Origin of the sequence: Haloarchaeobius litoreus, from assembly GCF_024495425.1 — an archaeon.
In the GTDB taxonomy this organism is placed as follows: Archaea; Halobacteriota; Halobacteria; order Halobacteriales; family Natrialbaceae; genus Haloarchaeobius; species Haloarchaeobius litoreus.
Map to the genome: position 1 here is coordinate 893,728 of NZ_JANHJR010000001.1, position 52,920 is coordinate 946,647.

The following is a 52,920-nucleotide window of genomic DNA, read 5'->3' on the forward strand; positions in this document are numbered from 1 at the left end:
CGCATCTTCGGCTCCGTGGCGTACGGCTCCATCAAGTCCGCACACCTCTCGAAGTACCTCGCGACGCCGGAGGCCCGCTACGTCGGCATCCGCCCGCAGGACATCGTGGAGTACGACCTGCCGACGGACCCGCTCGCCGACTCCGACGTGAACGCCCTGGAGTCCGAGCTGGAGGACCCCCGGTTCCAGGACGAGTTCTGGACCGAGCAGATCGAGCTCCAGCTCGACATCGAGAAGAAGGCCGAACAGCAGGCCCTGGCGGCGAACGGGCTGGACTTCGTCACCGACACGTACCTGCCCGAACGCCTGACGGAGATGGGCGTCCTCTGAGCACGGTCACCGGTCCGTCCGCCTCGTCGGGGTAGGAACCGTTATCGTGCCCCCCGTCGTGTGAGATGCATGGCACGACTACCTGTTGCTCTCGTGGTGCTCACCGTGCTCCTCGCCGGCTGTGTCGGCGGGGGCGTGGGAGTGGATTCGACCGAGACCGGAACACCGACCAGCAGCGGCGGTGGCTCCGGTGGCGGCAACGGCGGTGGCGGCGGTGGCGGCGGTGGCAGCGGCGACCTCGAACCCGGGAGCTGGAACGTGCTCGAGTTCGACCAGCCCGCGACGTACACGTACGACATCTACGTGGAGGAGGAGGGGTCCGGCACCCTCGTCTGGGACGTCCAGGAGGTCGACGGCGACACCATCACCATCCGGACGGTGTACGAACTCGGCGAGGAGCGCTACGAGTCGACCGTGACCGGCACGAAGGAGACGGTCCAGTCACAGCTCTACGCGAACCCCGCGGGTATCCTGCTCCTGACGACGATGTTCACGCCCTCGGCGTGGTACGGCGGCCAGGAGCTCGAAGTCGGGTCGGGCTGGTCCTACCAGACCCAGGAGGGCTCGGCGAGCTTCGAGGTGACCGGCGTCCAGACGTACGCCGGCGTCGACTGCTTCTACTCGGAGATGATAGTCGACGGCACGACGCTGCACGAGGGCTGCTTCTCGCCGGACCTCGGGCTGGCCCCCTACACCGCGTACTACAACGAGGACGGGAGCCTCTCGATGTCGATGGAACTCGTCAGCTACGAGCGGAACTGAGTTCCGGGCTCCGTTTCTCTACCTCTCGTCCAGCACGACCGGGACGCCCCGACCGGCCACGTCGGCCGCGAACGCGCCCGAGTCCGTCGTGAGGATGTCGATGGTGTTGTAGTGGACTGGCAGGACCAGGTCCGGGTCCATGCGCTCGGCCAGGTCGGCCGCCTCGTGGCGGTCGCTGACCACTGTCCCACCGATGTTCGCGAGGAACAGCGACACGTCCAGCTCCGCGAAGCCGTCGAGGGCGTCCGAGTCGCCGGGCCAGAACACCGTCACGTCAGCGACCGAGAGCAGGAAGCCACAGCCGAACCCTGGGGGATGGGTGACCGAGCCGTCCGGTTCGGCTCGCGGGCCCTCGGGGTCGTTGTACGCGGCGACCGTCCAGCAGTCCACGCCCGCCGTCGAGACGTGGTCCTCGTCGGTCACACGGACGACATCGTACGGGAGTTCGCCGACCGGCGTCACGTCCCGGTCGATGTTCGCCGCGTCGACGCCCTCGTAGACGACGACGGTCGCCTCTCGCTTCGCGACGCGCTGGATGGCGTCGGTGTCGTAGTGGTGGTCGTGCGTGATACAGACGAGGTCGCCGTCCTTCGGGTAGTCGTTCTGCGGTGCAGGGTGCGGCAGGTCTTCGTCACCCGGCGGGGCCCACTCACCGGAGAGGACACCGTAGCGGCCGGGGTCGAGGTAGACGACGGTTCCGTCCTGCGATTCGATGCGCGTGGTCGCGTAGCCGAGCCAGTCGACGAGCAGGCCGTCGTGACGGATGGTCATGCCCGGGCGTTGGTGCGGCCGTGGCAAAACGGCGACGGATGCGGGCGGGCTGACCGGGGCTCGGTCGGCCTACACCGCCGGGTCAGTCGACCGTGGTCCACGAGTGCCGGGTGTCCTGGTCGACGACCTCGTACACCTCGTCACCGAGTCCGGAGAGGGAGGTATCGAAGCACCGACGGCAGAGTTCGGCGGCGAGACAGGCGTCCGCGGACGGAACCGGCTCGTCGTAGCGAACCGCGATGCCGGTGGTGCCGTCCAGCTCGACGACCAGCCGGTGTTCGTCGGCGAGCGCCCGCACGACCTCGCGCACCTCGGTGCCGATATCCCGTACGTAGTGGGTTCCCTTCACGTAGTCGTAGCGTCCAGTCGGCCCGTCGTAGATCTGGACCCGGTAGTGGTCGGACAGCATCGGGCGGCCGAGATGTGCGTCGAACAGCTTCGCCAGCCGGGTCCGGTGTTCGTCGACGGTGGCGACACCGTCGACCTCGTCCTCGAGAAAGTCCCAGACGACGGCGGGCTGGACGTCGAGCTCCTCGGCACGGTCGCGGACCCACTCGGGTTTCTCGTCGCCGATGTCGTCCGGCGGTGTGCCGATTCCCATACAGCCACGAAGGGAGACCGATGGACAAAAGCGTATTTGCCGTTCCGTCGCTCGACCGGACCGACGGCTGACGAAACCAGGGAAATTCAGGGGTTGTTCACTGCGAACCGGCGAGCCGTTCCAGCCGCTCCAGCGAGTCCGCGTCCGTGGGTTCCTTGTCGTCTCGGACGCCGACGAAGCGCGGGAACCGGAGCGCGTAGCCCGATTCGTACGTCGGGGAGCTCTGGATCTCCTCGTAGCCGACCTCGAAGACGACCGCGGGTTCGAACGTCACGTCGCGCCCGGACTCCGTGGTGACGTGCCGTTCCAGTCGCCCGGTCAGCTCCGCCAGCTCCTCGTCCGTGACACCGGTCGCGACCTTCCCGACGGCCAGGTGGTCGTCACCGTCGCGCACCGCGATGTGGAACGTCCCGAACAGGTTCGCACGCCGGCCCTCGCCCCACTCGGCCCCGACGACGACGCAGTCGAGCGTCTCCACGTCGGGTTTGCGCTTCAGCCAGTTCTTCCCGCGCTTGCCCGGTGAGTACGTCGACCCGGGCTCCTTCAGCATGATGCCCTCGTGGCCCGCCGCCAGCGCGTCCGCTTCGTGGGCAGCCACGGCGTCCGCGTCGTCGGTTACGAGCAGGTCCTCGACGCCAGCGTCGATGGTCTCGCGGAGCCGGTCGTGTCGGTCGACGAGCGCCGCGTCGAGCAGGTCGTCGCCGCCGGCGTGCAGACAGTCGAACGCGCGGAGCTCGACGGTCACCTGCTCGCGGGCCTGCGCCACGTCGTGCTTCCGGCGGAAGCGCCTGAGCACCTGCTGGAACGGGAGCGGCTCGCCGTCGTCGTCGACCGCGACGACCTCGCCGTCGAGGATGGCCGGTGCGTCGCAGTGCTCGCGGACGAACTCGCCCACCTCCGGGAGGGCGTCGGTCACGTCCGCCATGTTCCGGGAGTAGACCGACACCTCGTCGCCGTCCCAGTGGACCTGCACGCGAGCCCCGTCGAACTTCGTCTCCACCGCGGCCTCGTCCCAGTCCTCCAGCGCGTCGCTCGCGCTGCCGGCCTGCGCGAGCATCGGCTGGACGGGGCGGCCGACCTCGAGTTCCATCGCGGCGATACCGGCCTCGCCCTCGTCGCGAGCCGTCTCGGCGACGAGCCCGTAATCGTTCGACACCTGGAGGGCGCGCTCCACGGCGGCGACGGGCACGTCGAACGCGTCGGCGATGGCGTCCCTCACGGTGCCTTCGCCGACGCCGATGCGCATCTCCGCGAGGACGAGCCGCGCGAGGTAGCGGGCCTCCCGTTGCTCGCTCTCGTTGAACAGCCCGAACAGCCGGTCGACCTTCGCGCCCTCGCTCCCTGCGCCCTCCGTGGACGCGAGCGCGACGAGGTCGTCGTACACCGACCCGACGGTGCGGTCGTCGCCGCTCTCCCCGACCCCGAACGCGCCGAGCCCGGTCTGGCCGCCGAACTCGTACTCCTCGGCGACGGCCCCGATTTCGCCGACCTCGGCGACCCGGGCCTCCACGTCGTCGGCGTCGACGTTCGGGCCCGCAGCACGCGCGATGGCGGTGTAGCAGGTGCTCGGCCCGACGTCCAGCTTGCGCTCGTCCCACGCCGGGAACACGCGACCCTGGACGAACCGAGCGACGACGGCGAGGTCGTCGCCGGCCGCCGCGAACAGGTCGCCGACGAGCGCGACCGTCTCCAGATCAGCCGGCTCCCCCTCGATTTCTGCCGCACGCTCGGCGAACGACGCGAACTTCATCGACCGAGCGTACTGGCGACGGTGGGATAAACCGGTCGGATTCTGACGACGCGGGAGTGCGGGGGTTCAAGTGCAAAGCCGGGGCCAACGTCGGCGTGCCTGACCGAATGGCCCCGGGGGGAACGCGGGTGCGCGACACGACCCCTCGGGCGCGGCCAGTGTCGCCTGTTCGCAACCGACGCCAACCTGCTGACCCACGGGTTTTTAGAGCGCACCCGTCCGACTGTCTCCCATGTCCGACGACGACCTCGCCGAACGAGTCGACTCGGCGTTGTCTGTCGACCGGGAGTCGTTCCAGGCGGCGGTCGACGACGACGTCGCGGTGCTGAAGGAGGAGCTGGCGGCGGGGACGTTCGACAACCCCCAGGCCATCCTCGGGCTGGAGTACGAGTTCTACGCGGTCTCGGAGCCCGACACCGAGCGCCAGGGGGGCGCCGGGAACTACCCCCTTCGTCGCGTGCCACGCCGGTTGCTGGAGTTCATCGGCTTCGAGAAGGAGCTCGGCCTCCACAACGCCGAGATGACGACGAGCCCCCAGCCGTTCAACCGTCACGGCCTGCTCGCACAGGAACACGAGGTACTGGCTAGGCTGGAGACCGCCCTCGACTGCACTCGCTCGGAGGGGATGCGCCTCGTCAGCGACGGGATGTGGACCATCCCGCCGGAAGGCGAGACGGCGAGCCAGTACCTCACCGACAGCGTCGAGGACCGGGGCGTCCGCATCGCGACGAACATGAGCGACTCGGCGCGCTATCACGCGATGGCGAACACCGACCGGGCGACGACCGCGGGGATGCGCCTCGACGCGCCGAACGTCGACCTCCAGGCGGATACGGTGCTGCCGGAGAGCCTCATCACCTCCATCCAGCCGCACTACCAGGTGTCCCACGCCGCGGACCTGCCGACGTTCTTCCGGTACGCGCTGCGGATCGCCGGACCGCTGCTCGCACTGGGAGTGAACTCGCCGTTCTTCCCGCCGGAGCTGTACGACGACTCGGCGTCACCGGCCGACATCCTCGACGACGCGTGGATGGAACACCGCATCAGCGTGTTCGAGACGGTGCTCAACGCCGCCTCGGACACCGCCGGTAAAGTCCGGTTCCCGCGTGACTTCGAGACCGTCGAGGAGGCCGTCGACCGGATCGCCGAGGACGATACGTTCGTGCCCCTCGACGTCGAGGAGACCAACCGGTTCGACGACAAGTTCGCGCACTTCCGGACCAAACACGGCACGTACTGGCGGTGGGTCCGCCCGGTGTTCGGCGGGCCGACGCGCTCGGCAGCCAACGCCCGCATCGAGTTCCGCCCCATCCCCGCTCAGCCGACGGTCCGCGACAGCCTCGCGTTCCAGGCGGCCTTCGCCGGGCTGATGGAGGCCCTGCCGAAGCTCGAACACCCGGTCGCGGACCTCGACTGGGAGCTGGCCCACGACAACTTCTACCGGGCGATGCGTGATGGTCTCGACGCCGACTTCACCTGGATCACGAACGACGGCAAGCAGGTGACCGACACGGTGGCCATCTACGAGGACATCCTCGACCACGCCGAGCAGGGGCTGAAGAACCGGGGCCTGAGCGACGACGACACGGCGACGTTCCTCTACCCGCTCCGGGTGCGCGTCCGACAGCACACGACCCCGGCCCGCTGGAAGCACGACCGCGTCCGGGAGCTGGTCGCCGACGGCACCGCGTTCGACGAGGCGGTGTACACCGCCCAGGGGGAGTACATCGATGCCCAGCGCGAGACGCTGCTCTCGGGAAGCTTCGCGGACTGGCTCCGTGAAGGCCGGAACTGATTATAGTCCCGACGCTGAACGCTTCGTCCATGGTGACGTTCCTCTCCGGTGGCACCGGAACGCCGAAACTGCTCGACGGTGCCGCTGCTGCGTTCTCTCCCGACGACACGACGGTCATCGCGAACACCGGAGACGACATCGAACTCGGCGGACTGGTCATCTGTCCCGACATCGACACGCTCGTCTTCCAGGGCGGCGGGCTCCTCGACCGCGAGCGGTGGTGGGGTATCAAGGGCGATACGACACGGACCCACGACGCACTCTACGACATCGCCAACGCGGTCGGCCTGCAGGGCGGCCCGCAGTACCTCCCCGACGAGCGCCAGACGGAGGGTCGAGAGATAGCTCGCTGGCGACGGTTCTCCGGCGTCGCGGAGTTCATGGAGATCGGCGACCGGGACCGGGCGGTGCACGTGACGCGGACGAGCCTCCTCGACCGCGGGGAGACACTCGCCGAGGTCACGGAGCGACTGGCGTCCGGCTTCGGGCTGGCGATCGACCTGCTCCCGATGACGAACGACCCGGTCGCCAGCCTCATCCACACGCCACAGGGGATGATGCACTTTCAGGAGTTCTGGGTAGCACACGGCGGCGAGCCGACGGTCGAGAACGTCGAGTTCCGCGGCTCCTCGAGGGCCGAACCGGCACCCGGCGTCCTCGAGGCGCTCGACGACACGGTCGTCATCGGCCCCTCGAACCCGGTGACGAGCATCGGACCCATGCTCTCGATTCCGGGCTTCGGTGCCGCACTCAACGACACGACCGTCGTCGCCGTCTCGCCGTTCCTCGGCGACGAGGCGTTCTCGGGACCGGCCGGGAAGCTGATGGAGGCGGTCAACGCCGAACCGAGCACCGAGGGACTGGCCACGGCCTACCCCTTCGCCGACGCGTTCGTCGTCGACGAGGGCGACGACGCCGAGTTCGGCAAGCCGGTCGAACGGACGGACATCCGCATCGACGACCGACAGGACGCCGGCCGGGTCTGCAAGGCCGTGGCCCTCGCCATCGAGGCCGTCGAGTGATGTTCCAGCCACGCGTGGCCCTCGCGAGTCTCAGCGGCGAGGCGGACGCGGAGTGGGCCCGGACAGGTAGCGAGTTCGCCGGCATGGCGTTCCTCGGGGGGATCGCGCTCGACGCGGCGAGCCGCGAGGCCGCCCGTGAACTGGTCGCCCGCGACCGGAACGAGTTCCTCCCCGACGACCCGTTCGCGTTCATCGACGCACAGCTGGCATCGCTCGCGGGCACGGACATCAGCGCCGGGTTCAACGTCCGGAGTGCGACCGTCGACCCGGTTCGCGAAGCCGCCCGCATCTGTGCCGAACACGACGCCGTCGTCGAGGTGAATGCGCATTGCCGGCAGGACGAGCTGTGTGCCGTCGGCTGTGGCGAATCGTTGCTCCGCGACACCGACCGGCTCGCCGACTACGTGGCGGCGGCGGCCGAGAACGGCGCGACCGTGTCGGTGAAGCTGCGGACCGAAGTCGACGGTGTCGACCTCGTCGAGACCGCGCGTCGGGTCGAAGCGGCCGGTGCGGACATCCTTCACGTGGACGCGATGGACTCGGAGGAGATGGTCGCGGCAGTCGTCGACGCGACGGACTGCTTCGTCGTCGCGAACAACGGCGTCCGCGACCGCGCGACCGTCCGGGAGTACCTGGACCACGGTGCCGACGCGGTCAGCGTGGGCCGGCCGAGCGACGACCCACGTGTGCTCGACCGGGTGCGTGATGCGACGGTCGAGTGGTTCGCGTCGCCGGCCTGACGTCGCGGTCACGCCGGGGTGACGCCGGCGATCTCGATCCGCGCGCCGCCGAGCTCGCTCTCCTCCACGGTGACCGACCAGCCGTGGGCTTCCGCGAGCTGGCGAACGATGGCCAGCCCGAATCCCGTTCCGGTCTCAGAGTTCGTGTAGCCGGAGTCGAACACGGACGACTCCTCCGACTCCGGGATACCCGGACCGTCGTCGGCGACCGAGACCGTGACCATCCCCGTCTCGGGGTCGGTCGACGCGTCGATACGCACGGTGGCCCCGCCGTGTTCGACGGCGTTCCGGACGAGGTTCTCGAGGAGGCGCTGGAGCCGGGGCTCGTCGGCGACGATGGTGGCGTCCGCCCGCACCTCGACTGCGTGCCCCGCCGTGTCGACGCCGCTGACGGCGGCACCGGCGACCTCGTCGAGCCGTGTCTCGGTCGGCTCTGTCACCGACGCACCTTCCCTGGCGAGGGTCAGCGCGTCCTCGACGATGTCGGCCATCCGCTGGTGGGACTCACGGAGCACGTCGAGCTGTCCGCCCCGGTCCTCGGAGTCGCTTGCCATGTTTTCGACGGTCGCCTGAGCGACGTTCAGCGGGTTCCGCAGGTCGTGGCTCAGGACGCTCGCGAACTCGTCGAGGCGTTCGTTCTGGCGTTCGAGCTCGTTCTCGCGGCGCTTGCGCTCCGAGATGTCGCGGATGACGCCCACGGAGCCGACGTAGTTCCCCCGTTCGTCGAGTAGGGGTGTCACGTTGTCCTCGACCGCGATGCGGCCGCCGTCAGGCCTAGCCACGGTGAACTCGTAGGTGCCCGATGTCCGGTCCGGGTCGGAGAGGACCTCGGAGACCAGCGCAGTGCCGCAGACGAAGTCGCCGTCGGTCATGAACGACGAGGCGTGCTCGCCGATCACGGCCTGCTTCGAGATGCCGAGGATGTCGGCCATCGCCTCGTTCGCCGTCTCGATGGTCCCCTCGTCGTCGAGGAGGTACATCGGGTCGCCGACGGCCTCGACGAGTTTGCGGTACTCCTCCAGTCGACGGTCCTCGCTCCTCGGCTCGCGAGCGATGCCGACGCGGAACTCCGTCCCGTCCGCCTCGACGCAGAACCCCTCGAATTCGAACGGACGGCGGTCGCCGTCGGCCGTCTCCAGCTCGAACGTCCCCGTCGCCCGCCCGTCCTCGGATATCCGCTCGACGTACGCGGCTGCATCCTCGATGTCGGCGGCGGCGACGAAGTCGAGCGGCGACATCGAAGCGAGCGCCGCGTCGTCGTAGCCGGTGACCTCGGCGACGCGTTCGTTCCACCGGATGAGACGGTCGTCCTCGAACACGTACACCATGTCGTCGAGCGTGTCGATGATTGTCTGCACGAGCGACTGCTGTGCACTGATTCGGGCTTTCGCGTCCAGGTACGACGAGATGTCGTTGACGACGACGTGGGCGGCCGTTCGCCCTTCGACGGTCGTCGGCACGGCGGAGACGATACCGGTCCTGACCTCGCCGTCCAGACCGACGAACCGTTCGGGCTCGCCGGGGAGCGCCTCGCCGTCCTCGAACAGCGAGCCGATACGCTCGGCGACGGTGCTCCTGTCGTCGGGATGCATGAGCGAGATGGGGCTCCGTCCGAGAACCGCCTCGGCACTGTCGGCGCCGAAGAATTCGACCGCAGCGTCGTTCACGTAGATGATGCCGTCGTCGGGGACGTGGATGCCCATCGGCACGGGCGAGGCGTCCGCGAGCTCCCGGTACCGGCGCTCGCTGTCGCGCAGGCGCTGCTCGCTTCGGTGGCGTGCGACCACGTTCTCGATGCGGTTGGCGAGCACCTCGTACTGGTCCCGGCTCCCCTCCTTCTGGATGTAGTCGGTGACACCGGCCGAGATGGCCTCGCTCGCGATCTCCTCGCTCCCCTGCCCGGTGAACAGGACGAAGGGGATGGAGTCGTCGTGCTCGCGGACGAGCGAGAGGAAGTCGAGACCGTCGACGTCGGGCATCTGGTAGTCACTGACGACGCAGTCGAACTCGTCGACGTGTTCGATGGCGATGGTCGGGTCGGCGAACGAGGTGACCTCGAACTCGTCTCGAAGCTGCTCGAGGAACGTCTTCGTCAGGTCCCGGAACTGGACGTCGTCGTCCACGTGGAGGACCCGAATCCGTCCTTCGTTCCGGGGATGGAGTACTCCATCGCCGAACCCGCCACCAGTCATGCGCACCGCTACTCAGTGGGCGACAAAAAGGGTTCTTGCCTGTCTCCGGTGTCACGACTTTCATACCTGCGCCAGTCGAACAGCTGGATATGCAGACAGCACAGCACGCCCAACTCGCCTTGCTGCTCGAGGTCGCCGGCACGCCGAAGCCGGGCAACGTGGACCGACACCGCGACTTCGACGACCTGCGGTTCGAGCACTTCCTCGCCGGGGCGGTCGGTGCGTGCGACGGACTCGAGGCGGCTGCGGCCGGCGAACCGGTCGGGGCGTCGTTCGACACCGCGGTCGAGGGGATGAGCCAGCAGCGCGGCGGCAACGCCCAGTTCGGTGCGCTGCTCCTGCTCGTACCGCTGGTTCGGGCGGCGGCGACGTGGGGACTCACACCCGACGACACGGCCGCCGTCGTGGAGGCGACCTCGGTCGACGACGCCGCGGGGTTCTACCGGGCGTTCGAACACGTCGACGTGTTCGTCGACGAGCCACCCGCGGACGCCGAGGCGCTCGACGTGCGCCGGGGTGCCGACGCGATTCCGGCGGTGCGCGAACGAGCGATGACCCTCTACGACGTGATGGAGCTGAGCGCACCCGAGGACGGCGTCGCGGCGGAGTGGGTGAACGGCTTTCGACGGACGTTCGCCGTCACGGGGACGATCAGCGACGGCGACGGCCCCGTCCCCGACAGGGTGGCCGAGGCCTTCCTCGAACTGCTCGCCGACGAGCCGGACACGATGGTCGCGAAACAGCACGGCGAAGCGGTCGCGGAGTCGGTCCGAGAGCGTGCGGCCGCTCTCCGTCACGCCGACCGCGACGAGCGCGAGGCGTTCGCCGACGAGCTGGTCGAACGCGGTGTGAACCCGGGCACGACGGCGGACATCACGGCGGCGGCGACGTTCGTCGCGCTGGAACGTGATGGGGTGGTGCCGTGAGCGACGAGGGGTCTGCCGACGACGGTGACGGGAACGGGGACTGGCCCGTCGACCTCCGCGGCGTCACCGAGTCGGTCGTGGCGACGGAGGGCCCGAACGGCCGCTGGAACCTGGCCGCGCTGGGGCTCCACGCCGGCGACCCCGTGACGGCCCGGACGTGGGGGCGGACCCGGACCCGGCTGAACTTCGACCGGCGAGCCGGCGCTGTCGTCCAGTTCACACGGGACCCGGTCGAGTTCACACGCGCGGCACTCGACGTGTACGAGCGAGAGGAGCCGGTCCTCCATAGCTCACAGGCGTGGGCCCGTGTCGAAGTCGAGCACGTGACGGCCGGCGACGACGGGGGCACCGAGTGGGCCGAGTGGGAGCTCCACCCGGTCGAATCGACCGTCGAGCGCCGGTCGGTCGAGCCGATCAACCGTGCGTTCGGCGCGCTAGTCGAGGCGACGGTCGCCGCGTCGCGGCTCGACGTGCCGTCGTACGACGAGTCGACGCTCCGCCGGCGACTCTCGTACTTCGACGCCGTGGTCGAGCGCTGTGGCGGACCGCGCGAGCGCGAGGCGATGGCGCTCATCGGCTCGCTGACGGACTGGAAGACAGAGAACGAATCATTTTAGGGGGCGAACGAGGAACGAATGGGTATGGCAATCAAGCCGGACTACGTCAAGAAGACGGGGAACATCCTCCTCGAGCGATACCCCAACGCGTTCACGGCCGACTTCGACATGAACAAGAAGAGCGTCACGAAGCTCACCAACATCGAGTCCAAGGGCGTTCGGAACCGCATCGCGGGCTACGTCGCCCGGAAGAAAGGCACCGCCGCGGCCGAGCAGTAACACCGACTCTCTCTGCGGGCGGAGGTGCGGTCCGACTCGCGGGTAGGGCGACCCGTGACCCACGCGAACCGTCTCCCCGGCGGCAGCAATCACTGACATCACCCGAAGGGTTTTCTCCCGGCAGGGCTGAGGGCATCAGCAATGACCGTACAGGTAGGCATCCTCGGCGCGACGGGTGCCGTCGGCCAGCGCCTCGTACAGCTCCTCGCACCACACGCCGACTTCGAACTCGCCGCGCTCACAGCCAGTTCCGCCAGCGCCGGCGAACTGTATCGCGACGCCGCCAAGTGGCGTGTCGACGCGCCGATTCCGGAGCACGTCGCGGAGATGACCGTCACCGAGACCGACCCCGAGGCCGTCCCCGACGACGTGGACCTGGTGTTCTCCTCGCTACCGTCCTCGGTCGGAGCCGAGGTCGAACCGGCGTTCTGTGAGGCCGGCTACGTCCTCTCGTCGAACTCGTCGAACGCCCGGATGGCTGCCGACGTGCCGCTCGTCATCCCGGAGGTCAACGCCGACCACCTCGACCTGCTCGAGGTGCAGCGCGACGAGCGCGGCTGGGACGGCGCGATGGTGAAGAACCCGAACTGCTCGACCATCACCTTCGTCCCGACGCTCGCCGCGCTCGCCGACGCCGGCTACGACCTCGAACGGGTCCACGTCGCGACGCTGCAGGCCGTCTCCGGCGCGGGCTACGACGGCGTCAGTTCGATGGAGATCATCGACAACGCCATCCCCCACATCGGAGGCGAGGAGGAGAAGCTGGAGACCGAGTCGCGAAAGCTGCTGGGGGAGTTCGACGGCAGCTCCCTCACGGAACACGAGGTCGGCGTCTCCGCCTCCTGCAACCGCATCCCAACAATCGACGGCCACCTGGAGAACGTCTGGGTCGAGGCCGCAGAGGAGCTGACGCCCGCCGACGCGAAGGCGGCCATGGAAGCGTACCCGAGCCTCGACCTGCCCTCGTCGCCGGAGCCGCTCATCCACGTGTTCGACAAGCCGGACCGGCCCCAGCCCCGCCTCGACCGCACTGTCGGCGGCGGCATGGCCGTCGCTGCCGGTGGCTTCCAGGAGTCCACGTTCGGCCTCCAGTACAACTGCCTCGCCCACAACACCATCCGTGGCGCGGCCGGCGCGAGCGTGCTGAACGGCGAACTCCTCCTCTCCGAGGGCTATCTGTAGCGCGACCATCCTTCTACGACCATCTTTTTCGTCGTCGGGTTCTCGCTCCGCTCGAACCACTCCTCGAAAAACATGGATGAAAAAGGCCGGCTCCTCGCTGCGCTCGTCGCCGGTCAACCGCGCTCACTCCGTTCGCGCGGACGTTACTCCGAACTGGAACCTACAGCGGCACCTGGTTCGCCAGCCCGTCGTACTCGCCGGACTCGGTGACGTGGCGGACGTTCGAGGCGACGATGTCGGCGAGGCGCTCGTAGTACTCCGGCGTGTGGCCAGCGTTGTGCGGAGTGATCTGGACGTTGCCGAGGTCCCAGAGGTCGTGGTCCGCCGGCAGCGGCTCGGGGTCGGTCACGTCGAGGGATGCCCCGCGGATCCAGCCGCGCTGGAGGGCGGTGACGAGCGCATCGGTGTCGATGACGGGACCGCGGGCGACGTTGACGACGACGGCCTCGGGCGGGAGGGTGACCAGCTCGGAGGTGCCGATGAGTCCCTGGGTCGTCTCGGTCAGCGGACAGGCGAGCACGAGGTACTCTGTCTCGGCCAGCACGTCGTGGAGGTCGTCGTCCTCGAAGCCGACGACGCGGTCCGTCGGCCCGTCCTTCTCCGGCGAGTAGCGCACGCCGATGGTGTCGACGTCGAAGCCCGCGAGCCGGTTCACCGTCGCCTCGCCGATGGCTCCGAGGCCGACGACGGTGACGGTCGAGCCCTGGAGCTCGTGGGTCTCGAAGGAGCGCCACTCGTGGCGGCGCTGGCGGCGGAACGCCTCGTGGAAGCGCCGCGAGAAGGTGAGCATGGCACCGAGGACGTGCTCGCCGATGTTCGGACCGTGAACCCCCGAGGCGTTGGTCACGGTCACGTCGAGTTGCGCCAACCGCTCGCGCGGGAGGTGGCCGGTGCCCGCGTAGCCACAGGCGAACAGCCGCATGTTCTCGGCGTCGTCGAGCAGGTCGTCGGTGAGCCACATCCCCGTGACTATCTCGGCGTCTCGAATCGCCTCTCGCTCCTCGACGGGAGTCCGCGCAAGCTGTACGTCGTGGTCGGGCAGCCGCTCCCGCAACGCCGCGGCGTACTGCTCTATCGGCATCCCGTGGGCGGCCTTCCGGAGGACGAGCACGTCGGGCCTCTCTGTCATGGTCGGACCCACTCGCGGCGGGCACAAAACTGGTTGCCCTAGCAGTGTTGCCCGATTACGTGGCTTTTTGAGGGGCCCTCGCACACCCCTACGGTATGCATTCGACCGCAGCCCGGTTCGCGGACCGAGCCCGCGAGGAGTACGGGTTCGAGCCCGAGGTGACGGAGTTCCCGGAGGGGACGAAGACGGCGGCCGACGCGGCGGCCGCCATCGGCTGTGACGTGGCACAGATCGGGAGCAGCATCGTCCTCGTCGTCGACGCCGGGACGGACGAGGAGCAGGTGGTCGTCTCGGTCACGTCGGGCGCGAACCGCGTGGACCTCGCGAAGATGGCCGACCTCGTGGGCGGCGAGACGGCACGGATGGCCGAGCCCGACGAGGTGAAGGGAGCGACGGGCTGGACCATCGGTGGCGTGCCGCCGTTCTGCCACGAGACCGACCTGCCGGTGTTCGTCGACGAGACCCTGCAGGAGTTCGAGACGGTGTGGGTGGCCGCCGGGACGCCCGACGCGGTGTTCCCGCTCGACCCCGAGCAGCTCGCCGAGCTATCCGGTGGGACCGTCGCAGACGTGGCCGAGTAGGGCCATCGACCGGGGTCGTACTCGGCGACGGATACGTACCTTTATCGGCGAGCCGACAGTTGGTTTTACTGATGGGAACGCTGTCAGGACTGTTCGCGCCGGACCGTGTCGCCGTGGTCGGAGCGACCGACCGCGAGGGCTCGGTCGGGCGTGCGATACTGGAGAACCTCGGCGCGTTCGACGGCGACGTCGTCGCCGTGAACCCGAACCGCGAGGAGGTGCTCGGCTACCGCTGCTATCCGGACGTGGCGAGCGTGGGCGAGCCCGTCGACCTCGCGGTCGTGGTCGTACCACCGTCGGTCGCCAACCCGGTGGTGCGCGAGGCCGCCGAGGCCGGGGTCGAGAACGTCGTCGTCATCACCGCCGGGTTCAGCGAGACCGGCGCGGACGGTGCGTCGCGCGAGGGGGAGCTGAAGGCCGTCGCCGCGGAGTACGACCTCAACCTCGTCGGCCCGAACTGCCTCGGCGTGATGAACACGACCGTCGACATGAACGCGACGTTCGGCCCGGAGATGGCGCTACCGGGCTCGATGTCGTTGATGAGCCAGTCCGGGGCGTTCATCACGGCCGTCCTGGACTGGGCGGCCGACCAGGGCATCGGCTTCAAGGACGTCGTCTCGCTCGGCAACAAGGCCGTCCTCGACGAGACGGACTTCGTGCGCGAGTGGGGGGACGACCCGGACACCGACGTGGTGCTCGGCTACCTGGAGAGCGTACAGGACGGACAGGCCTTCCTCGAGGCCGCCCGAGAGACGACACAGGAGACTCCCGTGGCCGTCGTCAAGTCCGGTCGCACCGACGCTGGCGCGAAGGCGGCGTCGAGCCACACCGGGGCCATCGCCGGCAGCGAGGCCGCCTACGAGGCCGGCCTCGAACAGGCGGGCGTCCTCCGGGCCGACTCCGTGCAGGAGCTGTTCGACTCGGCGCGTGCGCTCTCGGGGTTGCCCCTGCCGGAGTCGGACGACGTGGCCGTCGTCACGAACGCCGGCGGCCCGGGCGTGATGGCGACGGACGCCATCGGCGACGCGACGCTCTCGCTCGCGAGCTTCACCGACGAGACGCTCGACACCTTCCGCGAGGTGCTGCCGGAGGAGGCGAACATCTACAACCCGGTCGACGTCATCGGTGACGCCTCCGTCGAGCGGTTCACCGCGGCCATCGACGCCGCACTCTCGGATTCGAACGTCTCGGCGGCGGTCGTCGTCAGCGCGCCGACCGCGGTGCTCGACTTCGAGGAGCTCGCCGAGGCGGTCGTCGAGGTGCAGGCGGACCACGGGAAACCGGTCGTCACGAGCCTGATGGGCGGCTCGCGCACCGAGCCCGCCGTCGAGAAGCTGCGCGCAGCGGGCATCCCGAACTACTTCGACCCGGCGCGCGCGGTCGACAGCATCGACGCGCTCGCCCGGCAGCGTCGCGTCACCGAGCGGGAGTACGTCGACCCGACCGAGTTCGACGTGGACCGCGAGGCCGCCCGCGACATCCTGCTGGAGGCGAAGGAGCGCGACGACAACCGCCTCGGCGTGGAGGCCATGGGACTGCTCGACGCCTACGGAATCCAGACGCCCGCGGGCGAGGTCGTCGACGAGCCGGGCGACGCCGTCGAGGTCGCGGAGGGGATCGACGGCCCGGTCGTGATGAAGATCGTCAGCCCGGACATCCTCCACAAGTCCGACATCGGCGGCGTGAAGATCGGCGTGGCGAACGAGGACGTCTACGACGCGTACGAGGACCTCGTCGCCCGGGCGACGAACTACCAGCCCGACGCGACCATCCTCGGCGTGCAGGTCCAGGAGATGGTCGACCTCGACGAGGGCACCGAGACCATCGTCGGCGTCAACCGCGACCCCCAGTTCGGTCCGCTCGTCCTCTTCGGCCTGGGCGGCATCTTCGTCGAGGTGCTGGAGGACACGACCCTGCGCGTCGCACCCGTCTCCGAACCGGAGGCCCGGGAGATGATAGACGAGGTGAAGGCCGCGCCGCTGCTCCGCGGGGCGCGGGGCCGGACGCCCGCCGACGTGGAGAGCATCATCGAGACCATCCAGCGGCTCTCACAGCTCGTCACCGACTTCCCCGCGATACTGGAACTGGACATCAACCCGCTCGTCGCCGGACCGGACGGCGTCGAGGCGGTCGACATCAGACTCACCGTGGACACCGATCAACTATGAACCCGTTACTCGTCACCGCGAACGCAGAGAGCACCGGCAAGACGGCGGTCACGCTCGCACTCGCCCAGGCGGCGCGCGAGCGGGGGACCGACGTCGGCTACATGAAACCCAAGGGCACGCGGCTCCAGTCGAACGTCGGCAAGACGCTCGACGAGGACCCGATGCTCGCCCGTGAGCTGCTCGGCCTCGACGCCGAGATGCACGAGCTCGAACCCGTCGTCTACTCGCCGACGTTCGTCCAGGAAGCCATCCGGGGCCGCGAGACGGCCGACGAGGTGCGCGCGCGTATCCGCGAGGCGTACGACGCGCTCGCCGCGGACCACGACCGGATGTTCGTCGAGGGGGGCGGACTGACCGCCGGCAGGATACTCGACATCGCCGACGGCGACGTGGCCGAGCTGCTCGATGCGACCGTCCTGCTGGTCTGTCCGTACGACGCCGTGACCGACGTCGACGACGTGCTCGCGGCGGCCGAGGACGTGGGCGACTCGCTCTCCGGTGTGCTGTTCAACCGCGTCTCGGAGTCGGCGTACGACCAGCTCCAGGACGACGTGGTGCCGTTCCTCGAAGGACGTGGTATCACCGTCCACGGCGTGCTCCCCCGCGAACAGGACCTCGCGGGTGTCACCGTCGGCGAACTGGCCGACGACATCGGTGCGAACGTGCTGACCGACGTGCCGACCGACGCGTTCGTCGAGCGCTTCAGCGTCGCCGCCATGGGCCCCGACGCCGCCCTCCGCGGTCTGCGACGGACGAAGGACACTGCCGTCATCACGGGTGGTGACCGCTCGGAGATCCACACCGCCGCGCTCGAAGCGCCGGGCGTGAAGTGCCTCATCCTCACCGGCGGCCACCGCCCCTCGGGCGCGGTGCTCGGGAAGGCTGCGGAGAAGGGGGTCCCCGTCATGGTCGTCAACTCGAACACCCTGACGACCATCGAGCGCGCCGAGGACGTGGTCCGCGTCGGCCGGACACGCGACGAGGAGACCGTGAACCGGATGGGCGAGCTGCTGGCCGGGCACGCCGACCTCGACGGCATCCTCGGCGACTGAGGTCACAACGTTTTTGAGAGCGCCACGCTCACGACAGACAGTGACACGGAAGGTGGGTGGTTGCTGATGCTGTCGGTCGAGACGTACTGGTTCGTCGTCCAGCTACTCTCGCTGGCCAACGTGCTGGTGCTGACGGTCGCGTTCTGCCTCTCGCTGGTCGCGATCCGCGGATTCGCGGGTGCGCCGATCAATCGGATGCTCATGCCTCTCCCGGTCGCGTTCGGCTGTTTCGTCCTCGTCAACATCCCCTGGGTGGTGTTCGGGGTGGCGAGACTCCCCGGGTACACGGTCGCGTACTCGGCCACGTTCTCCGTGGCCACGCTGGCCGTCGTCGTGGCCGCCGTCCGCGGGATGGTGCTGCTGACCGAACGGAGGGACCTCTGATGGTTCTCGAGGCACTCCTCGGGAACCCGCGGGCGGTCCTGAGCAGCGTCCAGATAGCCGCGCTGCTGGCGGCGACGGGCCTGCTGCTCTATCCCGTCGTCACCCACGCCGAGAACGTCGCCTACACCGAGGGACTGGTCGGGCTGGCGGTCGCGCTGTTGCTCTTGACCGTGTCTAACTGCGTCGGGCTACTCATCGACGCCGGCTTCGTGTCGTTCCTCGACAGCTCGGTGTTCGTCCGGAGCGTCGTCAATCTCGGAGCGAGCGTCTCCGCCACGGTCGGCATCTACTACTTCGCCAGGCAGTTCATCGACACCTCGCGCGACGAAGTCGCACCACGAGAGACCGGACACGAAGGAGGGTTCGAGGATGCCGACGACGACTGAGCGCGACCCGTTCGACCGGCTCACCCCCGGCACGCAGGCGCTGGTTCTCACGCCGTCGCTGCAGTCACCGCTCGCGACGCTCCCGACCGGGGCGTTCGAGAACCTGCTCGTCGTCTCGTCGACGCGCCCGCCGCGCAAGGTCGAGCAGTTCGTCCGTGACCGCGGTGGCGACCCGAACAAGGTCGGTGTCGTCCCCGTCTCGGGCTCCCCCGTCGACTACGACGGCCCGCTGTGGACTACCTCGGTCGTCCATCCGAACGACCTGACGGGCATTCACGACCGGTTCGACCGGGCGATGGTCCACGTCAAACCCGGCGATGGCTGGGTGGTGTTCGACAACGTGAACGTGCTGTTGATGTACGCCGAACGGGCCGCGGTCGGCCAGCTCGTCGACTCGATGGCGGCGACGACCCGCGAGCGGGCCGCCCGTGGCGTGTTCGCGCTCGTCCGGGACGCGGTCACCGACTCGACGTACGACCGGTTCGGGGACACGATGGACGTCGAACTCGACCGTCGGGACGGCTGAGCGAGAAACCCGACGTTACCACTCGTAGGGGTTGGTTTCTGCGACAAATGAACAGGGAAGAACCCTGTACGACGGTCGGCCCGGGCACGACCGACCGTCAAGGGCCGGATTGTCAGAGGCACCCCGGCACGTTCCTGTAGCGGATACGGACGTTTACACTCATCCCCTGGAAGAAGCAGCGGGTAATGAACCATAGTATAAAAGGTAAGCGGCTATTTATATACTCCGTCGTCGTCCCGAGCCGAACACTCAACAGGTGGGCGGACGAGCGGCCGAATGTGTTCCCCACCATCGCGTACCTCGACTGGATCACCGGTCGCCCCGAGGACGCCGAGCACGACCTCGGGTCCAGCGACCTCCGTGGGACCGCCGGCGAGCGTCGAGATCCCATCCCGGGGCGACTGGCAGGACTCTCGGAGCCGCCGGCGTCCGCGACCCTCGAGGAGCAGGTCGCGACGGAGTACGACGTCGACCGGTCGAACGTCCTCGTCACCGCCGGTGCCAGCATGGCGAACGTGCTCGCGACTGCGACGGCACTCGACGGCCACGAGAACGAGCAACCCCAGGTGCTCGTCGAGAAGCCCGGCTACGAGCCGCTCGTCGCCACGCCCCGTGCCTTCGGCGGGCAGATTCACCGGTTCGTCCGGCCCGCGGACGACGGCTACCGGCTCGACCCCGACCGTGTCGACGGTGCCCTCGTCGACGAGGCCTGTCTCGTCATCGCCACGAACCGGCACAACCCGTCCGGCCGGCTGTCGTCACGGGAGACGCTGGCCGCGACCGCCGAACGGGTCCGTGCCGCCGGCGGCCGGCTCCTCGTCGACGAGGTGTACGCTCCGTTCACGCTCGACCCAGCGGCGAAGGGCCTGGGCGGGCCGACCGCGGCCGGACTCGACGACGTGGTCGTGACGGGCTCCCTCACCAAGTTCTTCGGGTTCGGTGGGCTCCGCGTCGGCTGGCTCATCGCCGACGCGGCGTTCGTCGAGCGCGCCGAACGCGTCGCACACCACCTGCCCGCGCTCGCCCAGCCGAGCGTCTCGCTGGCACGGCGCGCGCTCCACCACGAGCAGCGACTGCTCGCCGGACAGCGCGACCTCGCGGCGACGAACCACGACCTGCTCGCGACGTTCGTCGACGACCGCGACGACCTCGACGGGACCGTCCACGACGACGCGACCTTCGCGCTGCTGGAGCCCACGACAGTGGACGGGGACGCCGTGGCCGAGGCCGCCTGGGACGAGGGCGTCCTCGTCGTTCCGGGGCGCTTCTTCGACGCCCCCGGCTGCGTGCGGGTCAGCCTCGGACGCAGCCCCGAGCACTGCGAGGCCGCACTGTCGGCGTTCGGGGCGGTGCTCGACGGGCTTCGCTGACGGGCCCGGGAACCTCGCGTATCGCGGTGTCACCTGCGTCTGACCAAGTTATAAGACCCGCCTCCACGACAGGAGGGATATGAACGGTACCCCACAGGAGATTACGGCCCTCGTCGGCCGGGAGGTCTACTCGAACAACGGCGTGTTCGTCGGCGAGATCGAGGACGTCCGGCTCGACGTCGAGAACGAGGTCGTCACCGGACTCGCGCTGGCGAACCTCAACCAGGAGCTGTTCAGCAACCGCATCGGCGACCACCGCGGCGTGCTCGTCCCCTACCGCTGGGTCCGCGCCGTCGGTGACGTGGTGCTCATCAACGACATCATCGAGCGTCTGAAGACACCGGACGAGGAAGAGGAAGTCGTCGCCTAGCTCCCGTTACTGGACTCGCCGCTCTCGACGCCCATCGCCTCGAACAGCTTGCGCTTGACCGCCTCCTCGGTGAGCGAGAGGAGCGTATCCCGGTTCTCGTCGTTCGTCTCGATGCCGGTGAAGATGCCCAGCGAGATCTCCGCGCTGGCCTGTGTGGAGTGCCCCGCCGCCTCGCCGATGCCGCCGTAGGCGTCCGAGAGCACCTTGCCGATGTTCATCCGGATGTCCTTCGAGCGCGCCGCCAGGAAGATGGTGTCGTCCGCGATGCCGAACACCGCCGTCGTCGTGATGCCCTCCAGATTCAGGAGGTGCTGGGCGGCCTGCGCGAGCGCCTCCCGGTCGCGGATGAACCCCGCGTTCGAGACCAGATGTGAGCCCTGCACCTCGCGGTTCTGGATGGCCTCGGCGAGCACGTCCAGCGTCTCCGGGCTCATCGACGGCGACTCGACCTGTTCGAGCAGGTCGTGGTTCGCGAAGGGGTAGAGGTACGCCGCGGCGGTGAGGTCCGCGGGCGTCGTGTCCCGCTTGAAGTCGAGTGTCTCCTCGCGGATGCCGTACAGCAGCGCCGTCGCGACGGCCTCGTCGACCTTCATGTCGAACTCCTGGATGTACTTCGTCATGATGGTCGACGTGGAGGAGACGTTCGGGCGTACGTCGACGAACGTCGCGTCCCACTCCTCGTCGGACTCGTAGTGGTCGATGACGATGTCGACCTCGATGTCGAACTCCTCGCCCCCCTTCGCGTGGTCGACGACCGCCATCGTGTCGTACTGGTCGCGGTCCTCGATGTCCGCCCAGTTCAGCAGTTCGATGCCGAGCAGGTTCACGAACGCCCGGCTCTCCTGATGGCCGATGTCGCCGAGATAGCAGATGTCCGCATCGACGCCGAGGTGCGAGGCGATGGCCTGTAGCGCGGCCGCGCTGGCGATGGAGTCCGGGTCGGGGCTCTCGTTGGTGAAGATGGCGACGCGGTCGTTCGCGTCGCGGAGCACCTCCGAGAGCTGGGTCGCGCGGTACTCCAGCTCGCCCGATTCGAGCGAGCGCATCGCCGCGTCGGCGATGACCGAGGACGGGTTGATGACCACGTCTGCCCCGAGCTCGGTGAGTTCGTCGCCCGAGACGGGGTCGGAGGCGCGGACGACGACGAACTGGTCGCCGTTTCGCTCCCGGATGTTCCCCACCGCCTCCTTGTTCGCCTCGATGTCCGAGGACATGATGAGGACCACGTCGCAGTCGTCGACCGCCTCCGCCGTTTCGGGGTCGCGGATGTCCGCCGTCTGGGCGTTGAGGTCCTGGTCGCGCAGCGCCTCGACGCGGCCCTCGTCCTTGTCGACGATGAGCACGTCCTTGCCCTGCTCCACCAGATCCTCGGCGACCGCGTGACCGACGCTCCCACAGCCGAGAATCGCGTATCTCGACATCGCAGCGATGCTGACCCCGGTACTCATGTACGCAACACCTTTGCCCGGGCACACTTAACGCTCCCGACCCTCGCCTCACGCGCCAGTCGCGTGCAGTCCCACGATTCCAGCGACGATGAGTCCCAGGAAACCCGCACGTACAAGCGTCGCCGGTTCGTCGAACAGCAGCACGCCGAGGATGGCCGTCCCGACCGCACCGATGCCGGTCCACACCGCGTACGCCGTCCCGACCGGCAGGCTCTCGATTGCCCGCGCAAGCAACAGCATGCTGATGGCGAGCGCGACGACTGTCAGCGCCGAGGGCACGGGCTTCGAGAACCCGTCTGAGTACTCCAGTCCGACCGCCCACGCGATCTCGAACAGGCCAGCGACGACGAGGATTCCCCAGGACATGCCTGTCGTCTGTCGCCCGACGACGTTACTGGTTGCGGTTCGAGGACGATGGGGCTCCCCTGGAATGAAAACCCTTTTTAACACTACCACGTAACGAACGAGTGCACTCGGGCCGGTAGCTCAGTTAGGCAGAGCGTCTGACTCTTAATCAGACGGTCATGGGTTCAATTCCCATCCGGCCCGCTTCTGCTCCGAACGCACGTGAGGAGCGAAGCGGCTACGATGGAGTTGAACCCGCTGAATCACAGCCCGCGCAGCGGAGCGAGCAGGACTGTCTCGGCACGGTTCAATTCCCATCCGGCCCCCTTCTCTCGCGGACCAGGTGCGCAGCGAGACGCGCCCGTGGTGCCCAGCAGATTACCAGCTTTCCCCCGGATGGTAGGCTTCAGGGACCACGTAGCGACCGAATAACAATATTCCGACCGGTCGCGCATCGCGTTGGGGGAGAATGAGCACCGACGAACACCAGGCCACGGGGGGAACCGTCGTCCAGCGGAACGAGGAGGTGTACCGGGAGACGGCCATGGTCGACCGGTACGACAGCTTCGGCGAGGACGGCTGGTTGACCGACCGGGAAGCCGCCATCGTCGACGAGCACTTCGCGGAGCCGGGCCGTGTCCTCGACGTCGGCTGTGGCACCGGCCGGACGTCCAGACCGCTCGCGGAACGTGGCCACGACGTGGTCGGTATCGACGTGAGCGATGAGATGGTCGCCCAGGCACGGGCACGCCATCCGGACCTGACGTTCGCGGTCGACGACGTGACCGATCTCGACTTCGCGGACGAGACGTTCGACTACGTCCTGTTCTCGTACTACGGACTGGACAGCATCTACCCAGAGTCCGGGCGCGAGCAGGCGATGCGGGAGCTCCATCGGTTGCTGAAACCGGGCGGCGTGTTCACGTTCAACTCGCACAACTGGTGGTACGTGCTCCCGGCGCTGCTGACCGACGCCGGATTCGACCACGTAACGGTGGTGGGAAAGCGCGGCTGGCCGCTCGTGAACTTCGAGATCAGTCACTACTACGTCGCCGAGAGAAGCTGACGCAGGCGCGTCGTTTCCCCGGACAGGACGGTGCACGAAACACCGTCGTATCAGTTCCTTTATCAGAGGGGCGGGCGAACGGCGAGTCGATATGGTCCACCGGTTCCTCCGAGTCGCCTGTATCTGCCTCGTGCTGCTGTCGTCGACGACACTCGCCGGCTGTCTCGACGACGCGGGCACCGACAACGACGCCGCGGCACCGGCGACGACGGTCGATGGGACCCCGACCCACACCAAGTCGGCGAGTCGGGCCGACGACCCCGACGGCGAGGCGGTCGTCGCGGCGTTCCGCGAGCGGCTGTCCTCGCTGGAGAGCTACGTCGCCACCCGCCGGACGAACGTCACGGTCGGGGAGAACGTCACCACGAGCGAGGTGCGCGTCTGGGTGCGAGTCGACGACCGGCAGCTCCGTCAGGTGGTCGTCGCACCCAAAGAGCGCGCCGGTACGGTGATGCTCCGCAACGAGAGTGGGATGACGATCTACGAGCCCGACGCCGAGCGGGTGACGACCTACCCGCAGTCGACTGACTCGGTCCCGATGATCGGCATGCCCGTCCGGTCGCTGCTGGAGCGGAGCACCGTCGAGTACGTCGGCACCGAGCAGCTCGACGGGGAGGTGCACTACAAGGTGCGGTTCGTCCCGAACGAGTCCATGGCCGGAAACGTCAGCCTCGTCGGCTGGCTCGACACCGAGACGTACTTCCCGGTGCGGCTGGCGTCGACATCTTCGGTCGGCGAGCGGTCCTACAGCTCGACGACGACCTTCGAGGACGTCGAACTCGACGTCGAGATTGACGACGACCGCTTCAGCCTCGACGTGCCCGGGGACGTCGAGTGGACGACGCACGAGACTCCCGCGGTGACGACGTTCGAGCGCGTCGAGCTGCTGCGGACGAACACCAGCCTCCAGGTCCCCGCCCCCGACGTTCCGACTGGCTTAGCGCTGGGGCAGGCGCAGCTGGCGGTCGGCTCGAACGAGCGGGCGACGCTGGTGTACACGAACGGGTCGGCGACCGTCCACGTGCTGGTCCGGAACGGCTCCACGGGTAGCAGTCCCCCCGAGGCCGAACCGGTCGACCTCGACGGCAGGACGGTCCAGTACACGGGTGGCGACACGGGTGGCTACGTCCAGTGGGAGTGCGGCGGACAGGCGTACATCGTCACCGGCTCGCTGCCCCGAGGCACGCTGCTGGAGGTCGCAGCGTCGATAAGTTGTTCCTGAGTGCGGTGTTCGCCACGGCCGGCTCGCCGATGGCTTGAAAGTCGACGCGCCCCGTGCATTCGTATGGTCCTCCGGCCGGTGAACCGTGGCCTTCGCTTCCTCCTCGAGGTGCTCGCGCTGCTCGCCATCGCGTACTGGGGGTTCGAGAGCGGTGATTCACTGCCTGTCAGCGTCGCGCTCGGACTCGCCGCGCCGCTTTCCGTCGCGGTCGTCTGGGGTGTGTTCGGGTCGCCACAGGCAGCGGTCCCGGTGTCCGACCGCGGGCGGCTGCTGCTGGAGGGACTCGTCTTCGGCGCGGCGACAGCGGGGTTGTACGCGGTCGGGCAGCCGATCCTGGCGGGGCTGTTCGCCGCGCTCGTGGTGGCCAATCACGCGTTCATGCGGCTCTGGGACCAGTGACCGCGCCGAGAGGTGCCGTGGTTTCAGTCCGCCGTCACCACCCGTTCGAACACACTCGTTCTGACGCTGAGACGGACGCGCCGGACGATGGGAATCGGTCCCACCAGTCGGATGCTCCGTCCATACTCCGCTCTCACTCGGAATCGCCGTCGGTGCGTCGAGCGCGACCCGTCGGCCGTCCGTAGAGCCGCCGAGCCAGCGAACCGAGCGCCTCGATGGTGACCTTGACGTAGAGCCCGACCAGGAAGGAGAGCCCGGCGACCTGTCGCGTCGAGGGGGAGTCGAGGAAGAAGCGCATCAACAGGTAGATGCCCGCGGCGAGCAGCGGTGCGGCGAGCAGGCGCAGGCCCGCACGACCCAGCTCCTCGGTCGTCTTCTCGAACTCGACGACGAGACTGGTGAACACGTACGCCAGCCCGCCGAGGCCGCCGTAGAGGTAGACGTACGGCGGAATGGCGGCCTCGGCCGAGGGGTCGAGCTCCGTGAACGCCGGGGCGACGACGCCGGTCGAGATGGCCAACCCCACGGCGGTCAGGACGACGAGGACCCCGGCGGTGACGATACCGGGTGTCGTCCGGTACCAGCGTTTCCCGAGCCAGCGACTCGTACGTGTCTCCCCTGGTGCAGCCTCTGTCGTCACGGTTCGTCCCCCGTCGGTCTGACCCTCGCTCTCGGGCTCCTCGGTAGCCATCGGCTATCCGATTCGGACCCCACCGACAAAAATCACGAGGCCGCGGAGGCGTCAGGACGCCGGTACGGCACGATGACAGGGACCGCCCGCTCAGCTCCCGTCGGGCTTGTAGTTCGGTGCCTCGTCGGTGATGAGCACGTCGTGTGCGTGGCTCTCGGTCTGGCCCGCCGACGAGACGCGCACGAACTCGGCACGCTCCTTGAACGCGGGGATGGTACCGGCACCGACGTAGCCCATACCGGACTGCATCCCACCGACGAGCTGGTGGAGCTCGGACTTCAGACTGCCCTTGTACGGCGTCGCGGCCTCGACACCCTCGGGGACGTACTCCTCGTCCTCGTCGTCCTCCTTGAGGTAGCGCTGGCTGTCGCCGGACTGCATCGCGCCGACGCTGCCCATGCCGCGGTACTGCTTGTACTTCTTGCCCTTCATCGTGACGACGCGTCCCGGTGCCTCGTCGGTGCCCGCGAAGTACGAACCGAGCATCACCGCGTCCGCGCCGGCCGCGATGGCCTTGATGGCGTCGCCGGAGTACCGGATGCCGCCGTCCGCGATGACGGGCACGTCGTGCTTCGCGGCGACGTCGGCGACCTGTGCGACCGCCGAGATCTGGGGCATCCCCGCGCCGGAGACGATCCGCGTCGTGCAGATGGAGCCCGGGCCGATGCCGACCTTGAGCCCGTCGGCGAAGTCCACGAGCGCCTCGGCCGCCTCACGGGTCCCGATGTTGCCGACGACGACGTCGGCGTCGACCTCGGCCTTGATCTCGCGGGCGCTGTCGACCACGTTCCGGTTGTGGGCGTGCGCGCAGTCGATGAACAGCACGTCTGCACCGGCCTCATCGGCGGCGACGGCGCGGTCGACCTCGAACGGGCCGACGGCGGCACCGGCGATGAGGCGTCCGTCCTCGTCGCGCGCCGCGTTGTCGTACTCGCGGCGCTGGAGGATGCCCTGCATCGTCACGAGGCCGATGAGCCTGTCGTCCTCGCCGACGATGGGGACGCGCTCGATCTTGTGCTCGTACATGAGTTCGAGCGCCTCGCGCGCCGTGATGCCCTTCTCTGCGGTGATGACCTCCTCGGTCATCGCCTCGCGCACGCTGTCCTGCTCGCCGACCTCGAGGTACGGCCGGATGTCCGTCCCGGAGATGATGCCGAGGACGACGCCGTCATCCCCGACGACGGGTGCGCCGTTGACGCCCTCGTGGTCCATCATCTCGTCGACCTCGCGGACCGTCTGCTCCGGCTTCGCGGTCACCACGTCGCGGATGATGAGCTCGTCGGCGCGCTTGACGCGCTCGATGTGCGCCGCCATCTCGTCGACGTCGAGGTTGCGGTGGATGACGCCGAGCCCGCCGTGACGAGCCATCGCGATACCCATACCGGCCTCGGTGACGGTGTCCATCGCCGCCGACAGCACCGGCACCGGCAGCTCGACGTGTTTCGTTACGCGCGATGTGAGGTCCGCGTCGTCCGGTTCGACCCGGCTCTCCTTCGGTCGGAGCAGCACGTCGTCGAACGTCAGTGCCTCCGGAACGTCGAGTTTGCCCGAGAACTGGCCGCTGCGTGGAGCGTCTTTCGCCATATAAACGGTCCGCACGATTCGCACAAAAACGTTCCGAGACGGTCGCTCCGTGGCGCGTGGTCGCACACCCGCCCGCCCCAGCGTGGTTCGACCATCCGGACACGACCGGCTCGTGAATGAACACCACACGGTGTCCTCCCCCGGTGAGCGAAACATCGTAGCTATATTCGCCCATCCACCGAAGATAGTTCGGGTATGGCTGCACTTGACACAGAATTCTTATTACCGTCACGCCCAGAGTGTCGTGCATGACCGCCGTCACGACGGACGGAGCACGCAACGGTGCCGAGCACAGCGACCACACCGGGTGCTCGTTTCCGTTCTTCCTCGTGGCAGCGACACGGCCCCTCGCAACCACGAAAGTCTGGTCCGGTGCCGACGCAGCACGCCACGATGACGTCGCTGCTACAGCCACGACGGACACCGGGCCGGCCACCACGACGAGGGTTACCGCGGCATGAGCCCGGCCACCCACCCCATCGCCGCCCGTCTCGAGGCTCTCGTCGGCGGCGACGCGAAGCTCCTCGCTACCGTCATGGGCCTCCCGCTCGTCGACGGCATCTTCCCTGCGCTCGTCCTCGCCGGCGCACTGGACGGCCCGCTGAACGTCCTCCAGGTCGGCCTGCTCGTCTTCGGCGGCAGCGCGACCGTCGCCGTCGTCCTCGCCGAGATGGACGGCACCCGACGCGAGACTGTGACGACCGTCGCTGCCGTCGGCATCGGCATCGTCGCCCTCGCAACCGTCGAGGCCGCCCTCGCACCCACCATCGAGAGCGTCCTCGACATCGCCACGTTCGAGCGCGCCGCCGCACTGGTCGTGCTCGCCGTCGCCGCCAAGACCGCGTCCGCTCGGGTCGGAGAGTACCTCCCCCGCCCCGCGGTCGTCGTCGGCCTCGGCCTCCTCGTGAGCCTCGACCTCTCCGACCCCCGGTTCGAGGTCGTCCTCGAACCGGAACTCGTCGCCGCCGCTGCCGCTGCCGCCGCCGTCGGTGCTGGTTTCGCGCTCGCCGTCGCCGTCGCCGGCCCCCACCTGCGTCGCCGCATGGACGTCGACCGCTTCCGCTTCGGCAGCGCGGTCGCCCTCGGCCTCCTCGCACTCTCCATCCTTGGGCTGCAGGTCGGCTCGGCCCCCCTCGCCGTCGTCGGCGTCGCCGCACTGTTCGCGCTCGAACCCGGCTGCGCCGACGACTGCCCGGACGAGCCCACCCGCGACTCGACCGCCCACGCCGAAGCCGCCGACTGACCGGAGCGCTTACGGCCGTTCGCCCACCCCTTTCGCTCATGCCAGACAACCGCGTCGTCCAGGGCCGGATGGTCACCCCGAAGAAACTCGCCGAGCTCGTCGAAGGTGATTCCGTCATGGAGGCCGAACCCATCGCCGACGCCGACCGCGAGTGCCCCGACTGTGGCGGTGCCGTCCTCGAGGTCGTCTACATGCCGAGTGTCACCGAACTCGTCACCGGCTACAAGTGCCAGGACTGCGACTGGGCCGACGACGACCGCGACTGACGCACCGAATCGAAACCCCTTTAGTGAGAACCGCCAAACGAAGCACCTGCGGGGACGTGGCCAAGCCAGGCATGGCGACTGACTCCAGAGGCCACGCGCCCGGGACGAGACTCCAGACTGATATACCGAGCGACCGACTGATCATCGGCTCGCGACGACGACCCTCTGGAGTTCCGAGGCGCACACCGGAGATATCAGTCGATCGGGGGTTCAAATCCCTCCGTCCCCACTGTAATAAACCCGGAAACGGCCGTTTCAGGCCTTCTTCTCGGGTTTCGGACGTTACTATCGAACAGCGCTGAGTCCGCGCGCCAGCGGTGGTTGGCGTGAGCACTCTCGATGACTTCGCGACGGCTAGCGAGGACACCGTCGACGACGAAAACGAGGAGTGCGACTGCGATGCACTCCCCGACGGCGTGCCGTGCTTCGAGTGCTTCCTCGCGGGAGAGGCGACGTTCGATCGAGGTGGTGCCTGATGCCCCGCCAGCTCGACTTCGAAGCCGAACGCGACCGCGGCGGCGACTCCTGGGAGCGAGCCGACCCACGCGCCGCGCTCATAGAGCAGTTCGGCCGCTACGGGTATCGCGTGACCCTTCCCGGCGGCTCGGTCCATCACCTCGCCCTCGGCCACGACAGCGGCGCCTACGAAGGCCGGTGTGACTGCCGGGGCTTCGAGTACCAGGACGGTCCCTGCGCTCACCTCTGCACCGTCCGCAAGGCCGTCGATCTCGCGCTAACCGACGACCAGGACCAGCCCGTCAGTATTCAGCCCATGACCGACGAGACGATCCGCGTCGACCCCGACGCGCAAGTCGACCGGGTGCGGACCGACGGAGGTGTTCGACGGTGACTACGCGGCGCTACCGACGACGGTCGGTCACGCACGCGGAAAGTGCGGGCGCGAGGGCGACTCCCTCAGCCGACCCCCCGGGGGGTCGTATTATACCCTGCAAAATCCAGCCCCGTCTGCGTATTATCGGATTGGCTCGCGTAATACAGTGCGGGTTTCACTTGCAAGGGTGGTCGCGATGACTTGCATCGTCTGTGGCGGTGCCTCGACGACCGACCATCACACCAGCTACGAGCCCGAGCGAACGGTCCGGGTCTGTCGGCCGTGCCACTACCGTATCCACAACGAGCCCGGCTTTCGTGACGATCTCGAGCCCGACGAGAGCCGACCTGACAGCTACGAGACCGCCGAGAAGGCGACTATCTCCGCCCGCATCCCCGAGGGCCTGAACGCTCTCGTCGACGGCATCGCCGGCGACCGCGGTATCTCGAAGACCAACGCCGTCATCGAGGCGCTCGACGAGTGGGGGACCGACCAGTCCGACGGTTCGCCCGGCAACGGCGACTACCCGGACGACCCGCAGCTCGCCGACGCCTACCGCCTCCTGCTCGACAACCGGCAACCTGACTCGGGAACCATCAAGCCGGACGCGGCCGAGACCGTCGTCGCTGAACAGTCGAAAGTCCCGAAGCCACAGGTTCGCGCGGTTATCCTGGACCCACTCGAAGACGACGACTACCTCAGCTACCGCTGGGGAACCATCACCGTCCACGACCCCAGCGACCGCAACAGCAATCTGAGGAGCCGCGAGTCGAGCATCCGGACGCTCACCCGTAGTTCCGGCACTGGCAGGTGTCTAGGCCACCACCCGAACTCGGAGGGAACGCGCTGCCTGAAGTGCGACGCGGACCTGGATCCCGACGAGTATGGCGAGAACCGCTGTGATTGCGGCGTCACGCTCGACAAAGGTGAGGAACGCTGTCCCGGGTGCCGCTTCGTCGACGGCGAGGTGACCGCCTGATGGCCGCAAGTATCGACGGATGGCCCACTGCCGACCCTTCGGAAGCACGTGCTCGGTGTCTCGGCTGTAAGAAGATACTCGAAGGGCTCGAAGAAATCGTGACCCACGGGTGCCCCGACGGGGAGACCTACCTCCCGCCAGAGTAACCCGCTACTCGTCAGCTGCTTCTTCTCGCTCGTCGTCGACGGCCTGTTCGGACTCGACCGGGATCTTCGAGAACACGAGCCTGCCGAACCCTCGAAGTCGCGTCATCGCGTAGTCGAAGTCCACGAGCAGGCCCGCTATGAACGCAACCAGAACCACCGGGTTGAGCTCTGGAATCATGCCGGAATCTCCCCGATTCGATTCATCGCGAGGTACGTGTTACCTGGACCGGCCTTTATCGTCGAATCGGAGGGCCCGGGGTTCGTCAGCTCCAGATAGAACGCCGTCTCTGTGGGGACCTCGAAGAGCCCGGTAATCGAACGATGGACCGTGTTGCCTGACCCACTTATCTGGGTGTTGCACTCGATCTTTCGGCTCTCCTGTGAGCAGTTGAGATGAACCGTGTATTCCGCATCGTTGTCGGCCGTGAACGCGATCTGGCCGGTGACCCGATACAGCCCGGTCGTTTCCACACCGATTTCGTAGTTGCGGTAGAGGTAGCTCAATCCGACGTGAGCCTCCGCGGAATTGTGCCTGAAATCGGCATCCTCCCAGATAACCGCCTGTCTACGGTCTGCGAAAGCCGTCTTATCCTGCGTCGCGACGACTTCCACACACGGCTGGTTCGGGAGCGAGTTCATCGAGCGAACCATCAGGCCCACCCCTCGATGCGAACCGTCGCGGTCGTCGTCGACTGCGAGCGAACCCACAGCTTCGACGTGCTCGCCGGAATCCCCGCAACCGGCGAGTTCGCCGTCGAGTACGGCACGCCAGACGCCGCCCCCGACGGGTCCGCGAACGCGACCTCCACGTCCGCACCAGAGATCCGCAGGTCAATCTCGCTCGTGACGAACCCGAACTCCACCGGCTCCGACCACTCCTCGTCGGCCGTTACCTCCGTCGTCGCGTAGGTCGCCGTCTGGTCGCTGTACTCGTCGCTGGCCGTCTCCGTCGCTTCGATCAGGTCCTGCCCGCGCTGTTCGAGCAACAGCGCCAGCAGCAGCCTGTCGGTGTCACTCTGGACGATGTCGGCCGCCCACGAGTTCGCACCGAGCCCGTACAGCGACAGCATCTGCTCAATCTGCGAGTTCGGTCCTACGCTCACGAGTCACCACCCCGGTTCTCCAGCCGCTTCACCTTTCGAATCACACCCTCGTAGTGAGGGGCGTTCTCGCCGGTCAGCAGTTTGTGGTTCTTCCGAGAGCGCTGCTCGTTGGCCTCGACCGTCGCCTTCACCGACCGCAGGTAGCCCGCGGCCGCCACGGCAGCAGACGCCGTGACCATCGCGCACGCCGTCACGACGTACGTGAACACGAGCCCGTTCACAGGCCCGTCGCCCCCGTCTGAAGACCGCCCTCGACCTGTTCACCGACCAGTGCGGCCCGCGTGCCGGCCTCGAACCCCTCGCCAGCCGCTTCCTCCTCGTTGAGCTGGCGCAGGTCCTCGATCTGGTCGGGCGTGAAGATCTCCGACAGCGACGACCGGTCCGCCACCGCCGGCGCAGGGTCGTCGCCGAGTAACACCCACGCGAGAACGCCGGCGACGGCCAGCAGCGCGATGGTCCGGGTCACGATGCCACCTCCGCACCGGCCTGCATCGCCGGGCCGAGCGCCCAGAGCGCGACGAACGCGGCCGCACCCCAGAACAGCAGCGCGAACTGCTGGTTCTCCCCGAACGGGTCGACCGCCGCAGCGGGGTCCTGGAGGAACTCGCCAGTGCCGGGACCGGGCAGGTCGATGGTGTCACCGCCGTCAGCGTCGGGGTTGAAATTCGAGTCGTCGAACCCGGCGTTCACGCCGGTTTCGAGCGGCCCCTCCGGGTTGTACTGTTCGCCCGGCGAGAGCAACCCTTCCCCGATGTTGTCGGCGATCTCGTCGTTGTCGCCCTGTGGATCGAGGACGAGAGGGGCGAGTGGGGTGGCGATGAGGATGTTTTCGGTCGAGGTTGCGCTCCCGCCAGGGACGAGCTGCTGTCCTTCTCGGCCAGTTACTGGGTCCTGTATCTGGTCGGGAATGACGCCGGAGTCCGGGACTGCGCCGGCTACGTCGTCAGCGAGCCCGCCGAACCAGTCACCCACCGTCACCACCTCCGGCAGCGACGGCCACACCGACCATCGCGAGCGCCGCGATGAGCAGGTTGTCCACCGGGAGCGCGTCGAGCAGCTCGCCCGCCGACCCACCGGAGCCACTGGAGCCGCCACTCGTAACGGCCGCGCCTGTGCCGATGTCCTCCGTCTCGTTCGGGTTGCCGTAGGCCCGGCCGTCGGTCGCGTTCTCGACGGCCTGCTCGGTGGATTCGGCCTCTTCGACGGTCTGGTCCGACGTGACGGTCGCGACCTTCGTCGTGTCCTCGGTGGTGACGCCTTCCGTGGAGTTCGAGCCGCCCGAACCCATGCCGCTCAGCGTCTCCTGGGCACGGCCGTCCTCGTCGAGTCCGATGGTCAGGTCCGCCGAGCCGACTTCACGACCCAGCCGGCGGTTACTCGAACCCCCGGACGTGGACGACCCACCGGAGTCCGAGTCGGTCGAGCCGCTGGAGTCCCCGGACTGGAGGCTGTCGGCCTTCTCGTACCGCGTGTTCGCGGCCAGCGACACGGGTTCATCCTTCTCGTCGTCCTGCTTGTCGCGAAGCCGCGTGCCGCCGCCCTTGCCGGCCTCCGGTGCGACAATCACGGTCAGGACACCTCCATGTAGAGCGCGGTGAGCGTGCCCAGCGCGTTCACGACCACCGCGACCGCGAGCAGCTCCTCCATCGTCAGCGAGAAGCTCCCCACGCGGATGGCCTCGCGGTCGGACACCGACGAACCCTGCGTGCTCGTCGTGGTAGTGGGCTGGGTACCGGTCGCGGCGGCGTAGGCGGACCCGCTCATGCCGGCCGAGCCGGCGTTGAGACCGCCCTGCATGACTTAGCTCAGCCCCGCGATGTCGGCCTTCACCGCGTCCTTCAGGCCCCGAATCCGCTGCTCGGTACGCGCCACCGGCACCGACAGCAGGCCGTTCGGCGCGACCAGCCCGAGCGACTCGTCGCCGAACGCCGCTGGGTACGGCGCGTCGACGACGACCTCAATCTTCCACTTCCGCGGCACCGTGTCGTGGAACTTCGACCGGTTCAGGTCGAACGACAGCGGGTCCTGCGACTGGTCGCGCGTGTGAGCGATGGCGGTCGGAATCTCGAACAGCGGCTGTTCGATGGTCGCCCCGCCACCCGGTGCGACCTTCCGAAACTCGACCGACGCCGGGTCACGCGGGATGTACGTCACGACGAGCTGCTCCGTACTCCCACCGTCGGTGTAGTCGAACGAGTCGTTGGCGTAGTCCACCGAATCCGGGTAGACACGGGTGTAGCCACCGCTTCCGTCCGCCTTGTTGACGACGATGCCCTCCGTCGCCGGCGTGTCAAGCAGGTCGAACGAGAGGTTGAACGTCTCCTGACTGCCCGCGCCACTCGTCGAGAACTGCTCGAACGTCGGTACCGCGAGATCGAGCTCGCGATCCTCACGGAGCCGGACCGGCCGCGGGGCCTGGTACGTCGCGACGGTCGAGGGTTCGCCGGCGGTCCCGCCGGTGAACGTCCACCCGCCGTCGCCGGCGATGTTGCCGGGCTTCCACGCCGCGTTTTCGAGCTGCTTCTGCACGCCCGACATGGTCACTCGATGTCGACCTCGTCGACGGCGTCGTTGTCGACGTAGATCTCGCTGTTGGCGTGGTCGATCTGGGTCGAGGAGTTCAGCATGACGTAGGCAGCGTCGATGTCCCGGACCTCCAGCCGCTTGTTCTTGAGTTCGTGCTTCACGCTGTCGACGTTCTCGCGGTTCTGCTGTTCCTTGATGCTCTTCTTGATGTACGAGGAGATGTTGCTCAGCGGAGTCGATACGACCTGGATGTTGTCGTGGGTCGGGCTCTCGTAGCCGATAGCGACCACGGTGTCCAGCGGGAGCGGGTTGTCGTTGCTGTCCCGAAGGTCCGCGTAGATGGGGAAACCCTGGCGCTTCTGACCCACGTCGACGGCGTTGTGGATGACGAGCCCGACACCGTCGTCGGGCTGGATTTCCAGCACGGGCGTCATCTGGCCGGTGACGTTCGTGTCCGTGGTGACGTAGTTGGACGTCGAGCCGGCCGCAGCGAACAGCGACTCAGACATCTCAGGCACCCCCGAGGTTCGTCACGGTGTTCTTCAGGCCGAAGCGCTGGCTGAGAGCATCGAGCGTGTAGACGCCCGAGCCCACCGAAACCATGCGACGGTCGAACTTCTCGCCGGCGTAGATCCCGAGCAGGCCGTAGGCCTCGTTGGGAACGTCGTAGGAGGTTGCCCCCTCGGCGACGTTGGCGAGAGCCATCGGGCCGACGTAGCCAGCCGCGACTTCGGCGGCGTCCATCCAGGTGTCGTCGTCTGCGAGCGCGTCGAACGCGCCTCCAAAATTCATTGCCATTGCTGCAATCAATATTCTCTGAGTAGAAGCGATAAAATGCCGCGTGCGTTTGCCTGACTTTGCTAGAAACGCATATTATTTTGACTGATTCAGTCTACGGAATCAAATCCTTCCTTCGGCAATGTCGTCGCCATAGGATTCATACCACCTCTGTTTAATAGAGGAAACATGCATTCAGAAGAGTTTGATTATGAGGGCTACCTTGTATATACTCCAGCGAGGGCTGTACACGGGGATTCTGATAAATTCAGTCAAGAAAATGGGCCAGAAGGGTGGAATTTAGGAGACTTACCTGATTTCAAACCTGGGACGCCTAAACAACCCCAAACCGGGTTTGAGAAGATTAATTTCTACGATATATTAGACAACTATGACATAGACCCGGGAGTGGCAATTCAGTTCCGCGAGATGGAATATCTAAGATACAAATCTGAATCATTTTCTCAGGAAAGCGCCTATGTGGAGGGCGATCTTCGGGAGGTGTATGTTCGTAATATTGATTCAGTAGATATTTTTTGGTTCTCAACGGGATTGCTTCTGTTCCGAGGGACAAAAAAGGCCGTAAGGAAAGCAATTGAGGACCTCCAGCGGATTAAAAAACAGGAATTACTCATTGAAGATCTACCTCTCTCACATGGCGCAGTTAATCAAATTTATGATAAGAGAGAGATTCTAAGCTGGAATTCTGAGATTGACTATACGCACCTCCATTCCGTTGAATTTGAAGGAAGAGATGAGATATCCAAAATGAAAATTTCGAGCTTGAAAGATCGTGGGATCAATACAGCCAAGGTTACTGAAAATGCTTATCCCCTGTCATTAGAAATTTCGGTGAAGATCCATGGCGAAGAAGAGATCTTTGTAGATATTGATCGGTCCAGAGTCCACGTTCGCACTTCAGATGGCGGCCTGGCTGAATTACCTCCTGCTCTTAGAATTGCATATTCCGTAACGATCGCCAAAGAAGTCGGGCAACTCGCACTCAAGGAATCGTTCCGAAACGTCTCCGGGTAACCATGTCTGGAAAAGTGATTGACCGGGCGGTTGTCTTTGCTCAAAATCCTAGGTGGGGAAAGATCTCATTGGTTCTTGCTATTATTTCTACTGCGCTTGGCTTGTTGTTTCCTTCAAAGTCGTATTCGCAGTATGCTTTTCTTCTAATTGGTGTTGCATTCTTAGCCGTCTATTTCACTGTTCCACGGTATTTCAGCGGAATAAAGATCACCTGTCTACAGACCAGTCCTAAGAATAGTGTTGAGAATCAACATCAGAATATTTTCAAGATACGAAGAGGTTTCGGTAAAATCGACATTTATGTTGATATTCCGAATTGGGCTAGCAAGTTTGAGATTAAGATGAAAAGTGACTCTTCCATTGAGGTGACGCCTTTTGAGAACAAGCCAGGTTCAGTTAGAGTTGATGGTAATCTTCTTAAATCAGATCAAGATATCGATGGATTCCCAATGACACTGAAACTGACTGGAGATCCAGATGATTTAGCAGAAGGACGCTATGGGTTAAAATTTGTAGATAATCGTGCGGGGAGACAAATCCAAAGAATAGTTCTAGATTCTAGCTCCGACCCGCCACAAGACATGGATGAAGAGGAACTTAACGAGGAAGAAATCGATGCATGGGTGTGAATACACCCGTTGGTATAGATATAACGATTATGGCAGTTTACTTCGCTGATCAGACCATTTTCCCATCAAATATCCCATGACTTCGGGCCGTGTTGGTTCATACCCCAGTTTTTGCTTGAGATCATTTTGTATCTCCTCAAATCTCTCTGCTTTTCCGTTCCTCAGTGTAATATCTAATCTCATACCTCGAATGGGTGCTTGATGCGCTTTCGATCACTGCCGTAGTGCGTGCTATCCATCTCGAAATCCCGGGAATCCAGCCGCTCGGTCCTCTCGTCGTCGGTGTAAATCCACTCTGACCCGACCGTGTACCCTCCATCGTCGGTGAACCGGCGTAGCGCACGCGGTTCGCCGTCGACGCGTAGTTCGTCGGGCAGGTACGAGAGCTGGTCCATATCCTTCAGATGTACCTCCGGTGGGTACTCGATTGTGTCGAGCTGGTGGATGTCGTTGGTCGTCTTGAACCCACCGAGCATCGACGCCGTACACTGCGAGAGCACGTCCTTGTCAATCTTGGCGAACCGCTGGAACAGCCAGACGACGCCGAAGCCGTCGCCGTGATATGTCGTCGCCAGCGTGTCTATCTCGTCCGGGTAGCTCCCGCCCTGGGGTGCGAAGCGATGCGCCTCGTCGAGTACGAGGAATACCGAGATGTCCATCGATTCGAGTCCGCGAATCAGGTTCGCGAGCAGCTCCTGCCACTGCTCGTCGGTGAGCCCGGCACGGACGATCTGGAGTCCCGACTCACCCGAGAGGATGCCCCGCCACTGCTCCGGTGTGACGTTCTCGGTGCCGCTGGGGGCGGTCATCCGCTTGAGGTAGCCCGACTCGACGAGTCCGCTGTACTCGTCCTTGTAGTCAAGCACGACCGTCACGTCGTAGTCATCGGCGTTCTCCTCGATGTAGGAGTGACTGACGTAGGTCTTCCCCCAGTTCGTCTGAGCCGCAAACGCGAGGTTCATCGCGGTCTGACTCCCCGGACGCGGGTGTCGCGCCCAGCCACGTCCTCGACCAGCCGGGTGTTCTTGAGCTGCCTGTCGTGGCCATCATAGCCGCCCATGGGCCACTCCTCGTCGAGACAGGACTCCTCGATGTGCTGCTCGTACCGGGGCGGCAGATTCCACGACACTTGCCCTGTCGGCAGCACGGCCCAGACGACGGGGCAGCCCCGGTCGTCGTAGAAGTACCCGGCGTCACAGCCGATGCGCTTGCGGTTGACCGCAAGCGTCAGCGCGAGCAGGTTCCGGTCCTCGTAGCCCGGCTTGGACGCCGCGTTGTCCGCGGCCTCGGCGAGCCCCTTCGTGGCCGCCTCGACCACATCGGCCAGCTCACTCATCCTCATCGCCCTCCAGTTCCTCGGTCACAGTCTGGATGCCCTGGTTCGCGACCGAGAGTCCCGACGCGACTGCCTGCTTCAACTGCTCGGCCTCCCGCGAGCGTTCGTCTTCGCCGCCGTCGGGCCAGTCGACGACGAGCGTGCGGAACTCGTCGAGCGTGCAGTCGTACCGACTCCGGACGTAGGAGGCAGCGAGCGTGTCCGTCTCGCCCTCGGTGCCGTTCTCGCGGAGTAGCTCGGCCCATCGCTCCTTCTGCTCGTGCCAGTCCACGTCGACCTTCTCGGCGGCTTCTTCGGCATTATCGAGCCCGGAGCAGTTGACGACCCACCACTCGGGGAACCGGCCGTCGAGCTTCGCCTCCACGATCTGGCGGAGTTGTGCCTGCCGGTCCTCCGGGTCCGGAACCACCTGCACGCGCTGCTCGTCGGCAAGGTCGGCCGCGCTCTGGAGGTCGACAACGGAGGAGATGAGTTCGTGTTCGGCGTGGGCGACGATCTGGAGCATCGACTGGCCCATCGTCGAGTCGAGCATCTTTCGAGCCATCTTGCGCTTCGCACCGCTTGGCATCATGCCCATCATTCACCGACGCCCTCCATCACCGCGTTCGAGAGTTCGGCGTCCTCGACCATCACGGAGCCGCAGAAGACCAGCGTGAACACGAGGATGCCCTGTCCGGGCGAGAGTTCGCTCGACTGGCCGTGCTCGGCGAGCCAGTCGTCGACGAACTCGTCCAGGTCGAGCTGGCGCGCCATGTCCGCGTACTCGTCCATCGCGTCCTGTCGGTCGTCCACCTCGCTCCCGGCGCGGTCCTTCGCTGCCACCGTCGCCATCCCGAGCGCGTTGCAGTACACGTCCCCGAGAGTGGTTCGGTTCGTGGCCGTCGCCGTCGAGGGCACCGAGTCGCCACCCCCGTCGGCTTCCTCGGTGTCGTCAGCCTCGGACTCCTCGGCATCGGCTTCGGCCACCTGTTCGGCCACGTCGTCGGGAATCTCGACCATGTCGTCGTCGGAGAGGTCAGGTTCGTCCGGCGTCTCCGGCGACTCCGGTTTCGGCGGTTCGGCGGGGGTCTCGGCGTCGGTTTCACTCACTGAGACCACCCCCTGATTCGCGGCTCATGCCGTCGCCTGCGTCGTCGGTCTCCTCGGTCGAGTCGTCGGTGCCGCCGGTGTCGCTCATCTCCGTGTCGTCGCTCCCGCGACGGGAGAGGTACACCACGACGACCCCCACCACGACGACCCCCACGAGGAGGGTCGTTGTAGAGACTGGAACGGGTATACCCGGCGACCCACCCGTCGACCCGCCGGTTGAACCTCCCTTCGAGGGGGTCGAAGCCGGGTCGCTATCCGGGTTGCCGCTCTCGTCGCCGTCTATGCTTTTACCCCCCTTCCACTGCCGGTCTACCTCCTCATCAGAAACCATTTCTTCAGTCGAACCCGCGCTACCCGCGGTTGAACCGTCGCCTTCACCCCCTTCAGAGGGGGTCGAATCCGGGTCGTTTTCCGGGTCGCTGCTCGACCCGGTTTCTGTACTCTCGTCGGCGCTTTCTGGACCCCCTTCAGCCGGGTCGTCAGCCGGGTCGCTGGCCGGGTCGCTCTCGCTACCCGACCCCGACCCACCCCCTGAACCCCCCTCCTCGGCGGGTTCAGCATCGGGTTGCTCGTCGGGTTCCGCGGGTCGGTCCAATTGGTCTCGAACCACCGCTTCCAGCTCGCGCCAGTCGTGCTCACCGTCCTTCTTGGAACTGATATGCGAGCGAAGCCCATGCAGTGGATCGTCCGATTCGGTTTCGTAGTCACACCCCTCGACGGGGCAGGTTCTGTCTGTCATTGATTCCAGTCGATGTCCGCCGGCGTCAGCTTCCGGTCGCCCAGCTCCTCGAAGGACACGAGGTCGCGGTCGTACTGCTGGTGAACCTCGTTGATGCCCGCCGCGGCCTCCTTCGCCTCGGCGATGGCGACCTGATACTGCTGCCACAGCTTGTTCTTCAGTCCGTACGCCTCGCCCGGCATCTCCTCGGCATCGAGCAGCGCCGCAACGTCCTCGTCATCGAACCCACAGCCCTCGGTGAGATACTCGCAGGCGTCGGAATCACCGTCCTCGCAGTAGTCCTGTGCCCGCTCGCACTCCTCGTCGAGCGCCTGCTCGGTGCTGGCCAGCCGTTCGTCGGCGGTCGGCCCGCTGTCCATTCGAGAGCCGCGTTCGTCCCGGCTGGCGCGTTCCATCACGCCCTGGTGTTCGTCGACGGACAGCGTTGGGTCGTAGTAGGCGGTCCAGTCGTCGACGCCCTCGTTGGTCGCGATGCCCTTGACCGCCCTCGCGTGGGGGATCGAGGCGCGTGCTTTGGAAAAGTCGATGCGGTCGCGCTCGCTCTCGGAGAGTTCGAGCTGGCCCGTGCCACGGTGGTCCTCGCGGGATACCGCGGCCGCGACGGCCGCCTGGTCGAGCACCTGCTCGGGCGCGTCCGAAACCAGCGTGACCGTGCGCTTGCGACGGTCGTCGTCCGAACAGAGGTGGTCGGCGTGGTCGTCGCGGAACTGGTTCGCCGCGATTCGGTCGCCGAACTCGAACTCAGGCACGGCAGATCTCGGTGATCGGCTCGTGGTCGCGGGCGAGATGCAGCTCCAGTCCGATGCGTGAGCATCGGGCCTCATCGCAGTCCTTCCGCGGGCAATCGTGCCAGTTCATCGCGGGAAAGTCACGATCTCGCGATAGTCGTCGGGGCATCCTCAGCGATTCTACCCTGACTGGTTCCGGGGTTCGATTCATCTGGTTCAGGTTGGTGGTCGTCGTCGACCATGTCCGAGCGGGGGTGACTGAGACTAGTAAAGGGGTGAGCGAGTTCCCAGTCATCTCCCCAGTCGACTCCCCATTTTTACTAGCTGGGTACGTAGTGGGGGGTATGTCGGGAGCGATGAAGGCACAACGTAGGGCCGCGCAAGCGGTGGTTGACGACGATGAATCGGTGACTCCCTTCGGGACCTGTTCCGCGCAGAATCGGAGTGGTTCGATTTACGCGGTCATACCATCCGAGATCCGGGATGCGCATGGGTTGGAGCAGGGATCATCACTGTCCGTGGGGTACCACGCAGAGACAGACACTATTCTCTTCTCTCCAACCGATGGATAGGCAACAACCGTAGTAAATATTGGAATCGAATAGACGACGAGTGTGGACTTTTCCCGGGTCAGTCTTCAGCACGAAGCTGGGTCACGACAGTAAGAAGGACGGAAAGTGAAGTCACTGTGAACATTCCCGCATCAGCATTTACACGCCAATAGATTATAACCGATATCAGAATGATTCCACCGAAGAGATAGATCCAGTTGGGCTGCCCGCTCAATACTCCCTTGGTAGACTCATACAGAATTGAAGAGTAACCAGGTGCAGCATCCGAGGTCGTTGTATCAATCTCTATATCAGACACATTTGAATAGGCCTCTGAGTTTTCAATTTCCTCCATTTCGGCCGCTAGCGAGACCACTACGTCCTCAAATGTAGAGTCGAAAAATTGGTCGATTTTTTCCTCTGACTCGAGTTCATCAAGCAAGTCACAATAATCTGCAATGGTTCGTTTATGTACTGGATGAAAATTCATATACGCACTGTTGCCCAGCTTCGAATTTAGATCAAGTAGATGCTCATACGTGGATTCGAAATCTCCTGAATAATAACTATCTATAGAAAGTGCAAGTTGCTGATACACGCTGTTGTGGTGTTCAATGTCTATACCTTCGATTCTTTTTCTCAGAGAGTATAATACATAAGAACATGAAATAAATATAGTAGTCCATATCAGAGGCTCCGGAATTCTCACAGAGTATACAACATAGCCGGTTCCCTGATAGTCCAAGTACGTGGCAACCGTAACCATTCCGGAGATAATGAAAAAGATGCCAGTGTACGTCAGTAGATTATTACTTCTCTTATAATCCTTAAACTTGTCAGTGGGTACGCGGTAGTTCGCTACAAATTCATTCTTGGTTTTTTCAGCCATTAGACCAGTTTCTGGTAGCATGCCTAATAGTGATATAGGTTCAACTATCTACCAAGATCAGATCTCGAGCTCGACAAACAAGGCAAACCATTCAGACGTCTTCCGTGAACGCTGAGTCATATTCACATAAAGGGTAACATCACAACCGCCCGAGGGAACTATTGCACCCGGACGATTCTGACCAGATATGTCGAATCAAAAAGCTGCCCTCCAACAGCTGGCACGTGATTTTGCTGCCGTGATTCCGGGCGTAGACCAGGAAGCAGAACACGACCGATGGGACCCCGGAATCGGTCCTTTCGAGGAAGAGAAGCAGCTGGAGATGATCCTCGATGAACTAGCCGAAGGACCACGTCCGGGCCACATCGAAACCGAGGAGCAGTATCCCGACAGTCGGAAGCGGTGTGACTTGGTCATCACGGGAGACGGGTTCCGAATGCCAATCGAGGCGAAGCTCCTGCGGTTCAGACGCGACAACGGGAACATCGACCCGAATATGTACAAGAGCGTCTTCAGCCCATTTCCCGAACGGAGCTCGTCGTCACTCCTGACGGATAGCCGGAAGCTCTACGAGTCGGGCTTCGGCCTTCCTGCCGGTCTCCTCGGTCTCTACTACGAGAAGGATAGGGAAGAGTACGACCAGCTCACGGCCGACCGGATTGCCGAGAAGTTCCAACAAGATGTCTCCTTCTGGTACGATATCGGAATTGAGACGGTCACGATAGAGAGGTTCGAGGGGCTCCGTCACCAGCACTTCGGACACGGAGCCGTAATTGGGTGGATACTCCGAGACGAGTAACGGGAGGAGTACAGCTGGTTTGATTTCATGCTTGTGTGGAAGCGTGCAACGCCAGCCACCCGGCTAAACTGATTCGCTCGAAATCCGGCGTCTCACGAGATACCCCAGTCAGCGGGGGAACACTCTAGGTGCATGAACTTCTAGAGGAGCGTGCAATGCGGAGTGAGAGAAACAAGGATGGGTCGTTCACCGTGTGGATGACCCGTGACGAGTATCACGAGTTGCCCCGCGCCGCAGACACCTTCCAGCGAGAGATCGCCATCCGCCTGATGGGCGACTGCGGGCTCCGCGTCGCCGAGGTCCTCGACGTCGAGCCGAGACACATCTCACGGAAGTCCGACGGCACCCACTACGATCTCGAAGTCGTCTCGGGCAAAGACACGACGGGCGAATACGAGGGCGGGAAGCACCGCGAGACGTGGCTCCCGCGCGAGCTGGAGGCACTCATCAATCGGTACTGCCAGCAGCACGACGTCGACGACGACCAGGTGCTCATCGACCGTGGCAAGCGCACGGTGCAGTACTGGGTCGAGCAGGCCGCCGAGGGCGCGGTTGAGGAGACAGGCGACGAGGACTACCGGCGTGTGTCGACGCACGATCTGCGGCGCTGCTGGGCGAACCACCTGCTCGTCGAGGAGAACGTGAGCCCGCGCATCGTGATGGCGCTCGGTGGGTGGAACAGCTACGACGCGATTGAGCCCTATCTAGCTGCTCCGACTGAAGAGAATATCATCGAGACTATGTCTGGGATTAGGCTGTAGCTCGGAATGTATACGAGCTTCTGATGTTGCTAGAGTTTATATCGTATTGGCAGGTTACTGGTGGACATGCGAGCAGGAGTAATTGGACTACCCGATTTCGAGTTTGAACCCGTTGAATCGTTCTCTGATACAAAGAAGATCAGTGAAGACACTACACTCACAGCTTGCTTGGAGGTGCGCAGGACTGACACGACTAGCGGTGTTACCTTCCAAACTGGGCGAGCTGCCCTCCAAGAACTCGGATCAGAAGAACAAGTGAGAATTGACCAAAGCGATAACAGCATCAGTGTTTCTGAGAATGCGAATACTGTAAAAACGAAATATACGGAGTTTGTACTCGTGCCTAACGAGTTCGTCGCTGTATCGAATGGTGGAGGAACATTCGCGTTCGAGATGATTGCCGGTCAGACCGATGCAGCACGTATCTCACGGGCAAAAATCAATCTGGACGACTTGGTAAGGTCTTACGAGGACGATAAGCGTCCTGAGTCAGCTAAAACTTGGCAGGTGGGGTTCTATGGAAATTCGGGAGAGGCCGAGAAAGGCACTGTCTATGGGGATGGAATCTTTTCTGATCGTGAACTTGGTGACGTGGTTGCAAAACTACCTAAAAATCAGATCGGCTTAATCATCAAGAGCGACGGGGAGGAAGACATCAACATGACCGCTACAGAGAGTGGATATGTCGAAGTATATCAACCAAGTAGTTACGATGCCGCAGAGTATGCTGATTTCATTCTAAATCATATTATCCAGCACGCAGAGCAACGATCATAGAACAATAATGGCCGGTGGATTTATCACGGATATGTTCAATGGTGGCTAGCATAACTTATGGCAACCAACGGGGATTTCGATTATCAAGGATATCTACTGTTCAATGGGATATTTGAAACCGAATTTTTAGACCAAGAGTTCGGGGGAGGTAGATCCGAAGCTCGGGCTCGACTTGGTGACCATCTTCCAGAGTATAGGTCAAGCGACGAGTCCTCCGAAGAGGGATATGTCCGCTTGTTATTGGAGGACGCGATTTCCGACGACGACAGCGTCGATTCCGATTTAGAGGAGGTTGCTCAAAGCCTAATCCCGTACCGATACAAGTACGAGACTAGGGAACCTAAAGACGCGTACTATCGGGGCGAAGAAGTAGAAGTTGAGGTACCATACGTTCAGGACTCGGACCTCTTCTGGTTATACCCCAACTACATGTTCCTTAGGGGATCAAAGGGAGACGTAAAAGAAACTAAGGAGACAACTCGAAGGATACTAGACGGACATATCCGTCTAAATTCTGTAGATTTTGGTGGTGATTTCCTTCTATGGCTATTCTACAAGGAGTATGAGGATCAGTCTCTCCCGACCGGTATTGAGTTGAATAACTTAACCGATACTGAATTAACAGGAGACAGGGACGCATTCGGAGGTGCAACAAAAGTCGACGACTCGACCGACCTAGAACGATGTGTTCCCATGCTTGCTGGAATCCTGAAAGACAAGACCATCTCAACTATGCAAGGGTACTTCAGACTATTTGATGAGTACAATCTGAAAGCCCAGATAGGTGAAGGCCGGGTGCATATCAAGGCATCACGTGGGGATATCAAAACCTCTGGCGACGTTCGGAGAATGGCAATTTCGATTGCTTTCCTTCACGAGCTGATTGACCTTCACCGCAGTTGGACTGAACTCCCCCCAACATCCAGGTACCCACCGCGACAGTTCTTCGAGGATCTACATGACACTGCGAATGAGCAGGGTGTTGAAATCCAGAGTATCTCAACTAACGTTCTGACCAAATACGCAAGCAAGCGGGGTGAAGACCCGGACAGCTGGACCTAAACAACAAGGGCTTTGAACTATGAGGTACAAGATTAGCTAGCTATCATACGTCTTCAGAGGAACCAATGAGCCAACTTCGCCGGGCAAGATCAGGGCAAGCGCTGACCGATAGTGTCTTTTCCACGATTTCCGGTGGGGATTCGAATATTGTGGATTTCAATTGGTCATCAGATACGGTAGAACCTCTTATTGATGATTACCCGTATTCTGGACAGAAAATATTTCGTGGGAGTTTCACCCACTTGCAAGAACATCCGTTTAGTGAAAACGACGTTCGGGAAACTGATTTTGAGTTTCTATACCGGGAGGAGTCTAGAATTTTCATTTTGGATACTAATGGACCAAGTGAGGCCATCTCTGATGCATTTTCAGCGATAAATTCTCGATTACCGAATGGACTCCGAATTCAGCCAGGTCTTTCTGGCTCCCGTAGTGCAATCTGGGGATTTATTCAAACAGCGGACGAGATCGGGGAGATTAAAGTTTGGAAGGATAATGATATCGTCCCAGTTGACCAGATAGAGTCGTCTAAAGAGGAACTAATGGGTGAGACAATTGTTTGGGATGCCGAGCTTTTTTTCGATAATCCTGAGGACAGTGGACAGAATCTGGTGATATACAACGAGGAGTCTCTCTCCTCAGCTACGGGTTCGATTGAAGAACTTGAGTATGTCATCCAACTTTTTGAGAAGACAATAATGAGGGGTGCATGAGTAGCTTGATAAAAAGTGCTGCAAACCGGATAGCTGGTATCAGTATCGAATATTTATTCGGATTGGCAAGTGTACTGGCGATCCTTTTTGAAGCAGCAGCCATTTTGACACCACTTCCAAAGTATTCCTTTGTCGCCGGGGTTGGGGTTGCTGCCGTCTTCGCCATCGCCTCTTACTCTCTAAAATCTCGTGTAGTAGCCAGTATCTCACTTCAAGACCCGCAGGACGCCAGTGTGGTTGCCAAGAATCACATTAATGTGACCGGTGAGATCTCCCGCCTGATTGGACATGCAGAAATGGCAGAGTGGACCAATGATTGTAGGATTAAATTCCGCTCCGAGGCGGGGTTCGACGTCAAAGTCGGGAATAACCCAGCTGGAACCGAGCGATCTGAAAATATGGATAGTATCTTTGTTCATGATGGCGTGAATGATTTTGATTTCACGCTATCAGTCATTCGAGCTACAGACGCTGCAAGCACATATGATATGAAGATTGTAGATACAATCAACAACCACCACATCACAGAGTATACTGTCGAAATTTACGCTACGTAATAGGTGAGAGGGCCCTATTCAATTCTTCAATATTAATTCGCAGACCGGAGTCAGCAGAATTTTCTCGATAATAGACTACAGCCACCTCTGGATCTTCTTTAGCAGGCGCGCTCTTCCCACTCATACCCGCAGATTCCGGCTGAATAGAGACCGGAACATCATCCGCAAACGCATGAACAAAGGCCTCTACCGGTTCATTATCAACTGCCTTCACGTCGGCTATGTATTTCTCATTAAGAAGCTCAATGATGAGTGAACGAATGTTTTGGCCACGATAAGTCTGATAGAGAACTAATTCCTCTAAGAACTCGTGAACTTGATTATGCTCAATATCAGCGATCGCGTCGCGAATATTTTGGAGCATTTGATACGCACGTTCCGTACCTTCTTCCAATCGTTCATCACCGTTGTACTGTTCTACGTAGAACCGCTCCCAATCTTGATAGTCCGCGTCTGAGTGTTTTTCCTCAAACTCGTCATATATGTCGTTTAGATTCCCAATTACATCGAAACTGTTCGCGCCAGACCAACGGATGGAGTCAGTCAGGACACTCGAAGAATATTTTGGGACTTCCATTGACTTCCCGGTCTGGAGTTCCTTTCGTTCTTCTGCCGAAATTTGAATTGTACTATCCATATTAGCCCTATATCAATTTGACAAGACAAAATTCTAGGGATTGCGTTACTGACTACACCCGAGAGAAGTAGTCGAACCGAACAGCGTGTGGATTCGGTCGATACCGGGCGTCAAGCTCCCCAGCGAGATACTCCTGCCCCTGCGACGTGATTTCGTAAACTTGGTGCTCCCGACTGAGGGGTGCAATCAGGCCCGCGTAGGTGAGTACCTTGCACCGTTCTCGAACGCGGCTCGGTTTGGCGTTGAAGCTGCACTCCTTCGACATTAGCCCCGGACTCGACAGTCCCTTGGAGTCCAGATACTCGAGGATACGTTCGTCAAGCATGACCATCCAGTGCGCCGGCAGCCGCTCGTTCATCCGTTAGTCCTCTCCCGCCCGCCAGCAGTCGGCCCGCTATTCTCACCGGCGTCCATGTATGCGCCGGCCTCCGCATCGTATTCTTCATCGAGATACGCCTTGCCCTCCTCGGTGATCACGTAGACACCGTTGCCGAGGTCTCGTAGGAGCCCGTGTTCCGCGAGTTTCTGGCAGCGACGCGAGACGGACGATGCTGAGATACGAACGCTATCACGGTCTGCGAGATCTCCAACACGACCCCCTTCTTCCGCTCGGATGATTTCGAGGATTCTATCGTCCCAGATAGTCATCCACGTCCCAGATTGCCTCATTACCACCCACTTGAACATCTTCGAACCTATTGTTAAGCAAATATCCGTTTGTACTTCAATGGCCCGCATCCAGCCTACCGTTACGTTTATGCAATATCCGCCCAGATGTTGGAGTGCGAAGCCACTGACTCGGTTGAAGATGACTCTGTTGGACGGTGAAGACGGGGCGCGCTGGTACGCGCCCCGATAAGGTGGCTCCGATTCAGGCCAATGAATTCGAGAGCCAATACGGGGACTACGCCCCGCATAGAGAGTGACGTACCGACCGCCGAAAACACTAACGACACCCGCTTAGCCGGTAGTCTCGCGGGAAGCGACGAGCCCGACAGCGAGTCGTGCTACTTCTGCGGCGCACCCGCCGAGGGCCACGCCGCCCTCTACAGCACCGACGCCGTCCGCGAGCACGTCGGCAGCGTCGGCCAGCCGCCGGCCCGGAGCGAACCGGTCTGCCGCGACTGTGGTGAGCGACTGAACGCGCATCGCCGGGGTGACGACTAGTGAGCGACGCCGAGCTGCGCTACGTCGTCGACCACCGTAACCCGGACCTGTTCAGACTACGCTGCCCGAGCTGCGGGCAGACCACCGAGCGACAGTCACGACCCGGCGAAAACACGCGCATCTGCTCGCCGTGCAACCGCCTGAAGGGCGTCACGCCCCTGCTAGATCTGCGGAACAACGACACGCCGCTCGACCTCGAGGGCCGCACGGTCGTCGCCGACGGCGGCGTGCAGATGCCGCAGGCGCACGTCGCTGCATCGCTGTTCGATGATGCTGCTGTCGCACTCCGCGACGGTGAGGTGGACAATGCCCTGGAGTACGTCGACGACGGGCTGACTGCCATCCAGTCGGGTATGAGCCCACCGGACGTCGAGGTTGCGCCGGCAGAGGTTCACGCCGACCCGGACGAGTACGACGGCCCGACGTTCCTCTGCTCGGACTGTGAGGAGCTCCGGCCCATCGCGCTGGCGACGTTCCGCCGCATCAACGCCCACGGTGTCTGTCTGCCGTTCTGCCCCGAGTGTGCCGAAAGCGACGGAGGTGACGGCGAGTGAGCCGACCCGAGAACCTGTCACCCCGACAGGCCCGCGACCGCTTCCTAGACGACGTGTCGCACAACCGTACCGAGCGGACCATCGAGTCGTACCGCTACCGGCTCAGGCAGTTCGTGCTCTACTGCGAGGAGAACCAGATAGAGTCGGTCAGGGAGATCGACGGCTGGGTGCTCGACGAGTACAAGCGCACCCTGAGCGACAACGCGCCAGCGACGATCAAGGGCAAGATGATGGCGGTGAAGCAGCTCGTCGACTACCTTGCCCGCATCGAGGCGGTCGACTCGGAGCTGCCTGACAAGGTCGACATCCCCTACCCGTCGAAGGACGACCGGGTGAACAAGCAGAAGCTCGACCCCGAGGAGGCCATCCTGCTCATCGAGAACTACCGCGACGACATGGCCCTGTACGGGACCGTCGAACACGCGCTGCTGGAGATCCTCTGGTTCACGGGGGCACGGATGGGCAGCGTTCAGGCACTCGACCTCGGCGATTTCAACGCCGAGGATGGAGTGCTCTGGTTCCGGCACAGACCGGACTCAGGAACGCGGCTGAAAAACGGGAGCGACGGCGAGCGGCCGGTCGGCATCCCCGACGAGACCGTTTCCGTGTTGCAGGCGTGGATACGCCGCGACCGACCGGACACCCGCGATGACCACGGGCGGAATCCGCTGCTGGCCTGCCGGCAGGGGCGGCCGTCGACGTCGACGGTCCGGAACTGGTGCTACATGGGCACCCAGCCCTGCCTGCGGAAGCTCTGTCCACACGGGCAGGAGCGCAAGGCCTGCGAGTACACGAAGCGGAACTACGCGAGCCAGTGCCCATCGTCACGATCTCCGCACCAGGTGCGGACCGGGTCGGTGACGTGGCAGCTGAACCGCGGCATCGACATCGAGGACGTGGCCGACCGGGTGAACGCGACGCCCGCGGTCATCCGCGAGCACTACGACGTGGCGACCGGCGTCGAGAAGCTGGAGGAACGGCGCGAGAAGTACCAGGACACATTAAGTTTGGAGGATGACAAATGACGGCTTATAAAGGGGGTCGAGTAAATCGGCCATCTGAATGGGGTAACGTATGCGAAACCGGGCGGAGAGCGAGCCCCTCCGTCCCCATACCATCCTTAAAGGACTCGTCGACCTTCAGACACTTCTACCTGCTACGCGTCGACAACGAGCCCATCGACCCCGCTCGAATCCCCCCGGAACGAGACGCTCGCTCACGGCTACAATCGTCTCTGTCAGGCCGCCAACGGACAGGGGGTCGTCCGCACCGCCAAGAAAGCCTGCACGAACGGCCGCAGAACTTCTGCAATGAGGAAGCAGAGGCGCTGGTGCTCCGGCCGCTCGACCGGCGTGGCTACATCACGCTCCAGTCGAACGTCTACGGCGACAGCGCGTGGCGCATCGTCGGCTGGCGGAACGCCGAGGTGGTCAACCGATGACGAGTGAAACCGCTACGTGTGGGAACGGTACGGAACGGAAAAGGATGGATCGGCTGTGAACAGCCAATCCATAGCCACGACACGGTTGGGGGGAGTGGTGGGTGGGAGATTGGTGAGTAATCCGCTCACCGTCGTTCGGGGGGAGTCAAATCTCCCATCTCGAAGATGGGTGGGGAAACGCATCAACCCCTACACTCACCCATTTAATAATTCGTTATGAGGCCAGTGACAGAGCACCCATTCGACCGGATTCCGTAGACACGGAGAACCGATATGTACACACGGGAATAGAACACGGCGAGTCGCTCGCGACACGCTGTCCGCTTCTTCTCGCTCGTCGTCGACGGCTTGCTCGGACTCGACCGGAATCTTCGAGAACACGGGCCGGCCGAACCCTCACAGCCGCGTCCTCGCGGTCGACCTGGAGCAGGTTGCGGACTGCCAACGGGTCGAACGCGCCTCCAAAATTCGTTGCCATAGCTGCACCCCAAACTGGCGACTCCGCTGCCAGAACTCCCCGACGACGGATACCCACCCACACCCACAGTCTGCCCGGTAAACGGCGTCAGATCACAGCAGACTGTAGATCTATGTCCGTCACCGGGTTTGATTCTTCGGCCAACTCGGGAAATACCGGGGCAACACTATTGTCTTCCCTGCTGGAACAATAGAAGAAGATTACTCCATGCTCGGTCCCAGTCTGCGACGAGGTATCGCCATCCTCTGTCTGTTCCTCCTCACCTCGATGGCCACCATCATCATCCTCGTCGACTCTACCTCCGAATTGACCACGGTTCCTGCACTCAGCGGCCTGCTTCACCCCCTTGGAATCTTCCTCTTGGCCCTGTTCTACGTCCTCAAATACGTCCGAGACCCACATGCGTCGGAACTCTTCAGGACAGCCGCACTCGGTGCGCTCGTGTTCGGGTCCTTCTTTCTGCTCAGTAGCATGCTCATCATCTGGGGGCAGCAAACGCAGGGCGTCCAGCTTGCCACACCGGGAATCGTCATCCTCACATCCGCGACAGGTGGCGGACTGATCGGACTGGTAGTCGGCCATCTGTACGGCCGGGGGAACATCCATCGCCGGGAAGAGCAAGCCCAACGACAACGGTTAGAAGTGCTGAACCGGGTCCTGCGCCACAACATCCGGAACGAACTCAACATCGCACAGGGCAACTTGGAACTTCTCTCCGACGAGTTCCAAGAAATGGGCCGGGACGAGTTCTCGACCGTGATCGAGGCGCTCGACCGTCTCGAAACGACCGCAGAACTCGCCAGAAACGCACAGGAGAACATCGATGCGGGGAGGATTGGCGAGCGAGATCTCACCAAGGATCTTCAGGAGGCCGTCGCTCAAGTCCGCGAAGCGACCCCAGACGGGCGTGTCACCCTGGACGTCGCCGAATCAGAGCTCAGCATCGTGGCGATCGACGGAGTTACCGAAGCACTCACCGAACTCATCGAGAACGCCTGTAAGCACGGCGGCGGGGACGTAGAAGTGAGCCTCTACCGGACCGCCGACTGCGGCGTGGTCGAAATCACGGACCAGGGTCCGGGCATCCCCGCACATGAACTCGAGGCCATCGAGTCTGGCGAGGAAACGCAACTTACCCACGCCAGCGGCCTCGGTCTCTGGTTCTCGAACTGGATCGTCGAGAAATCTAACGGGGCTCTCGAGTTCGCAACCGACGATGGGACGACGGTGACCCTGTCGTTCAAACTCGCAGCGGAATCCAATCAGAGGCCGTACACTCGGAGGGAAGACGGAACGCCGATGATGGGGTAGAACACCCCCATCGCTACGAGAGCAGTCCTGTACCCCCACGCGCTCGGAGGCCACCGTACTCGTCATCCCACGACGCCAGGATGATTCCGAGCGCTGCTGGCCGGGGAGGACGATACCCGGGACGATCCGCCGGTTCGTCCATCGCTTCGTTCCAGCGGTCGGCTCTC

Annotated in this window: 69 protein-coding genes and 2 tRNA genes (2 of these 71 cut by a window edge); 39 read left to right on the top strand and 32 right to left on the bottom strand. The window is 64.0% G+C overall.

The features are described 5' to 3' along the window. Positions 1-330 carry the end of a DNA topoisomerase IV subunit A gene (locus tag NOW55_RS04400; RefSeq protein WP_256398863.1) on the top strand. It extends 762 nt beyond the left edge of the window, so only the last 330 of its 1,092 coding nucleotides appear in the window; its start codon lies off the left edge, out of view; its stop codon occupies positions 328-330. Between the two features lie 69 nt (positions 331-399). After that, on the top strand, positions 400-1,092 hold the full coding sequence (locus NOW55_RS04405; protein WP_256398864.1) for a hypothetical protein: 693 nt from the start codon (positions 400-402) through the stop codon (positions 1,090-1,092). Positions 1,093-1,110: 18 nt separating this feature from the next. Here NOW55_RS04405 and NOW55_RS04410 read toward each other — a convergent pair whose 3' ends face one another. The 3 genes from NOW55_RS04410 to ligA form a co-directional block, all read right to left on the bottom strand. Further along, a complete protein-coding gene (locus tag NOW55_RS04410; RefSeq protein WP_256398865.1) occupies positions 1,111-1,863 on the bottom strand; it encodes an MBL fold metallo-hydrolase in 753 nt (250 codons plus the stop codon). Between the two features lie 82 nt (positions 1,864-1,945). Beyond that, positions 1,946-2,464, bottom strand: a complete 519-nt coding sequence (locus NOW55_RS04415; protein WP_256398866.1) for a hypothetical protein — start codon at positions 2,462-2,464, stop codon at positions 1,946-1,948. A gap of 97 nt (positions 2,465-2,561) precedes the next feature. Further along, a complete protein-coding gene (gene ligA, locus NOW55_RS04420; protein ID WP_256398867.1) occupies positions 2,562-4,214 on the bottom strand; it encodes an ATP-dependent DNA ligase LigA in 1,653 nt (550 codons plus the stop codon). Between the two features lie 232 nt (positions 4,215-4,446). Between ligA and NOW55_RS04425 the strand changes: the two genes are divergently transcribed. The 3 genes from NOW55_RS04425 to NOW55_RS04435 are packed head-to-tail and all read left to right on the top strand — an operon-like array spanning position 4,447 to position 7,771. Next, positions 4,447-6,009 carry a glutamate-cysteine ligase family protein gene (locus NOW55_RS04425; protein WP_256398868.1) on the top strand — a complete coding sequence of 521 codons (1,563 nt, stop codon included), beginning with the start codon at positions 4,447-4,449 and terminating at the stop codon, positions 6,007-6,009. Between the two features lie 29 nt (positions 6,010-6,038). Further along, positions 6,039-7,031, top strand: a complete 993-nt coding sequence (cofD, locus tag NOW55_RS04430) for a 2-phospho-L-lactate transferase (protein ID WP_256398869.1) — start codon at positions 6,039-6,041, stop codon at positions 7,029-7,031. Next, positions 7,031-7,771: a tRNA-dihydrouridine synthase gene (locus NOW55_RS04435; protein WP_256398870.1), complete on the top strand. Its 741-nt coding sequence runs from the start codon at positions 7,031-7,033 to the stop codon at positions 7,769-7,771. The genes cofD and NOW55_RS04435 overlap by 1 nt, the downstream gene beginning before the upstream one ends. Positions 7,772-7,779: 8 nt before the next feature. Here NOW55_RS04435 and NOW55_RS04440 read toward each other — a convergent pair whose 3' ends face one another. Continuing rightward, positions 7,780-9,963, bottom strand: a complete 2,184-nt coding sequence (locus tag NOW55_RS04440; RefSeq protein WP_256398871.1) for a hybrid sensor histidine kinase/response regulator — start codon at positions 9,961-9,963, stop codon at positions 7,780-7,782. A gap of 89 nt (positions 9,964-10,052) precedes the next feature. Between NOW55_RS04440 and NOW55_RS04445 the strand changes: the two genes are divergently transcribed. The 4 genes from NOW55_RS04445 to asd all read left to right on the top strand — a co-directional run bounded on the left by NOW55_RS04445 (position 10,053) and on the right by asd (position 12,907). Then, positions 10,053-10,889: a triphosphoribosyl-dephospho-CoA synthase gene (locus tag NOW55_RS04445; protein WP_256398872.1), complete on the top strand. Its 837-nt coding sequence runs from the start codon at positions 10,053-10,055 to the stop codon at positions 10,887-10,889. Beyond that, on the top strand, positions 10,886-11,506 hold the full coding sequence (locus tag NOW55_RS04450) for a DUF447 domain-containing protein (protein ID WP_256398873.1): 621 nt from the start codon (positions 10,886-10,888) through the stop codon (positions 11,504-11,506). The genes NOW55_RS04445 and NOW55_RS04450 overlap by 4 nt, the downstream gene beginning before the upstream one ends. Positions 11,507-11,530: 24 nt before the next feature. Then, positions 11,531-11,725, top strand: a complete 195-nt coding sequence (locus tag NOW55_RS04455; RefSeq protein WP_256398874.1) for a 30S ribosomal protein S17e — start codon at positions 11,531-11,533, stop codon at positions 11,723-11,725. A 141-nt stretch (positions 11,726-11,866) separates the two neighbouring features. After that, positions 11,867-12,907 (top strand): aspartate-semialdehyde dehydrogenase, encoded by a 1,041-nt coding sequence (gene asd / locus NOW55_RS04460; RefSeq protein ID WP_256398875.1) that lies wholly within the window; start codon positions 11,867-11,869, stop codon positions 12,905-12,907. Positions 12,908-13,067: 160 nt separating this feature from the next. Here the strand turns inward: asd and NOW55_RS04465 are convergent, their stop codons facing one another. Beyond that, entirely contained in the window at positions 13,068-14,036 is a 969-nt protein-coding gene (locus tag NOW55_RS04465) for a D-2-hydroxyacid dehydrogenase (RefSeq protein ID WP_256398876.1), read from the bottom strand. Positions 14,037-14,131: 95 nt separating this feature from the next. Here NOW55_RS04465 and NOW55_RS04470 point away from each other — a divergent pair, with 95 nt between their 5' ends. The 8 genes from NOW55_RS04470 to NOW55_RS04505 all read left to right on the top strand — a co-directional run bounded on the left by NOW55_RS04470 (position 14,132) and on the right by NOW55_RS04505 (position 20,873). Continuing rightward, positions 14,132-14,617: a YbaK/EbsC family protein gene (locus NOW55_RS04470; RefSeq protein WP_256398877.1), complete on the top strand. Its 486-nt coding sequence runs from the start codon at positions 14,132-14,134 to the stop codon at positions 14,615-14,617. A 71-nt stretch (positions 14,618-14,688) separates the two neighbouring features. Next, positions 14,689-16,785, top strand: coding sequence for an acetate--CoA ligase family protein (locus NOW55_RS04475; RefSeq protein ID WP_256398878.1), 2,097 nt, complete (start codon positions 14,689-14,691; stop codon positions 16,783-16,785). Then, positions 16,782-17,837 (top strand): phosphotransacetylase family protein, encoded by a 1,056-nt coding sequence (locus NOW55_RS04480; protein ID WP_256398879.1) that lies wholly within the window; start codon positions 16,782-16,784, stop codon positions 17,835-17,837. The genes NOW55_RS04475 and NOW55_RS04480 overlap by 4 nt, the downstream gene beginning before the upstream one ends. A gap of 66 nt (positions 17,838-17,903) precedes the next feature. Then, complete coding sequence (locus NOW55_RS04485; RefSeq protein ID WP_256398880.1) at positions 17,904-18,221, top strand: hypothetical protein; 318 nt, start codon at positions 17,904-17,906, stop codon at positions 18,219-18,221. Then, on the top strand, positions 18,221-18,607 hold the full coding sequence (locus tag NOW55_RS04490; RefSeq protein WP_256398881.1) for a hypothetical protein: 387 nt from the start codon (positions 18,221-18,223) through the stop codon (positions 18,605-18,607). Before NOW55_RS04485 ends, NOW55_RS04490 begins: the two co-directional genes overlap by 1 nt. Then, positions 18,591-19,133: a DUF7504 family protein gene (locus tag NOW55_RS04495; RefSeq protein ID WP_256398882.1), complete on the top strand. Its 543-nt coding sequence runs from the start codon at positions 18,591-18,593 to the stop codon at positions 19,131-19,133. Before NOW55_RS04490 ends, NOW55_RS04495 begins: the two co-directional genes overlap by 17 nt. A 278-nt stretch (positions 19,134-19,411) precedes the next feature. Further along, positions 19,412-20,503: a pyridoxal phosphate-dependent aminotransferase gene (locus tag NOW55_RS04500; protein WP_256398883.1), complete on the top strand. Its 1,092-nt coding sequence runs from the start codon at positions 19,412-19,414 to the stop codon at positions 20,501-20,503. 79 nt (positions 20,504-20,582) lie between these two features. Further along, a complete protein-coding gene (locus NOW55_RS04505; RefSeq protein ID WP_089732762.1) occupies positions 20,583-20,873 on the top strand; it encodes a PRC-barrel domain-containing protein in 291 nt (96 codons plus the stop codon). On the opposite strand, the gene NOW55_RS04510 is transcribed toward NOW55_RS04505, so the two are convergent. Then, positions 20,870-22,321 (bottom strand): DHH family phosphoesterase, encoded by a 1,452-nt coding sequence (locus tag NOW55_RS04510; RefSeq protein ID WP_256398884.1) that lies wholly within the window; start codon positions 22,319-22,321, stop codon positions 20,870-20,872. The genes NOW55_RS04505 and NOW55_RS04510 overlap by 4 nt on opposite strands. A gap of 48 nt (positions 22,322-22,369) precedes the next feature. Next, positions 22,370-22,687 carry a quaternary ammonium compound efflux SMR transporter SugE gene (sugE, locus tag NOW55_RS04515; RefSeq protein WP_256398885.1) on the bottom strand — a complete coding sequence of 106 codons (318 nt, stop codon included), beginning with the start codon at positions 22,685-22,687 and terminating at the stop codon, positions 22,370-22,372. 109 nt (positions 22,688-22,796) lie between these two features. Here sugE and NOW55_RS04520 point away from each other — a divergent pair. The 4 genes from NOW55_RS04520 (at position 22,797) to NOW55_RS04535 (ending at position 25,353) form a co-directional block, all read left to right on the top strand. Next, positions 22,797-22,870, top strand: a tRNA-Lys gene (locus tag NOW55_RS04520). A gap of 265 nt (positions 22,871-23,135) precedes the next feature. After that, positions 23,136-23,732: a class I SAM-dependent methyltransferase gene (locus NOW55_RS04525; protein ID WP_256398886.1), complete on the top strand. Its 597-nt coding sequence runs from the start codon at positions 23,136-23,138 to the stop codon at positions 23,730-23,732. A 91-nt stretch (positions 23,733-23,823) separates the two neighbouring features. Then, the gene (locus NOW55_RS04530; protein ID WP_256398887.1) at positions 23,824-24,954 is read left to right on the top strand and encodes a LolA family protein; all 1,131 of its coding nucleotides are present in this window, start codon (positions 23,824-23,826) and stop codon (positions 24,952-24,954) included. 63 nt (positions 24,955-25,017) lie between these two features. Continuing rightward, entirely contained in the window at positions 25,018-25,353 is a 336-nt protein-coding gene (locus tag NOW55_RS04535) for a YrdB family protein (RefSeq protein ID WP_256398888.1), read from the top strand. Positions 25,354-25,486: 133 nt separating this feature from the next. On the opposite strand, the gene NOW55_RS04540 is transcribed toward NOW55_RS04535, so the two are convergent. Next, entirely contained in the window at positions 25,487-26,044 is a 558-nt protein-coding gene (locus NOW55_RS04540) for a hypothetical protein (protein ID WP_256398889.1), read from the bottom strand. 90 nt (positions 26,045-26,134) lie between these two features. Continuing rightward, a complete protein-coding gene (gene guaB, locus NOW55_RS04545) occupies positions 26,135-27,628 on the bottom strand; it encodes an IMP dehydrogenase (RefSeq protein WP_256398890.1) in 1,494 nt (497 codons plus the stop codon). Between the two features lie 248 nt (positions 27,629-27,876). Between guaB and NOW55_RS04550 the strand changes: the two genes are divergently transcribed. The 7 genes from NOW55_RS04550 (at position 27,877) to NOW55_RS04580 (ending at position 30,948) form a co-directional block, all read left to right on the top strand. Then, positions 27,877-28,089: a hypothetical protein gene (locus NOW55_RS04550; protein ID WP_256398891.1), complete on the top strand. Its 213-nt coding sequence runs from the start codon at positions 27,877-27,879 to the stop codon at positions 28,087-28,089. Beyond that, entirely contained in the window at positions 28,086-28,871 is a 786-nt protein-coding gene (locus tag NOW55_RS04555) for a DUF5794 domain-containing protein (RefSeq protein ID WP_256398892.1), read from the top strand. The genes NOW55_RS04550 and NOW55_RS04555 overlap by 4 nt, the downstream gene beginning before the upstream one ends. A gap of 38 nt (positions 28,872-28,909) precedes the next feature. Then, entirely contained in the window at positions 28,910-29,137 is a 228-nt protein-coding gene (locus NOW55_RS04560; protein ID WP_256398893.1) for a DUF5795 family protein, read from the top strand. Between the two features lie 50 nt (positions 29,138-29,187). Then, positions 29,188-29,366: transfer RNA gene (locus NOW55_RS04565), tRNA-Trp, on the top strand. A gap of 97 nt (positions 29,367-29,463) precedes the next feature. Then, entirely contained in the window at positions 29,464-29,613 is a 150-nt protein-coding gene (locus NOW55_RS04570; protein WP_256398894.1) for a hypothetical protein, read from the top strand. Then, a complete protein-coding gene (locus tag NOW55_RS04575; RefSeq protein WP_256398895.1) occupies positions 29,613-29,987 on the top strand; it encodes an SWIM zinc finger family protein in 375 nt (124 codons plus the stop codon). Before NOW55_RS04570 ends, NOW55_RS04575 begins: the two co-directional genes overlap by 1 nt. 178 nt (positions 29,988-30,165) lie before the next feature. Then, positions 30,166-30,948 (top strand): hypothetical protein, encoded by a 783-nt coding sequence (locus NOW55_RS04580; protein ID WP_256398896.1) that lies wholly within the window; start codon positions 30,166-30,168, stop codon positions 30,946-30,948. Between the two features lie 150 nt (positions 30,949-31,098). Here NOW55_RS04580 and NOW55_RS04585 read toward each other — a convergent pair whose 3' ends face one another. Genes NOW55_RS04585 through NOW55_RS04635 form a run of 11 tightly spaced genes read right to left on the bottom strand, consistent with a single transcriptional unit; the run spans position 31,099 to position 35,515 of the window. Beyond that, the gene (locus NOW55_RS04585) at positions 31,099-31,272 is read right to left on the bottom strand and encodes a hypothetical protein (RefSeq protein WP_256398897.1); all 174 of its coding nucleotides are present in this window, start codon (positions 31,270-31,272) and stop codon (positions 31,099-31,101) included. Beyond that, positions 31,269-31,745, bottom strand: a complete 477-nt coding sequence (locus tag NOW55_RS04590; RefSeq protein ID WP_256398898.1) for a hypothetical protein — start codon at positions 31,743-31,745, stop codon at positions 31,269-31,271. Before NOW55_RS04590 ends, NOW55_RS04585 begins: the two co-directional genes overlap by 4 nt. Continuing rightward, entirely contained in the window at positions 31,745-32,197 is a 453-nt protein-coding gene (locus NOW55_RS04595) for a hypothetical protein (protein ID WP_256398899.1), read from the bottom strand. The genes NOW55_RS04590 and NOW55_RS04595 overlap by 1 nt, the downstream gene beginning before the upstream one ends. Next, entirely contained in the window at positions 32,194-32,418 is a 225-nt protein-coding gene (locus tag NOW55_RS04600; protein WP_256398900.1) for a hypothetical protein, read from the bottom strand. Before NOW55_RS04600 ends, NOW55_RS04595 begins: the two co-directional genes overlap by 4 nt. Further along, positions 32,415-32,663: a hypothetical protein gene (locus tag NOW55_RS04605; protein ID WP_256398901.1), complete on the bottom strand. Its 249-nt coding sequence runs from the start codon at positions 32,661-32,663 to the stop codon at positions 32,415-32,417. Before NOW55_RS04605 ends, NOW55_RS04600 begins: the two co-directional genes overlap by 4 nt. Continuing rightward, the gene (locus tag NOW55_RS04610; protein ID WP_256398902.1) at positions 32,660-33,169 is read right to left on the bottom strand and encodes a hypothetical protein; all 510 of its coding nucleotides are present in this window, start codon (positions 33,167-33,169) and stop codon (positions 32,660-32,662) included. Before NOW55_RS04610 ends, NOW55_RS04605 begins: the two co-directional genes overlap by 4 nt. Further along, positions 33,162-33,764, bottom strand: a complete 603-nt coding sequence (locus NOW55_RS04615; RefSeq protein ID WP_256398903.1) for a hypothetical protein — start codon at positions 33,762-33,764, stop codon at positions 33,162-33,164. Before NOW55_RS04615 ends, NOW55_RS04610 begins: the two co-directional genes overlap by 8 nt. Before the next feature lie 2 nt (positions 33,765-33,766). Beyond that, a complete protein-coding gene (locus tag NOW55_RS04620) occupies positions 33,767-33,994 on the bottom strand; it encodes a hypothetical protein (protein WP_256398904.1) in 228 nt (75 codons plus the stop codon). A gap of 3 nt (positions 33,995-33,997) precedes the next feature. Continuing rightward, positions 33,998-34,735, bottom strand: coding sequence for a hypothetical protein (locus NOW55_RS04625; RefSeq protein ID WP_256398905.1), 738 nt, complete (start codon positions 34,733-34,735; stop codon positions 33,998-34,000). A 2-nt stretch (positions 34,736-34,737) separates the two neighbouring features. Beyond that, complete coding sequence (locus NOW55_RS04630) at positions 34,738-35,232, bottom strand: hypothetical protein (protein ID WP_256398907.1); 495 nt, start codon at positions 35,230-35,232, stop codon at positions 34,738-34,740. A 1-nt stretch (position 35,233) separates the two neighbouring features. Beyond that, positions 35,234-35,515 (bottom strand): hypothetical protein, encoded by a 282-nt coding sequence (locus tag NOW55_RS04635; RefSeq protein ID WP_256398908.1) that lies wholly within the window; start codon positions 35,513-35,515, stop codon positions 35,234-35,236. A gap of 174 nt (positions 35,516-35,689) precedes the next feature. On the opposite strand from NOW55_RS04635, the gene NOW55_RS04640 reads away from it, so the two are divergent. Together NOW55_RS04640 and NOW55_RS04645 are read left to right on the top strand one after the other, a co-directional pair. Further along, positions 35,690-36,535, top strand: a complete 846-nt coding sequence (locus NOW55_RS04640; protein ID WP_256398909.1) for a hypothetical protein — start codon at positions 35,690-35,692, stop codon at positions 36,533-36,535. Positions 36,536-36,537: 2 nt separating this feature from the next. Next, entirely contained in the window at positions 36,538-37,164 is a 627-nt protein-coding gene (locus NOW55_RS04645; protein ID WP_256398910.1) for a hypothetical protein, read from the top strand. A 179-nt stretch (positions 37,165-37,343) separates the two neighbouring features. On the opposite strand, the gene NOW55_RS04650 is transcribed toward NOW55_RS04645, so the two are convergent. The 7 genes from NOW55_RS04650 to NOW55_RS04680 form a co-directional block, all read right to left on the bottom strand. Next, positions 37,344-38,126 carry a P-loop NTPase family protein gene (locus NOW55_RS04650; protein ID WP_256398911.1) on the bottom strand — a complete coding sequence of 261 codons (783 nt, stop codon included), beginning with the start codon at positions 38,124-38,126 and terminating at the stop codon, positions 37,344-37,346. Further along, entirely contained in the window at positions 38,123-38,500 is a 378-nt protein-coding gene (locus tag NOW55_RS04655; RefSeq protein ID WP_256398912.1) for a WDGH domain-containing protein, read from the bottom strand. Before NOW55_RS04655 ends, NOW55_RS04650 begins: the two co-directional genes overlap by 4 nt. Then, positions 38,493-39,071: a hypothetical protein gene (locus NOW55_RS04660; protein ID WP_256398913.1), complete on the bottom strand. Its 579-nt coding sequence runs from the start codon at positions 39,069-39,071 to the stop codon at positions 38,493-38,495. The genes NOW55_RS04655 and NOW55_RS04660 overlap by 8 nt, the downstream gene beginning before the upstream one ends. A 5-nt stretch (positions 39,072-39,076) precedes the next feature. Further along, a complete protein-coding gene (locus NOW55_RS04665; protein WP_256398914.1) occupies positions 39,077-39,589 on the bottom strand; it encodes a hypothetical protein in 513 nt (170 codons plus the stop codon). Then, complete coding sequence (locus NOW55_RS04670; protein WP_256398915.1) at positions 39,582-40,328, bottom strand: hypothetical protein; 747 nt, start codon at positions 40,326-40,328, stop codon at positions 39,582-39,584. The genes NOW55_RS04665 and NOW55_RS04670 overlap by 8 nt, the downstream gene beginning before the upstream one ends. Beyond that, a complete protein-coding gene (locus NOW55_RS04675; RefSeq protein ID WP_256398916.1) occupies positions 40,325-41,077 on the bottom strand; it encodes a hypothetical protein in 753 nt (250 codons plus the stop codon). The genes NOW55_RS04670 and NOW55_RS04675 overlap by 4 nt, the downstream gene beginning before the upstream one ends. 609 nt (positions 41,078-41,686) lie before the next feature. Next, the gene (locus tag NOW55_RS04680; protein ID WP_256398917.1) at positions 41,687-42,496 is read right to left on the bottom strand and encodes a hypothetical protein; all 810 of its coding nucleotides are present in this window, start codon (positions 42,494-42,496) and stop codon (positions 41,687-41,689) included. 187 nt (positions 42,497-42,683) lie between these two features. Here NOW55_RS04680 and NOW55_RS04685 point away from each other — a divergent pair, with 187 nt between their 5' ends. The 6 genes from NOW55_RS04685 (at position 42,684) to NOW55_RS04710 (ending at position 47,165) form a co-directional block, all read left to right on the top strand. Further along, a complete protein-coding gene (locus tag NOW55_RS04685; RefSeq protein ID WP_256398918.1) occupies positions 42,684-43,295 on the top strand; it encodes a transcriptional regulator in 612 nt (203 codons plus the stop codon). A 155-nt stretch (positions 43,296-43,450) separates the two neighbouring features. After that, a complete protein-coding gene (locus tag NOW55_RS04690) occupies positions 43,451-44,056 on the top strand; it encodes a tyrosine-type recombinase/integrase (RefSeq protein ID WP_256398919.1) in 606 nt (201 codons plus the stop codon). Positions 44,057-44,122: 66 nt separating this feature from the next. Next, positions 44,123-44,833 carry a hypothetical protein gene (locus NOW55_RS04695; protein ID WP_256398920.1) on the top strand — a complete coding sequence of 237 codons (711 nt, stop codon included), beginning with the start codon at positions 44,123-44,125 and terminating at the stop codon, positions 44,831-44,833. Between the two features lie 57 nt (positions 44,834-44,890). Continuing rightward, positions 44,891-45,895 (top strand): hypothetical protein, encoded by a 1,005-nt coding sequence (locus NOW55_RS04700; RefSeq protein WP_256398921.1) that lies wholly within the window; start codon positions 44,891-44,893, stop codon positions 45,893-45,895. A gap of 65 nt (positions 45,896-45,960) precedes the next feature. Then, positions 45,961-46,608, top strand: a complete 648-nt coding sequence (locus NOW55_RS04705; RefSeq protein WP_256398922.1) for a hypothetical protein — start codon at positions 45,961-45,963, stop codon at positions 46,606-46,608. After that, entirely contained in the window at positions 46,605-47,165 is a 561-nt protein-coding gene (locus NOW55_RS04710; RefSeq protein WP_256398923.1) for a hypothetical protein, read from the top strand. The genes NOW55_RS04705 and NOW55_RS04710 overlap by 4 nt, the downstream gene beginning before the upstream one ends. Here NOW55_RS04710 and NOW55_RS04715 read toward each other — a convergent pair. From NOW55_RS04715 to NOW55_RS04730, 4 genes are all read right to left on the bottom strand, one after another. After that, the gene (locus NOW55_RS04715) at positions 47,158-47,802 is read right to left on the bottom strand and encodes an MjaI family restriction endonuclease (protein ID WP_256398924.1); all 645 of its coding nucleotides are present in this window, start codon (positions 47,800-47,802) and stop codon (positions 47,158-47,160) included. The two genes, NOW55_RS04710 and NOW55_RS04715, sit on opposite strands and share 8 nt — an antisense overlap. A gap of 52 nt (positions 47,803-47,854) precedes the next feature. After that, on the bottom strand, positions 47,855-48,160 hold the full coding sequence (locus NOW55_RS04720; RefSeq protein WP_256398925.1) for a winged helix-turn-helix domain-containing protein: 306 nt from the start codon (positions 48,158-48,160) through the stop codon (positions 47,855-47,857). Next, positions 48,157-48,471: a winged helix-turn-helix domain-containing protein gene (locus NOW55_RS04725; RefSeq protein WP_368407737.1), complete on the bottom strand. Its 315-nt coding sequence runs from the start codon at positions 48,469-48,471 to the stop codon at positions 48,157-48,159. The genes NOW55_RS04720 and NOW55_RS04725 overlap by 4 nt, the downstream gene beginning before the upstream one ends. A gap of 291 nt (positions 48,472-48,762) precedes the next feature. Then, entirely contained in the window at positions 48,763-48,951 is a 189-nt protein-coding gene (locus NOW55_RS04730; protein ID WP_256398927.1) for a hypothetical protein, read from the bottom strand. A gap of 17 nt (positions 48,952-48,968) precedes the next feature. Here NOW55_RS04730 and NOW55_RS04735 point away from each other — a divergent pair, with 17 nt between their 5' ends. From NOW55_RS04735 to NOW55_RS04745, 3 genes are all read left to right on the top strand, one after another. Further along, positions 48,969-49,523, top strand: a complete 555-nt coding sequence (locus NOW55_RS04735; RefSeq protein ID WP_256398928.1) for a hypothetical protein — start codon at positions 48,969-48,971, stop codon at positions 49,521-49,523. Next, the gene (locus tag NOW55_RS04740) at positions 49,520-50,548 is read left to right on the top strand and encodes a tyrosine-type recombinase/integrase (RefSeq protein WP_256398929.1); all 1,029 of its coding nucleotides are present in this window, start codon (positions 49,520-49,522) and stop codon (positions 50,546-50,548) included. The genes NOW55_RS04735 and NOW55_RS04740 overlap by 4 nt, the downstream gene beginning before the upstream one ends. Before the next feature lie 1,161 nt (positions 50,549-51,709). Next, a complete protein-coding gene (locus NOW55_RS04745; RefSeq protein ID WP_256398930.1) occupies positions 51,710-52,753 on the top strand; it encodes a sensor histidine kinase in 1,044 nt (347 codons plus the stop codon). Positions 52,754-52,766: 13 nt separating this feature from the next. Here the strand turns inward: NOW55_RS04745 and NOW55_RS04750 are convergent, their stop codons facing one another. Next, positions 52,767-52,920, bottom strand: the end of a protein-coding gene (locus NOW55_RS04750) for a hypothetical protein (protein ID WP_256398931.1). The gene runs 293 nt beyond the window's last position; 154 of the gene's 447 nt are visible here — the last part of the coding sequence; its start codon lies off the right edge, out of view; its stop codon occupies positions 52,767-52,769.

Coding starts and splice junctions, on each gene's coding strand:
- NOW55_RS04405 (WP_256398864.1), top strand. CDS start 400: ATGGCACGACTACCTGTTGCTCTCGTGGTGCTCACCGTGCTCCTCGCC.
- NOW55_RS04410 (WP_256398865.1), bottom strand. CDS start 1,863: ATGACCATCCGTCACGACGGCCTGCTCGTCGACTGGCTCGGCTACGCG.
- NOW55_RS04415 (WP_256398866.1), bottom strand. CDS start 2,464: ATGGGAATCGGCACACCGCCGGACGACATCGGCGACGAGAAACCCGAG.
- ligA (WP_256398867.1), bottom strand. CDS start 4,214: ATGAAGTTCGCGTCGTTCGCCGAGCGTGCGGCAGAAATCGAGGGGGAG.
- NOW55_RS04425 (WP_256398868.1), top strand. CDS start 4,447: ATGTCCGACGACGACCTCGCCGAACGAGTCGACTCGGCGTTGTCTGTC.
- cofD (WP_256398869.1), top strand. CDS start 6,039: ATGGTGACGTTCCTCTCCGGTGGCACCGGAACGCCGAAACTGCTCGAC.
- NOW55_RS04435 (WP_256398870.1), top strand. CDS start 7,031: ATGTTCCAGCCACGCGTGGCCCTCGCGAGTCTCAGCGGCGAGGCGGAC.
- NOW55_RS04440 (WP_256398871.1), bottom strand. CDS start 9,963: ATGACTGGTGGCGGGTTCGGCGATGGAGTACTCCATCCCCGGAACGAA.
- NOW55_RS04445 (WP_256398872.1), top strand. CDS start 10,053: ATGCAGACAGCACAGCACGCCCAACTCGCCTTGCTGCTCGAGGTCGCC.
- NOW55_RS04455 (WP_256398874.1), top strand. CDS start 11,531: ATGGCAATCAAGCCGGACTACGTCAAGAAGACGGGGAACATCCTCCTC.
- asd (WP_256398875.1), top strand. CDS start 11,867: ATGACCGTACAGGTAGGCATCCTCGGCGCGACGGGTGCCGTCGGCCAG.
- NOW55_RS04465 (WP_256398876.1), bottom strand. CDS start 14,036: ATGACAGAGAGGCCCGACGTGCTCGTCCTCCGGAAGGCCGCCCACGGG.
- NOW55_RS04470 (WP_256398877.1), top strand. CDS start 14,132: ATGCATTCGACCGCAGCCCGGTTCGCGGACCGAGCCCGCGAGGAGTAC.
- NOW55_RS04475 (WP_256398878.1), top strand. CDS start 14,689: ATGGGAACGCTGTCAGGACTGTTCGCGCCGGACCGTGTCGCCGTGGTC.
- NOW55_RS04480 (WP_256398879.1), top strand. CDS start 16,782: ATGAACCCGTTACTCGTCACCGCGAACGCAGAGAGCACCGGCAAGACG.
- NOW55_RS04485 (WP_256398880.1), top strand. CDS start 17,904: ATGCTGTCGGTCGAGACGTACTGGTTCGTCGTCCAGCTACTCTCGCTG.
- NOW55_RS04490 (WP_256398881.1), top strand. CDS start 18,221: ATGGTTCTCGAGGCACTCCTCGGGAACCCGCGGGCGGTCCTGAGCAGC.
- NOW55_RS04495 (WP_256398882.1), top strand. CDS start 18,591: ATGCCGACGACGACTGAGCGCGACCCGTTCGACCGGCTCACCCCCGGC.
- NOW55_RS04505 (WP_089732762.1), top strand. CDS start 20,583: ATGAACGGTACCCCACAGGAGATTACGGCCCTCGTCGGCCGGGAGGTC.
- NOW55_RS04510 (WP_256398884.1), bottom strand. CDS start 22,321: ATGAGTACCGGGGTCAGCATCGCTGCGATGTCGAGATACGCGATTCTC.
- sugE (WP_256398885.1), bottom strand. CDS start 22,687: ATGTCCTGGGGAATCCTCGTCGTCGCTGGCCTGTTCGAGATCGCGTGG.
- NOW55_RS04525 (WP_256398886.1), top strand. CDS start 23,136: ATGAGCACCGACGAACACCAGGCCACGGGGGGAACCGTCGTCCAGCGG.
- NOW55_RS04530 (WP_256398887.1), top strand. CDS start 23,824: ATGGTCCACCGGTTCCTCCGAGTCGCCTGTATCTGCCTCGTGCTGCTG.
- NOW55_RS04535 (WP_256398888.1), top strand. CDS start 25,018: ATGGTCCTCCGGCCGGTGAACCGTGGCCTTCGCTTCCTCCTCGAGGTG.
- NOW55_RS04540 (WP_256398889.1), bottom strand. CDS start 26,044: ATGGCTACCGAGGAGCCCGAGAGCGAGGGTCAGACCGACGGGGGACGA.
- guaB (WP_256398890.1), bottom strand. CDS start 27,628: ATGGCGAAAGACGCTCCACGCAGCGGCCAGTTCTCGGGCAAACTCGAC.
- NOW55_RS04550 (WP_256398891.1), top strand. CDS start 27,877: ATGACCGCCGTCACGACGGACGGAGCACGCAACGGTGCCGAGCACAGC.
- NOW55_RS04555 (WP_256398892.1), top strand. CDS start 28,086: ATGAGCCCGGCCACCCACCCCATCGCCGCCCGTCTCGAGGCTCTCGTC.
- NOW55_RS04560 (WP_256398893.1), top strand. CDS start 28,910: ATGCCAGACAACCGCGTCGTCCAGGGCCGGATGGTCACCCCGAAGAAA.
- NOW55_RS04575 (WP_256398895.1), top strand. CDS start 29,613: ATGCCCCGCCAGCTCGACTTCGAAGCCGAACGCGACCGCGGCGGCGAC.
- NOW55_RS04580 (WP_256398896.1), top strand. CDS start 30,166: ATGACTTGCATCGTCTGTGGCGGTGCCTCGACGACCGACCATCACACC.
- NOW55_RS04585 (WP_256398897.1), bottom strand. CDS start 31,272: ATGATTCCAGAGCTCAACCCGGTGGTTCTGGTTGCGTTCATAGCGGGC.
- NOW55_RS04590 (WP_256398898.1), bottom strand. CDS start 31,745: ATGGTTCGCTCGATGAACTCGCTCCCGAACCAGCCGTGTGTGGAAGTC.
- NOW55_RS04620 (WP_256398904.1), bottom strand. CDS start 33,994: ATGCAGGGCGGTCTCAACGCCGGCTCGGCCGGCATGAGCGGGTCCGCC.
- NOW55_RS04625 (WP_256398905.1), bottom strand. CDS start 34,735: ATGTCGGGCGTGCAGAAGCAGCTCGAAAACGCGGCGTGGAAGCCCGGC.
- NOW55_RS04630 (WP_256398907.1), bottom strand. CDS start 35,232: ATGTCTGAGTCGCTGTTCGCTGCGGCCGGCTCGACGTCCAACTACGTC.
- NOW55_RS04635 (WP_256398908.1), bottom strand. CDS start 35,515: ATGAATTTTGGAGGCGCGTTCGACGCGCTCGCAGACGACGACACCTGG.
- NOW55_RS04640 (WP_256398909.1), top strand. CDS start 35,690: ATGCATTCAGAAGAGTTTGATTATGAGGGCTACCTTGTATATACTCCA.
- NOW55_RS04645 (WP_256398910.1), top strand. CDS start 36,538: ATGTCTGGAAAAGTGATTGACCGGGCGGTTGTCTTTGCTCAAAATCCT.
- NOW55_RS04650 (WP_256398911.1), bottom strand. CDS start 38,126: ATGAACCTCGCGTTTGCGGCTCAGACGAACTGGGGGAAGACCTACGTC.
- NOW55_RS04655 (WP_256398912.1), bottom strand. CDS start 38,500: ATGAGTGAGCTGGCCGATGTGGTCGAGGCGGCCACGAAGGGGCTCGCC.
- NOW55_RS04660 (WP_256398913.1), bottom strand. CDS start 39,071: ATGATGCCAAGCGGTGCGAAGCGCAAGATGGCTCGAAAGATGCTCGAC.
- NOW55_RS04670 (WP_256398915.1), bottom strand. CDS start 40,328: ATGACAGACAGAACCTGCCCCGTCGAGGGGTGTGACTACGAAACCGAA.
- NOW55_RS04680 (WP_256398917.1), bottom strand. CDS start 42,496: ATGGCTGAAAAAACCAAGAATGAATTTGTAGCGAACTACCGCGTACCC.
- NOW55_RS04685 (WP_256398918.1), top strand. CDS start 42,684: ATGTCGAATCAAAAAGCTGCCCTCCAACAGCTGGCACGTGATTTTGCT.
- NOW55_RS04690 (WP_256398919.1), top strand. CDS start 43,451: ATGCGGAGTGAGAGAAACAAGGATGGGTCGTTCACCGTGTGGATGACC.
- NOW55_RS04695 (WP_256398920.1), top strand. CDS start 44,123: ATGCGAGCAGGAGTAATTGGACTACCCGATTTCGAGTTTGAACCCGTT.
- NOW55_RS04700 (WP_256398921.1), top strand. CDS start 44,891: ATGGCAACCAACGGGGATTTCGATTATCAAGGATATCTACTGTTCAAT.
- NOW55_RS04705 (WP_256398922.1), top strand. CDS start 45,961: ATGAGCCAACTTCGCCGGGCAAGATCAGGGCAAGCGCTGACCGATAGT.
- NOW55_RS04710 (WP_256398923.1), top strand. CDS start 46,605: ATGAGTAGCTTGATAAAAAGTGCTGCAAACCGGATAGCTGGTATCAGT.
- NOW55_RS04715 (WP_256398924.1), bottom strand. CDS start 47,802: ATGGATAGTACAATTCAAATTTCGGCAGAAGAACGAAAGGAACTCCAG.
- NOW55_RS04720 (WP_256398925.1), bottom strand. CDS start 48,160: ATGAACGAGCGGCTGCCGGCGCACTGGATGGTCATGCTTGACGAACGT.
- NOW55_RS04725 (WP_368407737.1), bottom strand. CDS start 48,471: ATGAGGCAATCTGGGACGTGGATGACTATCTGGGACGATAGAATCCTC.
- NOW55_RS04730 (WP_256398927.1), bottom strand. CDS start 48,951: ATGCGCGTTCAGTCGCTCACCACAGTCGCGGCAGACCGGTTCGCTCCG.
- NOW55_RS04745 (WP_256398930.1), top strand. CDS start 51,710: ATGGCCACCATCATCATCCTCGTCGACTCTACCTCCGAATTGACCACG.